The sequence below is a fragment of the Streptomyces sp. R41 genome, assembly GCF_041053055.1.
Taxonomy (GTDB): Bacteria; Actinomycetota; Actinomycetes; order Streptomycetales; family Streptomycetaceae; genus Streptomyces.
On sequence record NZ_CP163443.1, the window covers coordinates 5,066,467 to 5,124,137 of the forward strand.

The 57,671-nt window shown below is 69.2% G+C and carries 39 protein-coding genes, 6 tRNA genes, 3 rRNA genes and 1 riboswitch (2 of these 49 only partly in view); of the genes, 21 read left to right on the forward strand and 27 right to left on the reverse strand.

All coding sequences use genetic code 11. From position 1 onward, the window contains the following. Nucleotides 1–30: the start of a GNAT family N-acetyltransferase gene (locus AB5J53_RS23230; RefSeq protein WP_369247597.1), read on the reverse strand. Its footprint begins 522 nt before the window's first position; the window shows 30 of its 552 coding nt (coding positions 1–30); it begins with the start codon at nt 28–30; its stop codon lies beyond the left edge, outside the window. Nucleotides 31–152: 122 nt separating this feature from the next. On the opposite strand from AB5J53_RS23230, the gene AB5J53_RS23235 reads away from it, so the two are divergent. After that, nucleotides 153–914 (forward strand): CDP-alcohol phosphatidyltransferase family protein, encoded by a 762-nt coding sequence (locus AB5J53_RS23235; RefSeq protein WP_369247598.1) that lies wholly within the window; start codon nt 153–155, stop codon nt 912–914. 275 nt (nt 915–1,189) lie between these two features. On the opposite strand, the gene rrf is transcribed toward AB5J53_RS23235, so the two are convergent. The 4 genes from rrf to AB5J53_RS23255 form a co-directional block, all read right to left on the reverse strand. Next, a 5S ribosomal RNA gene (gene rrf, locus AB5J53_RS23240) occupies nt 1,190–1,306 on the reverse strand. A 92-nt stretch (nt 1,307–1,398) separates the two neighbouring features. Next, nucleotides 1,399–4,521, reverse strand: a 23S ribosomal RNA gene (locus AB5J53_RS23245). Between the two features lie 317 nt (nt 4,522–4,838). Continuing rightward, nucleotides 4,839–6,364, reverse strand: a 16S ribosomal RNA gene (locus tag AB5J53_RS23250). Together the 16S, 23S and 5S rRNA genes form the textbook arrangement of a ribosomal RNA operon. Before the next feature lie 651 nt (nt 6,365–7,015). Continuing rightward, entirely contained in the window at nt 7,016–7,564 is a 549-nt protein-coding gene (locus AB5J53_RS23255) for a MarR family winged helix-turn-helix transcriptional regulator (protein ID WP_369247599.1), read from the reverse strand. Between the two features lie 144 nt (nt 7,565–7,708). Here AB5J53_RS23255 and AB5J53_RS23260 point away from each other — a divergent pair, with 144 nt between their 5' ends. Continuing rightward, nucleotides 7,709–8,986, forward strand: a complete 1,278-nt coding sequence (locus AB5J53_RS23260; protein ID WP_369247600.1) for an MDR family MFS transporter — start codon at nt 7,709–7,711, stop codon at nt 8,984–8,986. A gap of 61 nt (nt 8,987–9,047) precedes the next feature. Here the strand turns inward: AB5J53_RS23260 and AB5J53_RS23265 are convergent, their stop codons facing one another. The 3 genes from AB5J53_RS23265 to AB5J53_RS23275 all read right to left on the reverse strand — a co-directional run bounded on the left by AB5J53_RS23265 (nt 9,048) and on the right by AB5J53_RS23275 (nt 13,321). Next, the gene (locus tag AB5J53_RS23265; RefSeq protein ID WP_369247601.1) at nt 9,048–9,863 is read right to left on the reverse strand and encodes a class I SAM-dependent methyltransferase; all 816 of its coding nucleotides are present in this window, start codon (nt 9,861–9,863) and stop codon (nt 9,048–9,050) included. A gap of 200 nt (nt 9,864–10,063) precedes the next feature. Beyond that, nucleotides 10,064–11,713 (reverse strand): SpoIIE family protein phosphatase, encoded by a 1,650-nt coding sequence (locus AB5J53_RS23270; protein WP_369247602.1) that lies wholly within the window; start codon nt 11,711–11,713, stop codon nt 10,064–10,066. A gap of 231 nt (nt 11,714–11,944) precedes the next feature. Continuing rightward, complete coding sequence (locus tag AB5J53_RS23275) at nt 11,945–13,321, reverse strand: NAD(P)/FAD-dependent oxidoreductase (protein ID WP_369247603.1); 1,377 nt, start codon at nt 13,319–13,321, stop codon at nt 11,945–11,947. 375 nt (nt 13,322–13,696) lie between these two features. Here AB5J53_RS23275 and AB5J53_RS23280 point away from each other — a divergent pair, with 375 nt between their 5' ends. Further along, nucleotides 13,697–14,476: a TetR/AcrR family transcriptional regulator gene (locus tag AB5J53_RS23280; protein WP_369247604.1), complete on the forward strand. Its 780-nt coding sequence runs from the start codon at nt 13,697–13,699 to the stop codon at nt 14,474–14,476. A 353-nt stretch (nt 14,477–14,829) separates the two neighbouring features. Beyond that, nucleotides 14,830–16,782 (forward strand): sigma-70 family RNA polymerase sigma factor, encoded by a 1,953-nt coding sequence (locus AB5J53_RS23285; RefSeq protein WP_369247605.1) that lies wholly within the window; start codon nt 14,830–14,832, stop codon nt 16,780–16,782. Between the two features lie 9 nt (nt 16,783–16,791). Here the strand turns inward: AB5J53_RS23285 and AB5J53_RS23290 are convergent, their stop codons facing one another. Together AB5J53_RS23290 and AB5J53_RS23295 are read right to left on the reverse strand one after the other, a co-directional pair. Beyond that, entirely contained in the window at nt 16,792–20,196 is a 3,405-nt protein-coding gene (locus AB5J53_RS23290) for a BTAD domain-containing putative transcriptional regulator (protein ID WP_369247606.1), read from the reverse strand. Nucleotides 20,197–21,177: 981 nt separating this feature from the next. After that, a complete protein-coding gene (locus AB5J53_RS23295) occupies nt 21,178–23,280 on the reverse strand; it encodes an asparagine synthase-related protein (RefSeq protein ID WP_369247607.1) in 2,103 nt (700 codons plus the stop codon). Nucleotides 23,281–24,163: 883 nt separating this feature from the next. On the opposite strand from AB5J53_RS23295, the gene AB5J53_RS23300 reads away from it, so the two are divergent. The 4 genes from AB5J53_RS23300 to AB5J53_RS23315 all read left to right on the forward strand — a co-directional run bounded on the left by AB5J53_RS23300 (nt 24,164) and on the right by AB5J53_RS23315 (nt 29,524). Further along, nucleotides 24,164–25,588, forward strand: coding sequence for an MFS transporter (locus tag AB5J53_RS23300; protein ID WP_369247608.1), 1,425 nt, complete (start codon nt 24,164–24,166; stop codon nt 25,586–25,588). A gap of 204 nt (nt 25,589–25,792) precedes the next feature. Beyond that, complete coding sequence (lhgO, locus tag AB5J53_RS23305) at nt 25,793–27,010, forward strand: L-2-hydroxyglutarate oxidase (protein WP_369252409.1); 1,218 nt, start codon at nt 25,793–25,795, stop codon at nt 27,008–27,010. A gap of 206 nt (nt 27,011–27,216) precedes the next feature. Continuing rightward, complete coding sequence (gene trmB, locus AB5J53_RS23310) at nt 27,217–28,098, forward strand: tRNA (guanosine(46)-N7)-methyltransferase TrmB (protein WP_369247609.1); 882 nt, start codon at nt 27,217–27,219, stop codon at nt 28,096–28,098. A 103-nt stretch (nt 28,099–28,201) separates the two neighbouring features. Further along, a complete protein-coding gene (locus AB5J53_RS23315; protein ID WP_369247610.1) occupies nt 28,202–29,524 on the forward strand; it encodes a PrsW family intramembrane metalloprotease in 1,323 nt (440 codons plus the stop codon). A gap of 188 nt (nt 29,525–29,712) precedes the next feature. Here the strand turns inward: AB5J53_RS23315 and AB5J53_RS23320 are convergent, their stop codons facing one another. The 5 genes from AB5J53_RS23320 to AB5J53_RS23340 all read right to left on the reverse strand — a co-directional run bounded on the left by AB5J53_RS23320 (nt 29,713) and on the right by AB5J53_RS23340 (nt 34,918). After that, on the reverse strand, nt 29,713–30,657 hold the full coding sequence (locus AB5J53_RS23320; protein WP_369247611.1) for an aldo/keto reductase: 945 nt from the start codon (nt 30,655–30,657) through the stop codon (nt 29,713–29,715). Nucleotides 30,658–30,826: 169 nt separating this feature from the next. Next, complete coding sequence (locus tag AB5J53_RS23325) at nt 30,827–31,864, reverse strand: M23 family metallopeptidase (protein ID WP_369247612.1); 1,038 nt, start codon at nt 31,862–31,864, stop codon at nt 30,827–30,829. Nucleotides 31,865–31,875: 11 nt separating this feature from the next. Then, nucleotides 31,876–32,032: riboswitch (cyclic di-AMP (ydaO/yuaA leader) on the reverse strand. Nucleotides 32,033–32,265: 233 nt separating this feature from the next. Further along, entirely contained in the window at nt 32,266–33,468 is a 1,203-nt protein-coding gene (locus AB5J53_RS23330; protein ID WP_369247613.1) for a PP2C family protein-serine/threonine phosphatase, read from the reverse strand. A 137-nt stretch (nt 33,469–33,605) separates the two neighbouring features. Further along, nucleotides 33,606–33,679, reverse strand: a tRNA-Met gene (locus tag AB5J53_RS23335). Nucleotides 33,680–33,772: 93 nt separating this feature from the next. After that, nucleotides 33,773–34,918: a dihydrofolate reductase family protein gene (locus AB5J53_RS23340; RefSeq protein ID WP_369247614.1), complete on the reverse strand. Its 1,146-nt coding sequence runs from the start codon at nt 34,916–34,918 to the stop codon at nt 33,773–33,775. A gap of 138 nt (nt 34,919–35,056) precedes the next feature. Here AB5J53_RS23340 and AB5J53_RS23345 point away from each other — a divergent pair, with 138 nt between their 5' ends. The 3 genes from AB5J53_RS23345 to AB5J53_RS23355 all read left to right on the forward strand — a co-directional run bounded on the left by AB5J53_RS23345 (nt 35,057) and on the right by AB5J53_RS23355 (nt 36,960). Next, on the forward strand, nt 35,057–35,566 hold the full coding sequence (locus tag AB5J53_RS23345) for a MarR family winged helix-turn-helix transcriptional regulator (protein WP_369247615.1): 510 nt from the start codon (nt 35,057–35,059) through the stop codon (nt 35,564–35,566). A gap of 126 nt (nt 35,567–35,692) precedes the next feature. Then, entirely contained in the window at nt 35,693–36,319 is a 627-nt protein-coding gene (gene ribA, locus AB5J53_RS23350; protein WP_369247616.1) for a GTP cyclohydrolase II, read from the forward strand. Nucleotides 36,320–36,405: 86 nt separating this feature from the next. After that, on the forward strand, nt 36,406–36,960 hold the full coding sequence (locus AB5J53_RS23355; protein WP_369247617.1) for a DUF6817 domain-containing protein: 555 nt from the start codon (nt 36,406–36,408) through the stop codon (nt 36,958–36,960). Between the two features lie 53 nt (nt 36,961–37,013). Here AB5J53_RS23355 and AB5J53_RS23360 read toward each other — a convergent pair. The 6 genes from AB5J53_RS23360 to AB5J53_RS23385 form a co-directional block, all read right to left on the reverse strand. Further along, nucleotides 37,014–37,086: transfer RNA gene (locus AB5J53_RS23360), tRNA-Lys, on the reverse strand. A gap of 109 nt (nt 37,087–37,195) precedes the next feature. Continuing rightward, nucleotides 37,196–38,731: an amino acid permease gene (locus tag AB5J53_RS23365; protein WP_369247618.1), complete on the reverse strand. Its 1,536-nt coding sequence runs from the start codon at nt 38,729–38,731 to the stop codon at nt 37,196–37,198. Nucleotides 38,732–38,780: 49 nt separating this feature from the next. Continuing rightward, a complete protein-coding gene (locus AB5J53_RS23370; RefSeq protein WP_369247619.1) occupies nt 38,781–38,990 on the reverse strand; it encodes a hypothetical protein in 210 nt (69 codons plus the stop codon). A 24-nt stretch (nt 38,991–39,014) separates the two neighbouring features. Further along, on the reverse strand, nt 39,015–41,195 hold the full coding sequence (locus AB5J53_RS23375; protein ID WP_369247620.1) for a DEAD/DEAH box helicase: 2,181 nt from the start codon (nt 41,193–41,195) through the stop codon (nt 39,015–39,017). A 350-nt stretch (nt 41,196–41,545) separates the two neighbouring features. Next, nucleotides 41,546–42,058 (reverse strand): hypothetical protein, encoded by a 513-nt coding sequence (locus tag AB5J53_RS23380; protein ID WP_369247621.1) that lies wholly within the window; start codon nt 42,056–42,058, stop codon nt 41,546–41,548. Nucleotides 42,059–42,143: 85 nt separating this feature from the next. Further along, nucleotides 42,144–42,494 (reverse strand): metallopeptidase family protein, encoded by a 351-nt coding sequence (locus tag AB5J53_RS23385; protein ID WP_369247622.1) that lies wholly within the window; start codon nt 42,492–42,494, stop codon nt 42,144–42,146. A gap of 172 nt (nt 42,495–42,666) precedes the next feature. Here AB5J53_RS23385 and AB5J53_RS23390 point away from each other — a divergent pair, with 172 nt between their 5' ends. The 8 genes from AB5J53_RS23390 (at nt 42,667) to AB5J53_RS23425 (ending at nt 49,900) form a co-directional block, all read left to right on the forward strand. Beyond that, a complete protein-coding gene (locus tag AB5J53_RS23390; RefSeq protein WP_369247623.1) occupies nt 42,667–44,262 on the forward strand; it encodes a metallophosphoesterase in 1,596 nt (531 codons plus the stop codon). Nucleotides 44,263–44,342: 80 nt separating this feature from the next. Then, nucleotides 44,343–44,415 (forward strand) — tRNA-Glu (locus tag AB5J53_RS23395). A gap of 49 nt (nt 44,416–44,464) precedes the next feature. Further along, nucleotides 44,465–44,539: transfer RNA gene (locus AB5J53_RS23400), tRNA-Asp, on the forward strand. 23 nt (nt 44,540–44,562) lie between these two features. Next, a tRNA-Phe gene (locus tag AB5J53_RS23405) sits at nt 44,563–44,636 on the forward strand. A 135-nt stretch (nt 44,637–44,771) separates the two neighbouring features. Next, nucleotides 44,772–45,149 (forward strand): hypothetical protein, encoded by a 378-nt coding sequence (locus AB5J53_RS23410; protein ID WP_369247624.1) that lies wholly within the window; start codon nt 44,772–44,774, stop codon nt 45,147–45,149. A gap of 84 nt (nt 45,150–45,233) precedes the next feature. After that, a complete protein-coding gene (gene hrpA, locus AB5J53_RS23415) occupies nt 45,234–49,202 on the forward strand; it encodes an ATP-dependent RNA helicase HrpA (RefSeq protein WP_369247625.1) in 3,969 nt (1,322 codons plus the stop codon). A gap of 95 nt (nt 49,203–49,297) precedes the next feature. Further along, nucleotides 49,298–49,372 (forward strand) — tRNA-Asp (locus tag AB5J53_RS23420). Between the two features lie 336 nt (nt 49,373–49,708). Next, complete coding sequence (locus tag AB5J53_RS23425; RefSeq protein WP_369247626.1) at nt 49,709–49,900, forward strand: DUF6274 family protein; 192 nt, start codon at nt 49,709–49,711, stop codon at nt 49,898–49,900. Between the two features lie 468 nt (nt 49,901–50,368). Here the strand turns inward: AB5J53_RS23425 and bldC are convergent, their stop codons facing one another. Both bldC and AB5J53_RS23435 read right to left on the reverse strand, forming a co-directional pair. Further along, complete coding sequence (gene bldC, locus AB5J53_RS23430; RefSeq protein ID WP_003949541.1) at nt 50,369–50,575, reverse strand: developmental transcriptional regulator BldC; 207 nt, start codon at nt 50,573–50,575, stop codon at nt 50,369–50,371. Nucleotides 50,576–51,132: 557 nt separating this feature from the next. Continuing rightward, complete coding sequence (locus AB5J53_RS23435; protein ID WP_369247627.1) at nt 51,133–51,981, reverse strand: hypothetical protein; 849 nt, start codon at nt 51,979–51,981, stop codon at nt 51,133–51,135. A gap of 222 nt (nt 51,982–52,203) precedes the next feature. Between AB5J53_RS23435 and AB5J53_RS23440 the strand changes: the two genes are divergently transcribed. Together AB5J53_RS23440 and AB5J53_RS23445 are read left to right on the forward strand one after the other, a co-directional pair. Then, nucleotides 52,204–53,289, forward strand: coding sequence for a Leu/Phe/Val dehydrogenase (locus tag AB5J53_RS23440; RefSeq protein ID WP_369247628.1), 1,086 nt, complete (start codon nt 52,204–52,206; stop codon nt 53,287–53,289). 281 nt (nt 53,290–53,570) lie between these two features. Beyond that, entirely contained in the window at nt 53,571–53,825 is a 255-nt protein-coding gene (locus tag AB5J53_RS23445; protein ID WP_005315345.1) for a DUF3073 domain-containing protein, read from the forward strand. A gap of 132 nt (nt 53,826–53,957) precedes the next feature. On the opposite strand, the gene purM is transcribed toward AB5J53_RS23445, so the two are convergent. From purM to AB5J53_RS23465, 4 genes are all read right to left on the reverse strand, one after another. Beyond that, on the reverse strand, nt 53,958–55,058 hold the full coding sequence (gene purM / locus AB5J53_RS23450) for a phosphoribosylformylglycinamidine cyclo-ligase (protein ID WP_369247629.1): 1,101 nt from the start codon (nt 55,056–55,058) through the stop codon (nt 53,958–53,960). 43 nt (nt 55,059–55,101) lie between these two features. Beyond that, nucleotides 55,102–56,628, reverse strand: a complete 1,527-nt coding sequence (gene purF / locus AB5J53_RS23455; protein ID WP_369247630.1) for an amidophosphoribosyltransferase — start codon at nt 56,626–56,628, stop codon at nt 55,102–55,104. A gap of 61 nt (nt 56,629–56,689) precedes the next feature. Then, a complete protein-coding gene (locus tag AB5J53_RS23460; RefSeq protein ID WP_369247631.1) occupies nt 56,690–57,484 on the reverse strand; it encodes an META domain-containing protein in 795 nt (264 codons plus the stop codon). Nucleotides 57,485–57,656: 172 nt separating this feature from the next. Then, on the reverse strand, nt 57,657–57,671 hold the end of the coding sequence (locus AB5J53_RS23465; RefSeq protein WP_369252411.1) for a sterol carrier family protein. Its footprint extends 783 nt past the window's final position; 15 of the gene's 798 nt are visible here — the last part of the coding sequence; its start codon lies beyond the right edge, outside the window — the gene reads right to left on this strand; it ends in the stop codon at nt 57,657–57,659.

Sequence of the window (57,671 nt, forward strand, 5' to 3'; positions counted from 1 at the left end):
GGAACGTATGGAACGGATCACGTGGTTCATGCAGGCCACCGTAATACGCGCCTACGACATCACCCACTGGATATCCACCCTGCCGACAGCCGCCGTCCGGGGCCCCGTCATGCTCTTCCCTGAACGCACATTGATCCAGGGGAGAAAGCCGCATGACCAAAGTCCAACTAGAGGAACTCCGCGAGGTCATCCACCCTGCGGGCAAACTGGACAGCAGGGCGGAGCACTGGGCCGGCCGCCTCTACATGCGTGCGCTCTCGCTGCGGGTGACCCGCCTGATGCTCGGCACGCGCTTCTCGCCGAACCAGATCACGACGGTGATGGTCTTCTCGGGCGTGCTCTCCGGAGTCGCCCTGGTGCTGCCGGGCCTCGCCGGCGCCGTACTCTCTGTCGTCTTCATGCAGCTGTATCTGCTGCTGGACTGCGTGGACGGCGAAGTGGCCCGCTGGCGCAAGCAGTTCAGCCCGCTCGGCATCTACCTGGACCGCCTCGGCGCCTACCTCGCCGACGCCGCCGTCATGGTCGGCATGGGCATCCGCGCCTCCGAACTCGGCCTGAACCTCTACCTGGTGGCCGGCCTGGCGGCAGCCATCGGCGTCCTGCTCCTCAAGTCGTCCTCCGACCTGGTCCACGTGGCACGCTCCGACAGCGGCATGCAGAAGGCCACCGACCAGTCGGTCGTCCCGCGCTCCAGCGGCCTCGCCCGGGTCCGCCGCCTCACCTCGGCCGTCGGCCTCCACCGGCTGGTCAACGGCATCGAGTGCACCCTGCTGCTGCTCGTGACGGCGATCGTCGACCTGGCGCTCGGCGACCTGACGGCGACGAAGATCGCGACCGTGGCCGTGACCGCGATCGTGTGGCTCCTCGTCCCCGCCCACATCGTCTCGATCGTCGCTTCGTCCCGTCTGAATTAGCCCCCTCGAAGGGAATGGCCCCCACTCCCGATGGGAGCGGGGGCTGTTGGCCGGCCGGTGTGTCGGCGGCCCCGGTGGCGGGAACGGCGGTACCTGCCGGCACAGTGACAACTCGACGTCTGTTTCCGCGTCTCAGGGCCATGAGTCACGAAGGCGGCGCGGGGGTTGGCGGACAAGGGGACTGCGGTCTTGGCGTGAGCATGACTGCATAGTGAACGCGAAAAAGCCCCAACTCCGGGTGCGTACCCAAGAGTTGAGGCTTCTTCTCAAAATTAGTTCGGCGGCGTCCTACTCTCCCACAGGGTCCCCCCTGCAGTACCATCGGCGCTGTAAGGCTTAGCTTCCGGGTTCGGAATGTAACCGGGCGTTTCCCTCACGCTATGACCACCGAAACACTATGAAACTGTCAACCGCACCACACCCGGTGGCCCCGGGTATGGGGTTGTTCGTGGTTTCAGAACCAACACAGTGGACGCGAGCAACTGAGGACAAGCCCTCGGCCTATTAGTACCAGTCACCTCCAGCGGTTGCCCGCCTTCCAGATCTGGCCTATCAACCCAGTCGTCTACTGGGAGCCTTAACCCCTCAAGGGGGTGGGAGTCCTCATCTCGAAGCAGGCTTCCCGCTTAGATGCTTTCAGCGGTTATCCTTTCCGAACGTAGCCAACCAGCCATGCCCTTGGCAGGACAACTGGCACACCAGAGGTTCGTCCGTCCCGGTCCTCTCGTACTAGGGACAGCCCTTCTCAAGACTCCTACGCGCACAGCGGATAGGGACCGAACTGTCTCACGACGTTCTAAACCCAGCTCGCGTACCGCTTTAATGGGCGAACAGCCCAACCCTTGGGACCGACTCCAGCCCCAGGATGCGACGAGCCGACATCGAGGTGCCAAACCATCCCGTCGATATGGACTCTTGGGGAAGATCAGCCTGTTATCCCCGGGGTACCTTTTATCCGTTGAGCGACGGCGCTTCCACAAGCCACCGCCGGATCACTAGTCCCGACTTTCGTCCCTGCTCGACCCGTCGGTCTCACAGTCAAGCTCCCTTGTGCACTTACACTCAACACCTGATTGCCAACCAGGCTGAGGGAACCTTTGGGCGCCTCCGTTACTCTTTGGGAGGCAACCGCCCCAGTTAAACTACCCATCAGACACTGTCCCTGATCCGGATCACGGACCCAGGTTAGACATCCAGCACGACCAGACTGGTATTTCAACGACGACTCCACACTGGCTGGCGCCAATGCTTCACAGTCTCCCAGCTATCCTACACAAGCCGAACCGAACACCAATATCAAACTGTAGTAAAGGTCCCGGGGTCTTTCCGTCCTGCTGCGCGAAACGAGCATCTTTACTCGTAGTGCAATTTCACCGGGCCTATGGTTGAGACAGTCGAGAAGTCGTTACGCCATTCGTGCAGGTCGGAACTTACCCGACAAGGAATTTCGCTACCTTAGGATGGTTATAGTTACCACCGCCGTTTACTGGCGCTTAAGTTCTCAGCTTCGCCACCCCGAAGAGTGACTAACCGGTCCCCTTAACGTTCCAGCACCGGGCAGGCGTCAGTCCGTATACATCGCCTTACGGCTTCGCACGGACCTGTGTTTTTAGTAAACAGTCGCTTCTCGCTGGTCTCTGCGGCCACCCCCAGCTCAAGGAGCAAGTCCTCTCACCAGTGATGGCCCCCCTTCTCCCGAAGTTACGGGGGCATTTTGCCGAGTTCCTTAACCATAGTTCACCCGAACGCCTCGGTATTCTCTACCTGACCACCTGAGTCGGTTTAGGGTACGGGCCGCCATGAAACTCGCTAGAGGCTTTTCTCGACAGCATAGGATCATCCACTTCACCACAATCGGCTCGGCATCAGGTCTCAGCCTTGATGTGCGACGGATTTGCCTGCCGCACGGCCTACACCCTTACCCCGGGACAACCACCGCCCGGGATGGACTACCTTCCTGCGTCACCCCATCACTCACCTACTACCACCTTGGGCCGACGGCTCCACCACTTCCCTTTCCCCGAAGGGTCCGGGACGGCTTCACGGTCTTAGCATTAATGGGCTCGATGTTTGACGCTTCACAGCGGGTACCGGAATATCAACCGGTTATCCATCGACTACGCCTGTCGGCCTCGCCTTAGGTCCCGACTTACCCTGGGCAGATCAGCTTGACCCAGGAACCCTTAGTCAATCGGCGCACACGTTTCTCACGTGTGTATCGCTACTCATGCCTGCATTCTCACTCGTGAACCGTCCACCACTGCCTTCCGGCGCGGCTTCACCCGGCACACGACGCTCCCCTACCCATCACAGCCTCCGTTGGGAGTATTGCTGCAATGACACGACTTCGGCGGTACGCTTGAGCCCCGCTACATTGTCGGCGCGGAATCACTAGACCAGTGAGCTATTACGCACTCTTTCAAGGGTGGCTGCTTCTAAGCCAACCTCCTGGTTGTCTGTGCGACTCCACATCCTTTCCCACTTAGCGTACGCTTAGGGGCCTTAGTCGATGCTCTGGGCTGTTTCCCTCTCGACCATGGAGCTTATCCCCCACAGTCTCACTGCCGCGCTCTCACTTACCGGCATTCGGAGTTTGGCTAAGGTCAGTAACCCGGTAGGGCCCATCGCCTATCCAGTGCTCTACCTCCGGCAAGAAACACACGACGCTGCACCTAAATGCATTTCGGGGAGAACCAGCTATCACGGAGTTTGATTGGCCTTTCACCCCTAACCACAGGTCATCCCCCAGGTTTTCAACCCTGGTGGGTTCGGTCCTCCACGACCTCTTACAGCCGCTTCAACCTGCCCATGGCTAGATCACTCCGCTTCGGGTCTTGAGCGCGCTACTATACCGCCCTATTCGGACTCGCTTTCGCTACGGCTTCCCCACACGGGTTAACCTCGCAACACACCGCAAACTCGCAGGCTCATTCTTCAAAAGGCACGCAGTCACGACGCACTGAGTAAACTCAATGCGCGACGCTCCCACGGCTTGTAGGCACACGGTTTCAGGTACTATTTCACTCCGCTCCCGCGGTACTTTTCACCATTCCCTCACGGTACTATCCGCTATCGGTCACCAGGGAATATTTAGGCTTAGCGGGTGGTCCCGCCAGATTCACACGGGATTTCTCGGGCCCCGTGCTACTTGGGTGTCTCTCAAACGAGCCGTTGACGTTTCGACTACGGGGGTCTTACCCTCTACGCCGGACCTTTCGCATGTCCTTCGCCTACATCAACGGTTTCTGACTCGTCCTGTCGCCGGCAGACGACAGAAGAGAGATCCCACAACCCCCCAAGCGCAACCCCTGCCGGGTCTCACACGCTTGAGGTTTGGCCTCATCCGGTTTCGCTCGCCACTACTCCCGGAATCACGGTTGTTTTCTCTTCCTGCGGGTACTGAGATGTTTCACTTCCCCGCGTTCCCTCCACATGCCCTATGTGTTCAGGCATGGGTGACAGCCCATGACGACTGCCGGGTTTCCCCATTCGGAAACCCCCGGATCAAAGCCTGGTTGACGACTCCCCGGGGACTATCGTGGCCTCCCACGTCCTTCATCGGTTCCTGGTGCCAAGGCATCCACCGTGCGCCCTTAAAAACTTGGCCACAGATGCTCGCGTCCACTGTGCAGTTCTCAAACAACGACCAACCACCCATCACCCCCGGTACAACCCGGAGTTCACTGGGGCCGGCACTGAAGGCAGCCGCATTCGGCCGTACCCTCAGACACCCAACAGCGTGCCCGACCGGATCCCGTCCGGAGATCATGCGTTCCACGCCCCGAGGGGCAGTACTTGCAGCCTCCGACCCGTTGAACCCGGTCGAATAATCAACGTTCCACCCATGAGCAACCACCGTCGAACGTGTGCCGACGTAATGGCCCTGGACCACCGAGCAAGCTCGGCGGCCTAGATGCTCCTTAGAAAGGAGGTGATCCAGCCGCACCTTCCGGTACGGCTACCTTGTTACGACTTCGTCCCAATCGCCAGTCCCACCTTCGACAGCTCCCTCCCACAAGGGGTTGGGCCACCGGCTTCGGGTGTTACCGACTTTCGTGACGTGACGGGCGGTGTGTACAAGGCCCGGGAACGTATTCACCGCAGCAATGCTGATCTGCGATTACTAGCAACTCCGACTTCATGGGGTCGAGTTGCAGACCCCAATCCGAACTGAGACAGGCTTTTTGAGATTCGCTCCGCCTCGCGGCTTCGCAGCTCTTTGTACCTGCCATTGTAGCACGTGTGCAGCCCAAGACATAAGGGGCATGATGACTTGACGTCGTCCCCACCTTCCTCCGAGTTGACCCCGGCAGTCTCCTGTGAGTCCCCATCACCCCGAAGGGCATGCTGGCAACACAGAACAAGGGTTGCGCTCGTTGCGGGACTTAACCCAACATCTCACGACACGAGCTGACGACAGCCATGCACCACCTGTCACCCGACCACAAGGGGGGCACCATCTCTGATGCTTTCCGGGTGATGTCAAGCCTTGGTAAGGTTCTTCGCGTTGCGTCGAATTAAGCCACATGCTCCGCTGCTTGTGCGGGCCCCCGTCAATTCCTTTGAGTTTTAGCCTTGCGGCCGTACTCCCCAGGCGGGGCACTTAATGCGTTAGCTGCGGCACCGACGACGTGGAATGTCGCCAACACCTAGTGCCCACCGTTTACGGCGTGGACTACCAGGGTATCTAATCCTGTTCGCTCCCCACGCTTTCGCTCCTCAGCGTCAGTAATGGCCCAGAGATCCGCCTTCGCCACCGGTGTTCCTCCTGATATCTGCGCATTTCACCGCTACACCAGGAATTCCGATCTCCCCTACCACACTCTAGCCTGCCCGTATCGACTGCAGACCCGGGGTTAAGCCCCGGGCTTTCACAACCGACGCGACAAGCCGCCTACGAGCTCTTTACGCCCAATAATTCCGGACAACGCTTGCGCCCTACGTATTACCGCGGCTGCTGGCACGTAGTTAGCCGGCGCTTCTTCTGCAGGTACCGTCACTTTCGCTTCTTCCCTGCTGAAAGAGGTTTACAACCCGAAGGCCGTCATCCCTCACGCGGCGTCGCTGCATCAGGCTTTCGCCCATTGTGCAATATTCCCCACTGCTGCCTCCCGTAGGAGTCTGGGCCGTGTCTCAGTCCCAGTGTGGCCGGTCGCCCTCTCAGGCCGGCTACCCGTCGTCGCCTTGGTGAGCCACTACCTCACCAACAAGCTGATAGGCCGCGGGCTCATCCTTCACCGCCGGAGCTTTCAACCGCAGACCATGCGGTCCGCAGTGTCATCCGGTATTAGACCCCGTTTCCAGGGCTTGTCCCAGAGTGAAGGGCAGATTGCCCACGTGTTACTCACCCGTTCGCCACTAATCCACCCCGAAGGGCTTCATCGTTCGACTTGCATGTGTTAAGCACGCCGCCAGCGTTCGTCCTGAGCCAGGATCAAACTCTCCGTGAATGTTTTCCCGTAATCGGGACGACACCACGAGAGCGGAACCGTCCGAGGAATAATCGAAACGGTTCACAGCGTCCTCGCTGTGCGCCTGCCAGGCATCGCCCGGCAGGACTTTTTCAAAGGAACCTCGCCACCGGAAGTTTCCGGCAGACGGGGTATCAACATATCTGGCGTTGATTTTTGGCACGCTGTTGAGTTCTCAAGGAACGGACGCTTCCTTTGTACTCACCCTCTCGGGCTTTCCTCCGGGCGCTTCCCTTCGGTCTTGCGTTTCCGACTCTATCAGATCTTTCCGATCCGATTTCCTCGGTGCTTTCCAGGTTTCCGCTTTCGCGTTTCCCTTTCCGGCGGTTCCGACTCTATCAGATCCTTTCGGGCCTGACTCCCAGTCAGCGGGGCTTGTCTTCGCAGCTGTTGGGCCGTTCCGACGTCCCAAACTTTAGCGGATCCACTCGGCAGTTCCTAATCGGACCGCCGAACCCAAGGCGAATTGAATTCGGGCACGCCGAATTCCACCCGATTGGGAGATCGTACTGGTGGTTTGGTTGCCGCATCAGCGGCGGAGGTGCCGCCGCAGAACCGTTACGGCTCCGTGGCAACTCGAAGAACCTTACGGATCGGGCAGGGTGATGTCAACCGCCCCTGTCAAGATCTTTAATCGAGGTCGCTGAGCCGACCGCCGGCGTCCGGCTGGGCGTGCTCTACGCGTCGTAGAAGGCGGGTCAGAACCTCACCCAGGACGCCGCGTTCATCGGCGGACAGGTCCTGGAGCAGGTCCTCTTCGAAGACCGTGGCCAGGCGCATCGCCTCAAGCCACTTCTCGCGCCCCTCGTCCGTGAGCTCCACGATGACGCGTACCCGATTGGACTCATCGCGCTCTCGCGTGACCAGCCCCTCGGCGACCAGGCGGTCGATGCGGTGGGTCATCGCGGCCGGAGTGAGGCCCAGCCGCTTGGCGAGGTCGCTCGGGCCCATGCGGTACGGAGCCCCGGAGAGGACGAGTGCCTTGAGGACCTCCCACTCGGCGTTGCTGATGCCGAGCGCGGCGGTCTGGCGGCCGTAGGCGACGTTCATCCGCCGGTTGAGGCGGGAGAGGGCCGAGACGATCTTCTCGACCTGGGGGTCGAGGTCCTGGAACTCGCGCTGGTAGGCGGCGATCTGTTCTTCGAGTGTCGGCTCACTGACGCCGGGAGTGTCGCCCATGGTCGCAGTATCGCACGGTGTCGCTTGGCGTTGAAGTCCTTCGAGGTGTACAGTTCAATGTCTAACTTTAGCTTCGAAGTCTTCACCTCTGCATCCATGCAGAGGGAAGCTTCACGACCAAGGCAGGTGAAAGTGACCAGGGCGATGGGCGCAGCGATGCGCCGGATCCACGTGGGCAACGCACTGAGCGCGTTCGGGCTCGGCTTTACCGTCCCCTTCCTCTACGTCTATGTGGCGCAGGTACGGGGACTCGGCTCCATGACGGCGGGCATCGTGCTCGCCGTCTTCGCCGTGGCCGCTCTCGTCGTGCTGCCGTTCGCCGGTCGGGCCATCGTCCGGCGCGGCCCGCGGCCGGTCCTGCTCGCCGCCCTGGTCACCGCCGCCTTCGGTGCGCTGAGCCTGGGGCTCGCGAACAGCGCCACTACGGTGCTGCTGTCGGCGGCCGCGCTCGGCGCCGGTCAGGCCGTGATGCAGCCGGCGCTCGCGACGATGATCGTGGACTGCTCCACGGCGGACACCCGCTCGCGCGCCTTCGCCACACAGTTCTTCCTGCAGAACCTCGGGCTGGGCATCGGTGGTCTGATCGGCGGCCACATCGTCGACACCTCGCGGGCGAGCTCGTTCACGCTCCTCTTCGCGATCGAGGCGGCGATGTTCCTGCTGCTGGCCGTGATCATGTCGACCGTACGGATGCCGCACGCGCCGAAGGTCGAGGGTGCGCCGCAGGCCAAGGGCGGCAGCTGGAAGCAGCTGCTCGGAAACCGGGCCATGGTGCAGCTGTCCGTGCTGGGCTTCGTGCTGTTCTTCGCCTGCTACGGGCAGTTCGAGTCGGGGCTCTCCGCGTACGGCGTCGAGGCGGCCGGGATCTCCACGTCCGCGCTCGGTACGGCGATGGCGGCGAACACCGCGATGATCGTGGTCGCGCAGTTCGCGGTGCTCAAGTTCGTCGAGCGCCGGAAGCGGTCCCGGGTGATCGCCGCGGTCGGTCTCATCTGGGCCTTCGCGTGGCTCACAGCCGGTTACGCGGGCCTCGGCCACGGCAGCCAGACCATGGCCACCGCGGCCTTCGTCTCGACGTACGCGCTCTTCGGGCTCGGCGAGGCGATGCTGTCGCCGACCGTGGCGCCGCTGGTCGCCGACCTGGCACCGACGGGCATGGCCGGTCAGTACAACTCCGCCTTCGCCCTGGTGAAGCAGCTCGCGCTGGCGGTCGGTCCCGCGGTGGGCGGTCCGATGGGGGCCTCGCTGCACGGCCCGTACATCGTGACGTTCCTGCTCTTCTCTCTCGGCATCACCTTCCTGGCCGTGCGGCTGGGGCAGCAGCTCACCCCCGTACAGAACCAGCCGTCGCTCGCGAAGAGCCGGGTGGTCGCGCGCGGCGGGGCGCCGACGGAGCCGGTGCCGGTCGCGGCGAGCTCCTGACGGACTCATGCACGACGGCGGCCGTGACCACCTTCCCCGTGGTCGCGGCCGTCTTCGTGTGTCAGCGGACCCCTGTCACCAGGTTGGCCGTGAAGGGGAGGGTCGCGCTGCCGTCGGGGGCGGTGCGGTCCGCCAGGCGGGCATGGACGGCGCGGCCTGCCCGTACGAGGCCGGCGTCGCCGGCGTTGTCGACGATCGCCTGGCCCCAGGACGTCGACGAGAGCTGGCCGGGGGCGTACTCGGCGAGGGGCGGGAAGGCGATGCCGAAGCTGACCTCTCGGGATGTGACGTCGTGGAAGCCGGCGGTGCGGAGGGCGGTGGTGAGCCGTTCGGCGGTGCCGGAGAAGGCGCCCTCGTAGTCCGCGGCGACCTCTGGGCCGCCGTACTCCTTGACGGCCTCGTACTGGGCCACGAAGTACGGGATGCGGTCCCTGTCAGCCCAGGCGGTGGCGACGAAGCGGCCGCCCGGGCGCGTCACGCGGGCCGTCTCCGCGAACGCCGCGTCCAGGTCGGGGAAGAACTGGACTCCCTGCTGGCAGACGATCGCGTCGAAGCCGGCGTCCTGGTAGGGGAGTTTGTCTGCCGGCGCCGCTGTGAAATCGATGTCCGGGTACATGCGGGGTGCGTGTTCCCTGGCCACTTTGATCATGCCCTCGTTGACGTCCGCGCCCGAGACGCGGCCCGCTGGGCCTACGCGGGCGGCGGCCGCCCTCGCCACGAAGCCCGTGCCGCAGGCCAGGTCGAGGACCGTGGCACCGGGGAACAGGTCGGCGGCGTCCAGGATCGCCTCCACGAAGGGCGCCATCAACGGCGCGGCGTACTGCTCATAGCGCTCGGGAGCACTGCCTTTGAGCTGAAAGCCCGTTTCGTCTGCCATGGGGGAGCTACTAGCACCGGGCGGGGTGGGCGGCTAGGTGACGCGCAGGGGCCGGGCGGTTGGGTTTTTCAGCGCCCCGTCAGGGGCGCGGGGAACTGCGCGACAAACCCCCACCCACCCGCAGCAAAAAGGACAACCCAGGGGGTCTGGGGGCGCAGCCCCCAGGTACGGGAATGGGCAGGGGCGGAGGGGGCGAAAAACTACCCACCCGGCAACCCGAACTCGCACCAAACCGCTTTCCCACCCCCCGGCGTACGCCGCGACCCCCAGCCGGAGGCGATCGTGGCGACGATGGCGATGCCACGTCCGGCCTCGTCGCCGGGCTCGGCACGGCGGCGACGCGGCAGGTGTTCGTCGCCGTCGGTGACCTCGATGATCAGTCGGCGATCGGTGCGACGCAGGCGCAGGCGCATCGGCGGGGTGCCGTGCCGCAGCGAGTTGGCGACGAGTTCGCTCGCGGCGAGGACACCGAGGTCGTGCAGATCGGACGGGAAGCGCCAGCTGGTGAGCACGCCGGAGGCGAAGGCACGCGCGCGTGGAGCCGCTTCGACTCCGCCGAGCAATTCCAGGGCGGCGTTCCGGAAGAGCTCGCCGTCCGGGCCCGTACGCGCCGGGTGTTGGAGGACGAGGACCGCCACGTCGTCGTCGTGGTCGGCCGTGACGCCCGCCGAGCGGACGAGGCGGTCGCAGATCACCTGGGGGGTGCCCGTGGCACCGGCCAGGGCACGCTCCAGGGACGCGATGCCCTCGTCCAGGTCCTCGTCGCGGCGCTCGACGAGGCCGTCCGTGTACAGGACGGCGGTGGAGCCGGGGCCCAGCGGCACCGATCCCGACGCGTGCAGCCAGCCTCCGGTGCCGAGCGGCGGCCCGGTGGGCTCGTCGGCGCGGTGGACGGTGCCGCTCTCGTCGCGGACCAGGATGGGCAGGTGGCCCGCCGAGGCGTACACCAGCCGCCCCTCGTTCGGGTCGTGGACGGCGTACACGCACGTGGCGATCTGGTTGGCGTCGATCTCGGTGGCGAGACCGTCGAGGAGTTGCAGGACCTCGTGCGGGGGGAGGTCGAGGCGGGCGTACGCGCGTACGGCCGTACGCAGCTGGCCCATGACCGCCGCCGCGCGGACCCCGCGGCCCATGACGTCGCCGATGACGAGCGCCGTGCGGCCGCCGCCGAGAGTGATCACGTCGTACCAGTCGCCGCCGACCGCGGCCTCCGTGCCGCCGGGCTGGTAGGTGGCGGCGATGCGCAGATCGTCGGGCTCCTCAAGCTCCTGAGGGAGGAGGGAGCGCTGCAGGGTGACGGCCGTTTCGCGCTGGCGGCGCTCGCTGGCGCGCAGCCGTTCGGCGGCCTCCGCGTGGTCGGTGACATCGGTGGCGAAGATCAGCACGCCGCCGCCCTGGCCCTCCGGGGAGGCGTCGACGGGTGTGCAGGTGAAGGTGTACGAGCGCCCGCTCGGCACCTTGCGGGACTTGACCGTACGGGGCTTCGCGCTGCGCAGGACCTGGTCGAGGAGCGGCAGCAGGCCGAGTTCGTCCAGCTCGGGCAGCGCCGCGCGCGCGGGCTCGCCGACGGGACGTACGCCGAAGGCCGCCGTATAGGCGTCGTTGACGTACGCGACGCGGTGCTCGGGGCCGTGCACCAGGGCGACGAGCGCCGGGACGCGGTCGAGGACCTCGCGCACCGGCAGTTCGTCGACGGCGAGCGCGGACGGCGCGTCGTCGGTCAGCTGCTCGGCGCGGGCCGCGGGCACGGAGCCTTCCCCTCGTCGGTCCGGGGAGACCGTGTGCTCGGTCCGCGCTGCGGCGCGGCGCTGCGTTCCGGGGAGCCGGGCGCTCCAGCGCGTGAAGTTCACGAATCCTTGCCTCGTGTTTGTGGACTACGGCCGGCACCGGTCGGTCGGGGGTCCGGCCCGCGGCGGAGCCGCTGTTGAGTGCTGCGTCCCCCGGGGGACGCAGCACAGTGGGGAAAGCCTCGTGGGTTCAGAAGGGCGAGCGGTGGGCCCGCCCAAGGTCGTGGACCAGTCTGGCCGACCGGACCGACATCCGTCAGACGCCCGCCCAACCGGTGGAGTTCCTGGGTCCGGTCAGGACGACCCCTTCGGGTCGAGCTTGGGGTCGAGAGGATGCTTTCCACCGGCCGCGAGTTCGAACTCCGCACGGGGATGTTCGAGCGAACCGAGGGAAACGATCTCCCTCTTGAAGAGCCCCGCCAGGGTCCATTCGGCGAGCACACGGGCCTTGCGGTTGAAGGTGGGCACCCTGCTCAGGTGGTAGACGCGGTGCATGAACCAGGCAGGATAGCCCTTCAGCTTGCGCCCGTAGACGTGTGCGACGCCCTTGTGCAGCCCCAGGGACGCGACCGAGCCGACGTACTTGTGGGAGTACGTTTCGAGCGCCTCGCCGTGCAGGGAGTGCGCGATGTTGTCGCCGAGGACCTTGGCCTGGCGCAGGGCGTGCTGGGCGTTGGGCGCGGTCTCCTTGCCGGGCTCGGCGGTGACGTCGGGGACGGCGGCTGCGTCTCCCGCGGCCCACGCGTGCGTGACGCCGTCGATGGTCAGCTGGGGCGTGCACTTGAGGCGGCCGCGCTCGTTCAGGGGGAGGTCGGTGGCGGCGAGGATCGGGTGCGGTTTCACGCCGGCCGTCCACACGACCGTACGCGTGGGGAAGCGGGCGCCGTCACTGAGGACGGCGATCCGGTCCGCGCAGGAGTCGAGGCGGGTCTCCAGGCGTACGTCGATGTTGCGGCGGCGCAGCTGGGTGATCGTGTACTTGCCCATCTCCTCGCCGACCTCGGGGAGGATCCGGTCGGAGGCCTCGACAAGGATCCACTTCATGTCCTCGGGCCGGACGTTGTGGTAGTAGCGCGCGGCGTATCGGGCCATGTCCTCCAGCTCGCCGAGCGCCTCGACGCCCGCGTAACCGCCTCCTACGAAGACGAAGGTCAGGGCCGCGTCGCGGATCGCGGGGTCGCGGGTGGAGGAGGCGATGTCCATCTGCTCGATGACGTGGTTGCGCAGGCCGATGGCCTCCTCGACCGTCTTGAAGCCGATGGCGTAGTCGGCGAGCCCGGGGATCGGGAGGGCGCGGGAGATCGAGCCGGGAGCGAGGACGAGTTCGTCGTACGTGATCTGCTCCGCGCCCGCGCCCTCCTCCTCGGTGGCGAGCGTCGTGAGCGTCGCGGTGCGCTTGGCGTGGTCGATCGACCGGACCTCGCCGATGATGATCCGGCACTGGTCCAGGACCCGGCGCAGCGGGACGACGACATGGCGCGGCGAGATCGAGCCCGCGGCGGCCTCGGGAAGAAACGGTTGATACGTCATGTACGGCTCGGGCGAGACGACCGTGATCTCGACCTCACCCCGCTTCAGTTCAGGCTTCAACTTCTGCTGCAGACGCAGAGCTGTGTACATCCCGACGTAGCCGCCGCCGACAATGAGAATGCGCGCACGTTCCTTCACCATCCCATGACGCACCCAGCTCTGGAGTTTGTCCACAGGCCCGACAATTTGTGTGACCGGACGCCGACAACGCGCAGGGTTGGCCGATTTGCCGGAGTGCGTGGAAGATTCGCAGGTCAGCGGGGGTGAGCGGGGTGAGCGGAGGGGACGTAATCGGGACGTAACCGCCCCGTACTCCGATCGGGGGGCGCTCCGTGCGGAACCTGCCCCTTCTGAATTGACCCCCTCTCAACTATGTTCGTGTGTCGACGGGGTGTAGGGGGATGCGCTCGACGAGTCCGCAGGGCGGGCTCGTGCACACAAGCTTGTTCCGCACGCTCCGGCTACCAATGGCGGGGAGAGTCTCCGGGGGGAGACGTCATTACCGGGGGAACGCTTATGCACATTCAGGATTCTCATTGGTCTTCCGCGTCTGCCATCGCATCCGGTGGCACGGTCGGCGCGGCAGCGAGCGGCAACGGCCGCGGTCCGGCTGAAGGATCGCGTACGACGCCGCTGCGCGTGGACGCACAGCGCAATCTGGAGCACGTACTGCGCGCGGCGCGCGAGGTCTTCGGCGAGCTGGGATACGGCGCGCCGATGGAGGACGTGGCGCGGCGCGCGAGGGTCGGTGTCGGCACGGTGTACCGGCGCTTCCCGAGCAAGGACGTCCTGGTGCGCCGGATAGCCGAGGAGGAGACCTCCCGGCTGACCGACCAGGCACGCGCGGCGCTCGGCCAGGAGGACGAGCCGTGGTCGGCGCTCTCGCGCTTCCTGCGCACATCGGTGGCCTCGGGCGCCGGCCGGCTGCTGCCGCCGCAGATACTGCGCGTCGGCGTCGCGGAGGACGGGGTCGAGGCGGACGAGGCGCGGGTGCCGCAGCAGCGGTCCCAACTCACGCCCGAACTGCGGCTCGTCGAGCAGCGGCCGGCACCCGAGGAGGAGTCGGTGATCGCGGCGGCGGACGACGCCGGTGCGGCGGCGCTGCTCGACGTGGTCGGCCGGCTGGTGGAGCGGGCGCGCGCGGCGGGCGAGCTGCGGGCGGACGTCACCGTGGCGGACGTACTGCTGGTGATAGCCACGGCGGCGCCCTCGCTGCCGGACGCCGCACAGCAGGCCGCGGCATCGGCCCGGCTGCTCGACATCCTGCTGGAGGGTCTGCGCTCGCGTCCGGCGTGAGCCGCCCTCAAGCCCTCGAGTACCGGGTCTTCCTGAAGTGTGGGGTTTCCTGGAGTAACCCGGGCTTCCCGGAATGCCGGGCTCTCCCGGAGTAGCGGGCCGTCCTGGACGCGGGTGCTGCGCCACTCGCGTACCGGGTGCACCGGCTACGCTCCGGACATTTCGGGCATCGCGGCAACTTCCGCGCGGGGGCCGTTCGTTGACTATTCCCCAAACGAGTGACCGCTAGTGCTGTCGTGTGGGAAGTCCCCACGGACGAGTGGTTGGTCCGTACTGGGGGGTCGGTCCCCCTGAAGCGTGTGGCACTCTTTCCCGGTATTCGGGTCCGAGTGTGCAGGCGGGGGCTTTCCGCGATGAGCGTTGACGGGCGGGACGAGTCACTCGGTGACGGTGGCACGGACGGCGAAACGGGAACGGGCGGGCCGTCGACGCCACAGGTGCCCAGTCAAGGCGGGCGGCAGGGCGGCACCCCGGGCGCCGCGCCCTCGGATGCCACGCCGTCCGGTGGCGCACCGTCCGGTGGCGCGCCAGGTCCCAGCGTCCCGCCGCAGCGTGACCGTTTCGACCGGCGCGACGGTGGTGTCCTGCCGCCGCCCCCGGCCGATCTCCCGCCGTCCGACGCCGATCTGATCGAGCGGATGCGCGCGGGTGACGACACGGCGTACGAGGAGTTGTACCGGCGCCATGCGGACGCCGTGCGCCGGTACGCCCGCACCTGCTGCCGGGACGGGCACACCGCCGACGACCTCACGGCCGAGGTGTTCGCCCGCATGCTGCAGGCGGTACGCGGCGGCAGCGGCCCCGAGCATGCCGTACGCGCGTATCTGCTGACCTCCGTCCGCCGCGTCGCCGCGAACTGGACGAAGTCGGCGAAGCGGGAGCAACTGGTCGACGACTTCGCGGTGTTCGCGGCGCGGGCCGCGCGCACCTCCGAGGTCTCCGACGACGACACACTCGACCTGGGCGCGGACGTGCGCGCGATGCACGAGGCCGAACAGTCCATGGCCATGCAGGCGTTCCGGTCGCTGCCCGAGCGCTGGCAGGCCGTGCTGTGGCACACGGAGGTCGAGGACGAGTCGCCGAGCGAGGTCGCCACGCTCTTCGGACTCGACGCCAACGGCACCCGAGTCCTGGCCAGCCGCGCCCGCGAGGGCCTCAAGCAGGCCTACCTCCAGGCGCATGTGAGCGCCACGCTCACCATGGACGAGGAATGCGCCCGCTACGCCGACCGGCTCGGCGCCTACGCCCGCGGCGGGCTGCGCACGCGCGCCGAGCGCGGGCTGCGCAAGCACCTGGAGGAGTGCGCCAAGTGCCGGCTGGCCGAGGGCCAGATCAAGGAAGTCGCCAGCGGTATCCCCGCGGTCGTGCCGGTCGCGGTCATCGGCTGGTTCGGTGCCGCCGGATACGCGAAGGCCGTCGCGCTCATCGCCGGTGGCGCCGGAGCGGGAGCCGCAGGCGCGGCCGCCGCGGCGGGCGGCAGCTCTGGCGGCGCGAGCGCGGGTGGCGGCGCGGCTGCCTCGGAGGGGATCGGCGCACCGGTCAAGGCCGGTATCGCGGCGGGGGTCGTCGCGGTGGCCGCGGCGGCGGTGGCACTCGCCCTGGTCGGCAACGACAGCCCGGCCAGGAAGCCCGACGCCAAACCGGCCGCCTCGCCCGCCGTCGAAGCGCCGCTGCCGTCGCCGAAGCCGCCGAAGAAGGCACCCGCGCCGAATCCACCGGTAGTGGCGCCCACCCCGACTCCTACGCCGACCCCCTCTCCGACGCCCAGGCCCACCCCGAAGCCCACGCCCAAGCCGTCGCCCACGCCCACCCCGACGAAGCCGAAGCCGACCCCCGAGCCGACCCCGACCCCGACGCCTCCCCCTCCCGCCCCGGTCGTCTACCAGTGGAGCGAGCTGAACTACGGCGTCAACGGCGACCACACCAAGCCCGAGATGCGGCTCGGCGAGAGCAGTTGGGTGTGGCAGCGCGAGGGGGTGTCGATCGCGAACAACCAGTACGCGCACGGCGTGACCGTCCACGGCCAGTCGTCCGTCACCATCGACCTCAACCGCAGCTGCTCCTCCTACGACGCGATGGTCGGCGTCGACGACCTGACGATGGGGCTCGGCAAGGTGCGCTTCTGGGTGTACGTCGACGGGGCCGAGGCATGGCAGTCACCGATGATCAAGGGCGGCGACCAGGCGGTCCCCGTCCATGTGAACCTCACCGGCCGCAAGACGATCCGCCTCGTCGTCGAACCCCACTCACCCTTCGACTCGGCGGCGCTGGCGGACTGGGCGGAGTCGAAGTTCCTGTGCCGGTGAGGTGCGCCGCTACTGGTCGGCGTGCTCCTTGAGCGCCTCGGCCAGGTCGCGCAGGGCGTCCTCCGTGGTGAAGTCCGAACCCGTGGCGCGCTCGGACTCATAACGCACCGGGCCGAGGGCCGCCATCGCGGTGGCCTCCGTGCGCTCGGCCTCGGCGCGCTCGCGCGCGGGACGCAGATGGCCGCCGCGCCACCGCGTGGCGGCTGCCAGCAGACGGGTCGCGGGCGGATGGTCGCCGAGTTCGGCGAGGAAGCCCGCCGCGACATCGACGAGGCCCGCCGCCACCACATCGGCGCACCGCGCGTCCACCGCCTCCCGCAGGGCGTCGAACAGCTTCCGCAGACCGGGCTCCGGGCCGGACTCGGCGGCCGTGACGAGCGCGTCCACCCAGTTCAGCGCCGCCATGAACTGCGGGGGCGGGCTGCCCTGGGAGCTCACCTCGCACGCCTGCTCCCACAACTCGCGCGCGAAGGCCACCTCCCCGTCGTCCAGGGCAATCTGGGCACGCAGCACGCAGACGAACGCCCGGGAGTCCATCACCCCGTACCGGTCGGCCGCCGCGCTCGCCTCGTCCAGAGTGGTCAGCGCCCTGGACCGCTCGCCCGCGCGGTAGGCGATCTCGGCCAGCCGCGCCATGAGGAAGGGCGTTTCGGCATACGCGCCCACTTCGTAGGCAAGCCGCAGCGCCTCCTCGTACTCCCCCTTCGCCTCGTCGAAAAGGCTGCGCGCCATGGCCGCCTCACCGGCCGCGCTGCACACCTGGGCCCGCATCCAGCGGTCCCCCACCCGCCGGCTGAGCACCCGCAGCTCCGCCAGGTCGTCGTCCACGCCGTCCATACCACCCGGCGCGTCGACGACCATGTGCGTACGGAACATCAGGATGACCCCGATCTCCCACTCGCCGCCGTACGCACGGCAGTTGGCGACCGCCACGTCCATGGTGAGCCGCATGTCTTCCGAACCGCTCAGGAAGAAGGCGGCCAGCGGCCAGACGATGCCCGGCATACGTGCCGCGTCCGGGCCGCCCTTCTCGAAGACCGCCCGCACCCGCGTGAGGTATTCCCGCATTCGGCCGTCGTCCCGACGGTCCGGTTCGACTTCCAGCTTCATGAACAGGTGGAGCATGCGCAGCCGCATCCGCATACCGCGCAGCGGGTGCTCCTCGCTCTCGGGGGCGTCGAGGAAGGCCCCCACCGGGTCGACGGCGTCCAACTCGGCAAGGTGGACATCACCGGCGGCGGGGGAAGAACCGCCCGCGCTTCCCGTGATCCCTGCGACGGGCAGGACCTCAAGGCCGATCGCCGCGCCCAGCCGCAGCACGAGATCCGTCCATTCCGTGCCCTCGCGGCGGAAATTGCGCAGCCACCAGAACCAGCCCATGGCGAGGACCAGGGCGCCGGCCTCCTCCTCGTCGCCGGCGACGATCGCGCGGTGGAGGGCCGCCCTGATGTTGTCGAGCTCGGCCTCCAGGCGTCTGATCCACGGAAGCTGCTCGGCGGAGCGCAGCAGCGGCTCGGCCTCCTCGACGAGCGCGCGCACCCACGCGCGGTGGCGCCGCTCGGCCGCGGCGCGCAGCTCGGGGACCTCGGCGGCGCGCTCGGTCGCGTACTCGTGGATGGTCTCCAGCATGCGATACCGCATGCCGCCGCTGCCGTCCGTGTCGTACGGGGTGGCGACGATCAGGGACTTGTCGACCAGCGCCCCGACGAGGTCGGCCGCGGGCCCGGTGCACACGGCCTCCGCGGCCGCCAGGTCCCAGCCGCCCGCGAACACGGACGCCTCGCGCAGCACGGTCCGCTCCCGCTCGTCGAGCAGGTCCCAGGACCAGTCGACGACGGCGCGCAGCGTCTGCTGGCGGGGCAGCACCGTGCGGCTTCCGGAGGTGAGCAGCCGGAAGCGGTCGTCGAGCCGGTCGGCGATCTGACGAGGGGTGAGCAGCCGCAGCCGGGCGGCGGCCAGCTCGATGGCCAGGGGCAGGCCGTCGAGCCGTCGGCAGATCTCGTCCACGGCCGCCGAGTCGTGCGGGGAGGCGCCTGCGTCGGGACGGACGACCGACGCCCGCTCCATGAAGAGGCGGCGCGCGGGATCGGGCGGCAGGGGCTCGACCGGGCGCACGAACTCGCCGGGCACACCCAGCGGTTCACGGCTGGTGGCGAGGATCGTGAGGCCCGGGCAGTGCGTGAGCAGAGTCTCGGCGAGCTCTGCCGCCGCGCCGATGACATGTTCGCAATTGTCAAGGATCAGGAGCTGGCTGCGCGGGGCGCAGTACTCGACGAGCAGGGCGAGCGGGTCGTCCTGCGGGACCGCCATCTCGTTGGTGATCAGCACGGTTTCGCGCAGACCGAGGGCGCTGACCACCGCGCCCGGGACCGCCTCGGGCCGGTCGAGCGGAGCCAGCTCGACCAGCCACGCCTGCGGAAGCCCGGCGGCGGCTTCCTCGGCGAGGCGGGTCTTTCCAGAACCACCTGGTCCGGTCAGGGTGACCAGGCGTGCCCTGTGAACATCCGAACGGATGGCGTCGAGTTCGGGTTCCCGGCCGACGAACGAGTTCAGACGGGGACGAATGTTTCCGTTCCGCAAAGCACGGGAGGAGTCTCCCGGTTCGGCGGAGCCCACGCGCGACGTCCCACCGGCGCGGGCCTGGTGGTGAGCCGTGCTGCTCCCCGACCACGACCCGTCCCCCTCATCCCACTGCGGCCGGGGATCCAACAACTCCTCATGCAGGGCCCGCAGTTCCGGTCCGGGATCCGCTCCCAGCCCGTCCATCAATCCGCGGCGCACCCCCTCGTACGCGGCCAGGGCGTCCGCGCCGCGGCCGGCGTCGCGCAGGGCGCGGATGAGCAGAACATGCAGCGCCTCGTCGTACGGGTGAGCCGCCGTCAGTTCCCTCAACTCCGGTACGACGTCGGTGGCGCGGCCGAGTCGCAGGTCCGCCTCGATGCGCGTCCGGGTCGCCTCCTGGCGGAGGGCCTCCGGGCGGGTCGCAACCGTGCGGTCGGGCAGGTCGGCGAGGGCGGGACCGCGCCACAGGCCGAGGGCTTCGCGCAGACTGTCGGCGGCGGTCATGGCGTCGCCGCGGTCCAGCGCCGCCTTCCCCTCCCCCACCAGCCGCTCGAAGACGAACAGATCCACGTCGTCCTTGGCGGCCCGCAAACGGTAGCCGCCTGCCTCGGAGGCGACCGTGTCCTTGCCGATGGCTCGGCGGAGGCGGCCGACGAGGGCCTGCAGTGCCGCGGGGGCGTCCAGCGGAGGATCGTCCGCCCACACCTCGTCGATCAGGGTGTCCGGAGCGGTGGTGCGGGCGGGGCGTTGCGCCAGCACCGCGAGCAGCGCGCGCACGCGGGGGCCTCCGACGGCGACCTGGGCCCCCCGGTCATCCTCCACCTGGGTGACCCCCAGAATCCTGTACCGCACCCACCCATTCTCGCCGCCCCCCGCCCTCGAGGCACCGGCTTTCCCCGGCGAGCCTCCCCGGGCCCTCCGCTTCACCTCCGACCCACCCGGCGGGCGGTTCGCAAGGTCAGCGTTTTCGCCCCCTCCGCCCCTACCCGTCCCGTACCTGAGGGCTCCGCCCCCAGACCCCCGAATCGTCCTGCCGGCCTCACCCTCAAACGCCGGACAGGCCAAAAGATCAAGCCCCGGCCGGGGGCGAGAGAGCGGGCGGGACAGGTGGGGTGCCGCACGGACGTGCGGCATGGCGGGCTGGAGGCTCGTCGCCTCTTCCACTCTTCCTCCCGCCGGGCAGGTTGACGTCCCGGACGGGCTGACGGGTGCCGGCCGGGGTGAAGAAGACTCGCTAGGTGGGCAGCAGGCGGCTTGGGGTGGCAACCCGCTGGGGTAGGCGGGGTATGGCCGGTGCGTGGAGGGCGCTCGTCGCCTGTCCCCCCGCCGGACAGGTTGAGGTCCCCCGGCTAGAGGTGAAGGGTGCAGGCAGGGTGAGCGGATGGGACCCATCCCCTCATCCCCCGCCGGACAGGTTGAGGTCCCAGCCAGGCTGAAGAGCGCAGGCAGGGTCATTGGCATACACCCGCACTCGCCCACGCACGGGAGGGGCCGTGCCGGTACATCACATGCCCCGTCGCTTACGTGGTTGCCAACAGGCAGAGCCACGTAAGCCAAGCGATCTGCCACCGGCGACGGGGCGGATGTACCGGCACGGCCCCGACCCACCCACCGACGGAAAGGCGGAAAGGCGAAGCCACCCCGGGCGGAACGCGAGGAGTACCGCCGACCCACCCACCGGCGGAAAGGCGAAGCCACTCACCGACAGAAACCCGACCCACCCACCGGCAGCAAGGCGAAGCCACCAACCGACAGAAACCCGCTACCCACCCGCCAGCAGCAAGGCGAAGCCACAAGCTCCCCTCACCGGCGGAACGCGAGGAACACCCCCACCTACCCCCGCCGAACCGCCCCGGCCCCCGCCCCCAACGCCCGCCCCTGCGGCACAATCCCCGCGGGCACAGCCCGCTGCCGAGCAGGCGTCCCCGTCCAGCAGGTCCCCCGCCGGGCCAGCAGCCGCCGGAGCCACAGCTCCAGGGAGACCAGGTCGGCCAGCCCGTCCAGCGGCAGCGGCTCGCCCTCCGCGGCCGCCCGCAGCGCCTTGCGGACGACGCGGGCCTCGACCAGGCCCGCCTGGGCGAGCAGCGGCGTGTCGAACAGCGCGATCAGGGAATCCGCGGCCACCCGCAACCCCGTACGCGCGGCCGCAGCCGAGGACGCGTGGGAAGGCGCGCCCCAGCCGGCGGGGAGATCAGCCACCCCCGCCCCCTCCAGCACCGTACGCAGAATCGCCGCCCGAGCCCCGGGCTGCACCCGCAGCGCCTCCGGAAGGTCACGGCACGCGCGTACCACCTGGTTGTCCAGGAACGGCACGTGCAGCCGCTGGAAGCGGATCTCGGCGGCCTGCTCCAGGACACGCAGATCCGCCGCGTGACGGGCAAGCGCCGCACGCGCGCGGAAGTCGCCCGGGCGCTGCCCGGGCCCCACCCCGGGCCGCCCCGTAGCCCCCTGCAGGCGAACCGATACTTCAGCCAGCGCCTCCCCGGTCAGCCAACGCGCCGCGGGCCCGGGTCTGGCCCAGGTGAGCGCGGCGAGCGACGCCCCCACAGCACCCCCCGGCTCCTCGAACCGCCGGTGCAGCAGCCGGTCGGCGAGCACGTCGACACCGGTGCGGTACGGCGTACGGGCCAGCTTCCGCGCGGCGCCGTACACGCGCGCGGGGACCATCACGGACCCGTCGGCCTTCGCCAGCGCGGCGACAGGCTTCACCAGATGTCGCCGCTTGCGGTCCATCAACAGGTCCGCGAGCCGCGCCGGGTGGGCGTCCAGGACCTGCCGGGCGCCGTACCCCGTGAAGTGGTCCGCGCTCCCCGAGGAGAGCCGCACGCGATGCCGGGCGGCCGTCACCAGCGACGGGCCGGGCTCGTCCGTCAACGGGCCCTCCAAGTCGGCGTAGGGGAGCACCTCTTCGCCCCCGGCGACGACCACATGGTGCAGCCGGGGATTCGCGGCCAGCGTCCCGGCCCGCTCCAGCTCGGCCTCCCGCCCGCTGACGGCAAGGTCGTTGAAGGTGACCGCGAGAAGACGCTCACCGGCGCCCGTGCCATGCCCCAGGACGGTCCCGGGCGCCCCCGGAAGCCCGGCCGCGAGCAGCGCCAGCGTCCCCGAGGCGGGCCCGCCCGAAAGGTCGGCGCCGATCCCCGGCACCGGCATCCCGCGCGCGGCACGCCGCTCGGCGGGCCCCATCCCGGGCACGGGCCCGGGGTCCACATCGGTGCCCGGCACATGGCGCGGCGCGGCCAGACGCGCGCGTACGGCCTCGACGAGGGCATCGCGCACGGCGTCCACGGCGCTCGCGGGGTCGGCCGAGGGCGCCGCGACCGCGAGGGAGGCGACCGGCTCGTACCCGGCGATCTCACGCGCCCCGGCGCGCAGGATCAGCGCGTGCCCCGGCGGGATACGCCGCACGCCGTCGTACGGGGTCGAGTCGTGCACCGCGGCCGGTACGTCGGGGGCGGCGAGCAGCGCCGCCAGATGCCCGAAGTCGAGGTTCGCCTCGATGAGGTCGGCGAGGGGCAGCGCGGCGGTCGCGTAGGCCGTACCGCCCGCCCAGGGGGTGTAGAACACGGGCCGCGCGCCCGCGAGATCACCGCAGACGGTCACCCGCCGGCCCACCTGGACGACCGCCGTGTAGCTGCCGGACCAGTTGGTCAGATGCCGAAGTGCCCCTCCGCGCGCGGCGAACAGCCCGACCCGCAGCTCCTCGTCGGAGGCTCCACAGGTGCCGAGTACGGCGATCCGGTTCTGCGCGTCGGCCTTCACGACGCGCACCTCGTCGGGGCGCCAGTCGCCGACGGCCCAGAGCGGATCGGGGTCGCCCCAAAGGAGTTGGGAACCCACCGGATGGACGGTCTCGCCGTCGCTTCCGGTGGCGCCGGCCGAGCCGATCTCAGGCGCTCTGGCGGCGGTACTGCTCCACCCCACCAACCATCGCATCGCCGCCTCCACAGGCTGTGGACAACCAGTGCACCGTACGAACTTGGCACCATGCTGCCACGAAGGAAGCGCGTGGGAGGGCCCCTGCGGCGGCTTGCGCTCCCTGAAGTGCGCCCCCAAGTGGGCGCCCGCGCCGATCCGATGCCGACGCACGACCGCCGTCGACCCCACCCGCCACCGACGAGGAGCCGCCCTCCAAAGCGGCGTGGAGCACCCCGTCGCCCGACACCCGAGCGGCATCGAGCATCCCATCGCCCGACACCCGAAGCGCCGTCGAGCAACCCGCCGACCGCCCCCGAAGCGCCATCGAGCAACCCGCCGAACGCCCCCCGAGCGGCATCGAGCCGCCCCCACGACCAATACCCGACCAGCCCCGGGCCGACGCGAATGCGCCCCCGATACGCTCCCTCAAAACACCCTACGCGCCCTCAACTGTCGTGGTAGGAGCCCTAATTGCCCTCGAGGGCCACCATCGATTTTCGGCCAAATCGGCTGCGGATGGACAGGCGTGCATACGCTCCGTACAGACCTTGCGCACCGCTCCGGCAACGCACAGTCCGGGAGGCGGAGTTCGCCTCCCGGACCGGTCCGCCGCCCGCGGGGATGGAGGCGGCGGTGTCCCCCAGCCCACTGGATCCAGTACAGCGGGCCGACCCACGCACGATCCATGGAAGCGCTCCCCCGATGGCCGGAGAAGAGCGCACGGACGGGCGCACGGCCACACAGCGGGAGCACGCCGCAACCGTCCGTACTGTCGTACGGACCACAATCCCGCCATCCGGAAGTACGCCCCTTAACGCTTGGGATTGGGCGAACTACGCTGGGTTTACGAATGCCGCGTGGTTATGCCAGCGCGGCAGCCGTCTGTGTCGAGGGGTGGCGCATGTCCAGGGAGCAACGCGGGCCGAACGAAAAACTCGGCGCCGTTCTCGCCCTCGCGGGAATCAGCAACGCAGGACTCGCGCGACGCGTCAACGATCTTGGCGCTCAACGCGGGTTGACTCTTCGCTACGACAAGACGTCGGTGGCGCGCTGGGTGTCGAAGGGAATGGTGCCGCAAGGTGCGGCGCCGCACCTCATCGCGGCCGCGATCGGCCAGAAGCTCGGTCGCCCGGTGCCGCTCCACGAGATCGGCCTGGCGGACGCGGATCCCGCACCGGAAGTGGGCCTCGCCTTCCCGCGGGACGTCGGACAGGCGGTGCGGTCGGCGACGGAGCTGTACCGCCTCGACCTCGCCGGGCGCCGGGCCGGCGGCGGCGGCATCTGGCAGTCGCTGGCGGGATCGTTCGCAGTGAGCGCATACGCAACTCCAGCGTCACGGTGGCTGATAACCCCGGCCGACGGCTCGGTGGCGCGCGAGGTGAGCCTCGGTGAGGGCTCCGGAGCACCGCTGAAAGTCGGCCACAGCGATGTGCAGAAGCTCCGCGAGGCAGCCGAGGACGCCAGGCGCTGGGACTCCAAGTACGGGGGCGGCGACTGGCGTTCGTCCATGGTGCCCGAGTGCTTGAGGGTGGAGGCGGCACCGCTGCTGCTCGGCTCGTACTCGGACGAGGTGGGCAGAGCCCTCTTCGGAGCGAGTGCAGAACTCACCCGCCTCGCCGGCTGGATGGCCTTCGACACCGGCCAGCAGGAGGCGGCCCAGCGCTACTACATCCAGGCGCTGCGCCTGGCCCGAGCGGCCGCGGACGTGCCTCTGGGGGGCTACGTACTCGCCTCCATGTCCCTCCAGGCGACCTACCGCGGCTTCGGCGACGAGGGCGTCGACCTCGCCCAGGCCGCCCTGGAGCGCAACCGGGGACTGGCGACAGCCCGCACCATGAGCTTCTTCCGCCTCGTCGAGGCACGCGCACACGCGCGCGCCGGTGACGCCCAGGCGGCCGGGGCCGCCCTGCGGGCCGCCGAGGGCTGGCTGGAGCGGGCCCGCGACGGCGACAACGACCCGTCCTGGCTCGGCTTCTACTCGTACGACCGCTTCGCCGCCGACGCGGCCGAGTGCTACCGCGACCTGAAGGCACCGCGCCAGGTGCGCCGCTTCACCGAGCAGGCGCTGTCGAAGCCGACGGAGGAGTTCGTGCGCTCGCACGGGCTGCGCCTGGTGGTGTCGGCGGTCGCCGAGCTGGAGTCGGGCAACCTCGACGCGGCGTGCGAGCAGGGTGTACGGGCGGTGGAGGTCGCGGGACGCATCTCCTCCGCGCGCACCACCGAGTACGTGAAGGACCTTCTGCACCGGCTGGAGCCGTACGGCGACGAACCGCGCGTGGTCGAACTGCGGGAGCGCGCACGGCCGCTGCTGATGGCTCCGGCGTAGGCGCTCCGCTTGGGGCAGGGTTCCGACGCGTCTGCCTGGCGCTGCGGTCTCGGGGACACGGGTTGTGTGTGGCTGGTCGCGCCCACGCGGCGGAGCCGCACGATGTGACAGTCCCGAGCCCCCTTTCGCCCCTTCGGGGCGCGGGGGGCCTCCTATGGGTTTGAGCGCATTGTCAGTGGCGCAGTGCACTATCGAAGTCGGGAGGTGGTGCAGGTGCGGGAGCTCGCGTACGACTGCGATGTGCTGGTGATCGGCGGCGGCATCGTCGGCCTGTCGACGGCGTATGCGATCACGCGCGCTGCGCCGGGCACGCGGGTGACGGTGCTGGAGAAGGAGCAGGGGCCCGCCCGGCACCAGACGGGGCGCAACAGCGGGGTGATCCACAGCGGGATCTACTACCGCCCGGGCTCCCTGAAGGCTCGGTACGCGGTGCGGGGCGCCGCCGAGATGGTCAAGTTCTGCGCCGAGTACGGCATCGCCCACGCCGTCACCGGCAAGCTGATCGTCGCCACGGACAAGGCGGAGCTGCCCCGGTTGCACGGACTGGTCCAGCGCGGCCGGGAGAACGGCATTCCGGTACGAGAGCTGGGGCCGGCCCAGATGGCGGAGTACGAGCCGGAGGTGCGCGGGCTCGCCGCCATCCATGTCGGCACGACGGGGATCTGCGACTTCGTCGCGGTGGCCCAGCAGCTCGCGGAGTCCTCCGGGGCCGAGATCCGGTACGGGGCGGACGTCGTCCGCGTCGACCGGCGGCCCGGGCGCGGCGCCGCCGTGCTCACCGCCGACGGTGCGATCGTCCGCGGACGCGTGCTGGTCAATTGCGCGGGGCTGCACTGCGACGAGGTCGCGCGGCTCGTGGGGGACGATCCCGGGATGCGGATCGTGCCCTTCCGGGGCGAGTACTACTCGCTGGCGCGGCCCGAGCTGGTGCACGGGCTCGTCTACCCCGTGCCGGACCCCGCCTTCCCCTTCCTCGGGGTGCATCTCACCCGGGGGATCGACGGAGGCGTCCACATCGGGCCGAACGCGGTGCCCGCGCTCGCCCGCGAGGGGTACGGGTGGGGGGTCGTACGGCCTCGTGAGCTGGGGGCGACTCTGGCGTGGCCCGGGGCCTGGCGGATCGCTCGGCGGCACTGGCGGTACGGGGCGGGGGAGCTGCGGCGGTCGCTGTCGAAGCAGGCGTTCACGTATGCGGTGCGGCGGCTGCTGCCCGCGGTGACGCCGGACGATCTGGTGCCCGCCGCGGCGGGGGTCCGTGCGCAGGCCGTCCTGCGCGACGGGACGCTGGTGGACGACTTCCTGATCCGGGAGGGGCCCCGGACGGTGCATGTGCTGAACGCGCCATCACCTGCCGCCACGGCTTCGCTGCCGATCGGGAGAGAGGTCGCCCGGAGGGCGCTGGGCGCGCTGGCGGGGGCGTGAGGAGTTTTTTCGCCCCCTCCGCCCCTGAAGGGGCACGGGGAACTGCGCGACAAGCCCCCACCGGCCCGCACCAGAAGAACAACCCAGCGAGGTCCGGGGGCGGCAGCCCCCCAGGGACGATGGGGTCCCCCCGCTCGAGCGAAGCCGAGAGTGGGGGGAGGGCAGGGGCGGAGGGGGCGAACAACCGCCGTAAAATCGACCCCACTGTGTCTGAGTCCTCCTTTACCGCCCCCGAAGAGCCGCAGCCCGCCTCACCCACTGACGGCTCGCTGCGTCACACCCGCGCCAAGGGGGAGCCCCGATTCCCCGACGGACCGAAGGCCGACCCCGCCGGGTCGCACTTCGAGCGGCGGATCCGGAGTTTTCAGCCGCGTCGCAGTCGCGTGACCGCCGGGCAGGCGGACGCGCTGCAGCGGCTGTGGCCCAAGTGGGGGCTGGACATCGACGGGCAGCGGACGATCGACCTGGCGGAGCTGTTCGGGAGCGACCTGCCCGTCGTGCTCGAGATCGGGTTCGGGATGGGCGAAGCCACCGCGCAGATGGCGGCCGAGGACCCGGAGACCGGCATCCTCGCCGTGGATGTGCACACCCCGGGACAGGGCAACCTGCTCAATCTCGCGGACCGGAACGGTCTGTCCAACATCCGGGTCGGCAACGGCGACGCGATCATCCTGCTCAGGGAGATGCTCCAGCCGGAGTCCCTGAGCGGCCTGCGCGTGTACTTCCCGGACCCCTGGCCCAAGAAGCGGCACCGCAAGCGGAGGCTGATCCAGCCGGAGTTCCTCAGCCTCGTCGCGACCCGCCTCAAGCCGGGCGCCCTGGTGCACTGCGCCACCGACTGGGAGCCGTACGCCGAACAGATGCTCGAAGTGCTGAGCGCGCACCCGGACTTCGAGAACACCCAGCCCGACGGCGGTTACGCGCCACGTCCGGACTTCCGGCCGCTGACCCGTTTCGAGGGCCAGGGACTGGACAAGGGTCATGTGGTGAACGACCTCCTGTTCCGGCGCGTACAGCACCTCGTAGACCACCCGGACCAGCATCAGCAACCGGACCAGAAACCGGAGCAGCAATCCGTCGACGGCTGAAGCCCCGCTGAAACCCGCGGGAGTCTCCGGCGTCTCTCGGGAACCCCCGGGCGGCACCAGGCACCGTCGCGCGCTGCGCCCCTCCCTCGTTAGGGTCGATGCCGTGGCCACCTGTCCCTCGTACCCGACGCACCCCAGCGGTCCCGCCGGTGGTGCGCTGCGGCACGCGCACTGGTGGCAGCGGAAGTGGGCGCGGTACGGCGCGTTGATCGCGTTGCTCGCGATCTCCGGGCTCGTGATCCTGGCCCTCGTCCGCGAACAGACCGGCACCGAGGGCTTTCTGGTCGGCCTCGGCCTCGCCGTCTTCCCCGTGCCGCTCCTCATAGCCGCCTTCCGGTGGCTGGACCGGGTCGAGCCCGGGCCCTGGCGCAACCTGCTCTTCGCCTTCGCCTGGGGCGCCTGCGCGGCCGCGCTCATAGCGATCGTCGCCAACAGCTTCGCGACCAGATGGATAGCGACCGCGACCGCGGATCCCTCCAGCGCCGACACCCTCGGCGCGACCGTCATAGCGCCCATTGTCGAGGAGTCCGCGAAGGCGGCGGCCGTGCTGCTGGTCTTCCTCTTCCGCAGACGGGACTTCACCGGGATCGTCGACGGGGTCGTGATAGCCGGGGTCACCGCCACCGGCTTCGCGTTCACCGAGAACATCCTCTACCTCGGCACCGCCTTCGGCACCGACCAGCTCAGCGGCGAGCGCGGGCTCGCGTCCGTCACCGCCGCGACCTTCTTCGTCCGCGTGGTGATGTCGCCCTTCGCGCACCCGCTGTTCACCGTGCTGACCGGCATCGGCTTCGGCATCGCGGCCCTGTCCGCCGAGCGCCAGCATCTGCGCCGCGTCCTGCTCCCCCTCACCGGACTGCTGCTCGCCATGGGCATGCACTCCGCCTGGAACGGCTCGTCGAGCTTCGGGGAGTACGGGTTCTTCGGGGTGTACGCCGCGTTCATGGTGCCCGCGTTCGGGCTGCTGACCTGGCTGGCCATCTGGACGCGGCAGCGGGAGCTGCGCACCGTGCGCGCGGAACTGCCCGCGTACGCCGTCGCCGGGTGGCTGAGCGCGCCCGAGCCGTATGTGCTCGGCTCGATGCGGGCGCGGCGGCTCGCCCGCGAGTGGGCCGGTCACCATTTCGGGAAGGCCGCGGCTCGCTCGGTCGCGGAGTACGAGGCGTATGCGACGTCTCTGGCGTTTCTGCGGCACCGGGGGCGCCGGGGGCGCGCGGGTGCCGACTTCGTCGTGCGGGAGCGGGAGTTGCTCGACGAGCTGTGGCGCCGCCGGGATGTTGCCCGCCCGGCCCTGTCCTACGCGGCCCGCGCGATGGCCCCGGTGGTCCCGGTACCCCCACCGTGGCCCGCCCACGGCTACGCGTACAGCCACCCCTACGGACCCGCGGCCACCCCATATCCCGCGTACAACCCGTACCGCACGTAGTTTTTTTCGCCCCCTCCGCCCCTTCCCGTCCCGTCCCTGGGGGCTGCCGCCCCCAGACCCCCGCTCAAAGGATCGCGCAGTTCCCCGCGCCCCTTTTCAGGGGCGCGGGGAACTGCGCGAACGGGGTCTGGGGCGGAGCCCCAGGGACGGGAATGGGCAGGGGCGGAGGGGGCGAAGAAACCCGGTGGTTACGCCGACGCCTCCGTCAGCTTGCTCAGCTCCCCGTCCGTCAGGACCAGGTCCCCCACCCCCAGCAACGCCGGAAGCTGCTCGGGCGTCCGCGCCGAAGCGATGGGCGCCGCGACCGTGGGCTGGGCTGCCAGCCAGGCGAGGGCGACCGTGGCGACAGGGGCGTCGTGCGCCTGGGCGACCTCGTCGAGGGCGGCGAGCACGCGAAGCCCTCGCTCCGTCTCAAGGTGCTTGGCCGCCCCCTGAGCCCGAGGCGAGTCCACCGTCGTCCCGGGCCGGTACTTGCCGGTGAGGAAGCCCGACGCGAGAGCGTAGTACGGGACGGCCGCGAGGCCGGAGCGGGAGGCGACGTCCCGCAGAGCACCCTCGTACGTGTCGCGCGAGACGAGGTTGTAGTGCGGCTGGAGGGCGACGTATCGCGCGAGCCCCTCGCGGTCGGAGAACTCCAGGGACTCCTGGAGCCGCTCGGCCGAGATGTTGGACGCGGCGATGTGGCGCACCTTGCCGGCCTTCACCAGCTCATCGAGCGCCCCGATGATCTCCTCGACCGGCACCTCGGGCTTGTCGAAGTGCGTGTAGTAGAGGTCGATGTAGTCGGTGCCCAAACGGCGCAGGGACGCGTCGGCCGCGGCCTTGATGTTGGCGCCGGACAGCCCCGGATACTCGGGGTGCTGGCTGACCTTGGTGGCGACCACGACGTCGGAGCGGTTGCCGCGCGCCTTGAGCCACTTGCCGATGATGGTCTCGGACTCGCCGCCCTTGTGGCCCTCGATCCACGCCGAGTAGGAATCGGCCGTGTCGAGGAAGTTGCCGCCGGCGGCCGCGTACGCGTCGAGCACGGCGAAGGACTGGGCCTCGTCGGCGGTCCAGCCGAAGACGTTGCCACCGAGGGACAGCGGGAAGACCTCGAGGTCGGAGGAACCGAACTTGCGCAGAGAAGTCATGTTCAACTTCAACATCCGTACCGGATGGTTATATTCCGGACCCGACTCCGCACCTGGGCCCGCACGCGACTCCGCACACGACGCACACCCGGCTCCGCAAACGCCTGACCGGCAGCCCTGACGTCGGGGGGGTTGCCGTCAGGACCACCGGGGATCAGGAACGTACGTGTCAGGGGTTGAGGCCCTTGCTGCGCAGCCACGCCATCGGATCGATCGCGTCGCCGCCGCCGGGGTGGACCTCCAGGTGCAGGTGCGGCCCGGTGACGTTGCCCGTCGCGCCCACGCGCCCGATCACGTCACCCGTGGCGACCTTCTGGCCCACGCTGACGCTGATCGACGACTGGTGGCAGAACCACAGCTCCGTACCGTCGTCGAGGGTGAGGATCGTGCGGTAGCCGTACGCGCCGGCCCAGCCCGCCTCCGTGACGGTGCCGCTGTGGATCGCCTTGATCAGCGTGCCGGTGGGCGCGGCGAAGTCGAGGCCGGTGTGGTAGCCGGAGGACCACATGGAGCCGGCCTCGCCGAAACGCGAGGTCAGCGTGTACGAGGAGGTGGGCAGCGAGTAGCTCTTGGCGAGCTCGGCGAGACGCTCCGCCTCGGCCTTCGCCTTGGCCTCCTCCTCCGCCTTCTTCTTCGCGGCGGCGGCCTTGGCCGCGGCGTCGTCCTGCTGCTTGGCGGCGAGCGCGACGGCCTGCTTCGCGGCGGCGGCCTCGGCGGCGTCCTGGGCCGCGGTGTCGACCTGGTCCTGCTGCGACTCGGCCTGCTGCATGATGCGGGCGCGCAGCGCCTCGCCCGCGTCGGTGGTGCCCTGCGCGGCGTCGGTGCTGGTCAGACCGGCGCTGGTGAGCGGAGTGGCGGAGCCTTTCGGCGCGCTGGTGCCGCCGTCGGATATCAGGGCCTTGGCGGATTCGGTGACCGACGACAGGTCGGGCAGCGAGATCGACACCGGCGGCTTGCCGGGTGCCGCGGTGGCCATGCCGCCCGCGCCGACGGCCGCGATGACGCCTACGCCGAGAACCGTGGAGCTGCGGGCGAGTCCTCCGCCGCGCTGCTTGCTGACGCGGTGCCGGCCGCGGACGGGACGGACGGAATCCTCGGTGGGGTTCCACTCCTCCCAAGGACCCTCGTCGTTGCCGTACGCGTAGCCGAAGGGCTGTGTGTCGTTGGGCGCGAACGAGGTTTGCTGGGCAGGCCGGTTGGACGCCACGTGGGCGTGCTCCTTTCCTTCCTTCTCGCCTACCGGGTTAGCTGACGGGTTCGGAGCAGGAAGGTCTCCTACGCGCGTCAACCACGGTTTGTTCACCGTGAAAGACGCTCGATTCACCCCAAGTTGGTGGTTCCCCGGTTCCCTTGCGGGATTCGGCGCGTGCGCACGGAGCCGCCTCTTGTGACGGCTGGGACGACCGCGCTGCGTTATCGAACGTTAATAGACCCGGGTACCGGATTCCAAGCTGTTCGGACTGATCGTTAACGCTTTTGGCCAGGACTTTGGGGTCACCACCGGCCTAAATCGGGCGAGTTGACCACGTCGCATAAACATCGATTCAGTTGACGGTGTGTCAGTCGTTATGCGGAGGGACACCGCCCGATCACCCCTCGTGACAACGATCAAGAACGCCGCACGGCAAGCAGTGCCATGTCGTCCGTCGTGCCGTCGCCCGTGTGCCGGCGGACCTCCTCGGCGAGGGCCGCCAGCAGGGCGTCCGGACCGGGGAAGACCCGTCCGGCGAGGCGCGCGGCGGGATCGTAGAAGTCCCCGCACTCGTCGCGGGCTTCGGACAGGCCGTCGGTGTGGAGGAGCAGCGTCGCACCGCGCGGGAACTTGGCCCGCACCGCCCGGTCGGGCCAGGTGCCCAACTCGCCCATGCCGAGCGGCAGTGCGGGATCCTCGGCGTCGAGCGTGACGAGCGTGCCGTCCGCGTGCAGGAGCAGCGGCGACGGATGGCCGCGGTTGACGATCCGTACGACGTCCTCGCCGTGCGGGATCTCCGCGAGTACGGCCGTGGTGAACCCCTCGAAGGCGTCGAGGCCGTCGCGCCGGGTGCCCTCGCGCGCCAGCGCGCGCTCCAGACGCTGCGCGACCGCCTCCAGCGTCGCCTCCTGCTCGGCCGCCTCCCGGAACGCCCCGATGACGACGGCGACGGCGGCCACCGCGCCCATGCCCTTCCCGCGTACGTCGCCCACGACCAGCCGTACGCCGTGCGGGGAGTCCTGCACCGCGTACAGGTCGCCACCGATGAACGCGTCCGCCTGCGCGGCCTCGTACCGCACCGCGACCTCGAGGCCGCCGATCCGCTCGTCGGGTTCCGGCAGCACGGCGCGCTGGGCGGACTCGGCGATCTCCCGGACCGTGGCGAGCCGTGCGTCGCTGCGGCGGACGAGGATGTTGATCACGACGGCCAGGACGCCGGCCGTGGCCACCGTGACCACTTCGGTGACCGAGCCGACGTTCAGGACGATGCTGAGCCTGATGTGGATCGTGAGCACCGCGGCGATGGCCGCGACACCGGTGAGCACCGTGCCGCGCAGCGAGTACAGGGGCGCGGCCACGAGCGGCGCGGCCGTGAAGAGAGGGGACGCGGTGAAGTCCGACGGCGTGAAGTAGTCGTAGAAGGCCCCGACGACGATGAGCAGCGCGGGGAGCGCCCGGACGAAGGCCCGCGCCTTCGAGATCCTGCGCCTGCCCGGGTCCGCGGGGCCGCGGGGCGGGGTGTCATCGAGGCCGGGGTCGGGCACGGGATCGCCGGGCAGCCGTCCACCGGACCGGTCGTACGGGCCCTCGGCCCGCTGCTCGCCTGTTTGCTGCCCCACCCGTCCAGGCTTCCCGGAGCGGGAGCGGGGGGCGACCGGTGTGGACCGACCGGGGGATGTGGGGACGTATGAGGCCGTGGCCGGCAAACACCAAGGGCCGGAACTCGTGAATCCGAGTTCCGGCCCTTGGCCTTCAGTAGCGGGGACAGGATTTGAACCTGCGACCTCTGGGTTATGAGCCCAGCGAGCTACCGAGCTGCTCCACCCCGCGTCGTTGAAACCAGTGTACGCCATCCGCGGGACCCGAAGCACACACGTTTAAACGCGCCCCCGCGCATGCCTCAGCGGCAGGTGTCGGCGGGATTCACAAAAGGTGCCGGTTGGGCGCCATGGCCCGCTCCTCGTACTCCGGGAGTACGACCACGTCGGCGCCCTCGGCCACGAGGAGCCCGTTCCCGTCGGCCCCGGCGACGAACGTGTCGGGCTCCCGCCAGGCGGTGACAACCCGCCGTACCCCCGCGTCGAGAATCAGCCGGGCGCACGGCGCGGGCCGGGAGGCCCGACGGGCACAGGGCTCCAGGCTGCTGTACACCGTGGCCGAGCCGAGACGCGGATCCGCGGGGTCGATCTTGGCGAGCGCCGCCTCCTCGGCGTGCACCACGGAGTCACCGCCCTCACGGGAGTACCCCCGCGCCAGTTCCGTCCCATCGGCGGCCACCACCACCGCGCCCACGCTGAACGCGGTCTCCGAGGGCGGGCACAACGCGGCCAGCTCGCACGCGAGCCTCAGCCAGTGCCGGTCCGCGGCGGCGGCGAGCCCCCCGACTCCGGGCGCGGTGGGGACGTACCGGATGAGGACGACGTCCCCGACGGCCCGGGTCTCCATCAGCCGCATCCGCCCGGGGGGATAGGCCCCGGGTCCGAACAGCCGTGGCGCGTCGGGCTCCCCCACGAAGAGCGGCGCTACGGCAAGCTGCAGCTCGTCCGCGAGCCCCTCCCGCATCAGCTGGGTGTGCACCCGTCCGCCCCCTTCGACCATGAGGCGCCGCACACCTCGTACGTCATGAAGGTGTTCCAGGAGCACACGCCAGTCGAGCTCTGGACCGGTCGACACGACGTCGACGCCGAGCCCGTCGTCGAGTCCGCGCAGGGCTTCGGTCGCCCTCGCGGCGCCCTTGTCCGTCGTATAGACGACCTTCTCGCCGCCCGTGTGCCAGAACTGGGCCGCCGGGTCGAGGTCGCCGGACCCGCTGACGGTGACCTTCAGCGGATACTCGGGGCGGCCGGCGGCGACCCGCGCCGCGCGCCGCTCGGCGGAGTTGACCAGGAGCCGTGGATTGTCCGAGCGGAGCGTGCCCGCGCCGACGAGGATCGCGTCGCTGGACGCCCGTACCTCGTCGACCCGGTCGAAGTCGGCCGGGCCCGAGAGCAGCAGCCGCTCGGGGCCTGTGTCGTCCAGGAAACCGTCGAGGGAGACGGCGGCGGACAACAGGACGTAGGGGTGGGGCATGGGGGCGGACCCTCCAGCTCGCGGTGGCTCGTACGGTTCAAGGACTCGCGGTGGCTCGTACGGTTCGAGCACGCGGTGACTCGTACGGTTGATTCAAGGCCTGTGGTTCAACTTTTAAACAATACCTAGACTGGCGGCATGACGACCCGCTGGCTCTCCCCCGCCGAACAGCGCGCCTGGCGCTCGTACGTCTCCGCCTCCTCGCTCCTGGAGGACACGATCGACCGCCAGCTCCAGGCCGAGGCGGGCATGCCCCACCTTTACTACTCCATCCTGGCCATGCTGTCCGAGGCGAAGGACCGGCGGCTGCGGATGACCGAGCTCGCCGAGATACTGAAGATCACCCGCAGCCGGCTGACGTACGCAGTGACGCGGCTGGAGAACGACGGCGCGGTACGGCGCGAGGGCTGCCCCACCGACAAGCGAGGCCATGTCGCCGTCCTCACGGACGAGGGCATGGCCGTCCTGGAGCGGACGGCGCCGGGGCATGTGGAGACGGTGCGGTCGGCGCTCTTCGATCATCTGACGCCCGAGCAGGTGGGGCAGCTGGAAGAGATCTGCGGGAGCATCGCGCGGGCGATTCAGGGCGAAAATTCCGGTGTCTGCGGGGAAGATCTGCCGTGGCGGCGGCGTTCCTCCACATCGTGAGGGTCGCGAGGGGCGGGTAAAGTCCGTTGCTTGAACTTTAAAGCACATGTACTGTCTCTCTCCAAGGACATGCTTCAAATCTGAAGCATTGTCGGCGAACCCGCTGGACCGGACCGGAGAGACAACATGCGCGACTACCCCACCGCCACCGTGCGCACCCGCGTCACGGTCCCCCTGCGCTTCGGCGACGGCTACTCGGTCGACGCGGAGCTGGTCACCTTCCACGGCCTCGCCGACGACAAGGAGCACCTGGCCGTCGTCCTCGGCAACCCCGGGGCCGACCCGCTGGTGCGACTGCACTCCGAGTGCCTGACCGGCGACGTCTTCGGCTCGGCCCGCTGCGACTGCGGCCCGCAGCTGCGCGAGGCGGTGGAACAGATCGCCGACCGCGGAGGCGTCCTGCTCTACCTCCGCCAGGAGGGCCGCGGCATCGGCCTCTACAACAAGCTCGACGCGTACGCCCTCCAGGACCAGGGCCTCGACACCTACGCCGCCAACGCCGCCCTCGGCCTGCCCGAGGACGGCCGCGACTACACGGCCGCCGCCCAGATGCTCCAAGCCCTCGGCATCGACTCCCTGGACCTGCTCTCCAACAACCCCGACAAGGCCGACCAGCTCCGCGATCTCGGCATCACGGTCTCCCACCGCGTCCCGACCGGCGTCTTCACCACGGCCCATAACGTCCGCTACCTCCGCGCAAAGGTCCTCCAGACCCAGCACACCCTCCCGCTGCCGGAACTCACGGCGGGCTGACACCCCCGGTCCACGGATTGACTGCCCCGCTGTCCCGGTCGAGGATTCCCAAGAGGGGCGGCAGGCCCCGTCAGGAGGAGCGGCCCGTGGACGACGCGGCGGCGCAGAGCGTCTCGGAAGCCATCGACCTGTTGCGTGAGCTGGGTGCGGAGCGCATCGATCATCCGGGCGGCACCCTGATGGCGCACCTGGTGCGCGTGCGGGACCGGCTGGCCCGCTGGGAGGCACGCCCCGCGCTCCAACTCGCCGGGCTCTGTCACGCGTTCTACGGAACCGACGGCTTCGCCACCGCCCTGCTCCCGACCGACCGCCGGGCCGAGCTGGCCGCCGTCATCGGCGCCGAGGCCGAAGCCCAGGTCCACTTCTACGCGAGCTGCGACCGGACGGCCTCGTATCCGACCCTCGCGTCCGAGTCCCCGGCCTTCCGCGACCGCTTCACCGGCCACACCTGGGCCCCCGCCCTGCCGCGGCTGCGCGACTTCGCCGAACTCACCGCCGCCAACGAACTGGACCTCGTGGACGAGAACCCGCACGGGCGAGCCCAGTGGGGCCCCGACCTGCTGGCCCTCTTCACCCGCTTCCGCCCGCTGCTCAGCGACCACGCCTGGCGCGACTGCGAGAAAACCCTGCTCACCGCCTGACCAACGACAACAGCGCCCCGCCCGGCCGAAGCCGTGCGGGGCGCTGTGCGCGGTAGACCCTGTGGGACTCGAACCCACAACCAATGGATTAAAAGTCCACTGCTCTGCCAATTGAGCTAAGGGTCCACGCACCGGCCCGTATCGATCCCGTGCCGATGCATCCCCGAGCATAGCCGGACGTGGCCGGGACTCCGATCGGGTATCGGGGACCCGGCCACGCCAAAAGCGTGCAAGGTCAGGGATCGACCGGTTCGGGCGCGCCCTTGCGGGCCTGCTCGCGGGCGATGGTGCGTTCGTGGGCGGGGTTGAGGAACCAGTGGCGCGCCGAGGCCAGCCACCAGGCCGCCGCGAAGCCGAGGACGACGAGGACGGCGACCGGGGCGTAGTTGAAGGTCTCCCAGGTGACCGGCGAGACCTGGGGCAGCATGAACAGGATCGTGATCACCACGACCCAGGCGACCGCGATCACGCCCACGACACGGGACCAGCGGCCCAGGTGCCAGGGCCCGCGCTCGAAGGCGTCGCCCTTGAGCACCCGCAACAGCGTCGGGATGACGTACGCGACGTAGAGCCCGATGACCGCGATCGAGGTCACGGCCGCGTAGGCCGCGTAGTTGATCAGGTATGGGAGGCCGAGCACCAGCGCTCCCAGCGCCGCCAGCCACACCGCCGCCACCGGGGTACGCGTGCGCGGGCTGACCGTGTGCCACACGTGCGAGAAGGGCAGCGCGCCGTCGCGCGAAAAGGCGTAGATCATACGGCTGTTGGCCGTGACGGACGCCATCCCGCAGAAGAGCTGTGCGCCGATCACGACCAGCAGCAGGAGCTTGCCCGCCGTGGCGCCCAGCGCGTCGAGCAGGATCTGGGCCGGGGGCGCGCCCGTCGCCGAGCCCAGCTCCTTGTCGTACGACTGGATGGCGAAGGTGAAGCCGAGGAGCAGGACGAAGCCGGCGATCCATGACGTCCAGATGGACCGCACGATGCCCTTCGGGCCGGCCGTGGACGCGTCGTGGGTCTCCTCGGTCATGTGGGCGGAGGCGTCGTAGCCGGTGAAGGTGTACTGCGCCATCAGCAGACCGATCAGGACGACGTACACCCCGCTGCCCCAACCCGTGTTGTTGACGAACTTCGTGAACACGAAGGACGCCGACTGGTGGTGGTCGGGTACGAAGGCGAGCGCGCCCACGATGACCGCGACACCCACCACGTGCCACCACACGCTGATGCTGTTGAGGAGGGCGACGATCCGGACGCCGAAGGTGTTCAGCAGGCCGTGCAGGACCAGGATTCCGGCGAAGAGGAGGACCGTGCGGCCCGGCGTCACCTCGAAGTCGAACTGAAGGTTCAGATAGGCGCTCAGGAAGGATGCCGCGCCGAAGTCGATGCCGGCGGTCACCGCGACCTGGCCGAGGACGTTGAACCATCCCGTGAACCACGCCCAGGCGGCCGCGCTGCGCTCCGGAGCGAGCCGGTGCGCCCAGAAGTACAGCCCGGCCGACGTCGGATAGGCCGAACAGATCTCGGCCATCGCGAGACCCACGAACAGCGTCATCAGTCCGACCGCGACCCAGCCCCAGGTGATCACGGCGGGACCGCCGGTGTTCATGCCGAACAGATACAGCGTCAGGCAGCCCGACAGGACGGAGATGATGGTGAAGGAGACCGCGTAGTTGGAGAACGCCGACATGCGGCGGGCGAGAACCTGCGTGTAGCCGAGCTGGGCAAGCCGTTCTTCGTCCGACAGCCCACTCGCTATGGCGTCATCTGTCATGCCCCCAGCGATTCCCGCGCCGAGGGCATGACATGCGCCGACCGATTGGCTAAAAGAGACCCTTGTAGTCCTGCCAGCCGCTCGCGATCTTCACCCGTGAACCGAACGACCCGTTCCCCTTGCCGTCGTTGCGGTAGAGATTGCCGGAACCGTCCCAGGCGTCGACCCGGACCCAGCCGTCGCATCCCCCACCGAAGTCGGCTGATCCTGCAGGGGTGCACAGAAAAGTGGCCTCCACCCGGAACCGGGCGGAGGCCACTTCACTTCACTACATCACTGAACGTCAGCCGTTGCGCTTCCAGCGCGGCTTCTCGTCGCGGCGGAAGGAACCGGTGCCGGTACCCGTGCCGCGGTGGTCGTCACGACGGCCGTTCGGGCGGTCGTGGCTGCCGGAACGGAAGCCGCTGGAGGGGCGGTTGTCCTGGCGGTCACGGTTGAAGGGACGGTCGCTGCCACGGTGGCCGCCACGGTCGTCGCGGCGCTCGAAGGTGCGGCCGCCACGGTCGTCCCGACGGTCACGGCTGAAGCCGGGGCGGTCGTCACGACGCTCGAAGGTGCGGCCACCACGGTCGTCCCGACGGTCACGGTTGAAGCCGGGGCGGTCGCCGCGGTCGTCGCGGTTGAAGCCGCCACGGTTGTCGTCGCGACGGTCGTCACGGCGGAAGCCGCCGCCACGGTTGTCGTCCCGGCGGTCGCGGTTGAAGCCACCACGGTCGTCACGGCGCTCGAAGGAACGGCCACCACGGTCGTCCCGACGGTCACGATTGAAGCCGCCACGGTTGTCGTCACGACGGTCGTCACGGCGGAAGCCGCCACGGTCGCCCCGGTTGTCGTCACGACGCTCGAAGGAACGGCCACCGCGGTCGTCCCGACGGTCGTCACGGCGCTCGAAGTTGCCCCGCTCGTCACGGCGCTGACGCGGCTGCTCGTACGCCGGACGCTCGGCGGGCTGCTCGGACACGGCAGGCACCTCGGCCGGAGCCTCGGTCGCGGCCTGCTCGACGACGGCCTCGGCGGCTGCGGCGACCGCGGCCTCCGGGTCCTCGCCCCGCTCGCGCGCGGCACGGGCGATCAGCCTGTCGGCCTCTCCACGCAGCTCGGCGGCGCGACGCTGCGCGCGCTCCAGCTCCTTGGTGAGCTGCGTGACCTCACGCTCGGCCTGCTGCGCGGCGTTGCCCGCCGACTCGGCCTGGACCTCGGTCATCGAGCGGGCGCCGGTGATCTCGGCGACCTCGGGCTCGAAGGCAGTACCGGAGTTGATGATGTGACGCGCGGCGTCGACGCCCGCGTCCTCCATCAGCCGGAAGATCTGACGGCGCTGGTGCGGCAGCGACAGCGACACGACGGTGCCGGAGCGACCCGCACGGGCGGTACGCCCGGAGCGGTGCAGGTAGTCCTTGTGGTCACCGGCGGGGTCCACGTTCAGCACCAGGTCGATGCCGTCGACGTGGATACCGCGGGCGGCGACGTCGGTCGCGACGAGCGCGTTGACGTAGCCGTCCTTGAAGTCGGCCAGCGTCCGCGTCCGCGCGCCCTGGGTCATGCCGCCGTGCAGCGCGTCGGCCTTCACACCGGCGTCGCGCAGCTGCTCGGCGATGCGGTCGGCGCCCAGCTGGGTGCGGACGAAGATGATCGTGCGGCCCTTGCGGGAGGCGATCGCGGCGGTGACCGGCGCCTTGTCCTTGGGCTTCACGATGAGGATGTGGTGCGACATCGTCGTGACGTTGCCCTGGGCGCTGTCGACCTCGTGCGTGACCGGGTTGGTCAGGTAGCGCTTGACCAGCGTGGAGATCTCGTTCTCCATCGTGGCCGAGAACAGCATGCGCTGGCCGCCGGCCGGGATCTGGTCGAACAGCTCGGTGACCTCGGGCAGGAAGCCCAGGTCGGACATCTGGTCGGCCTCGTCGAGGACGGCGACCTGGACGTTCTCGAGCGAGCAGGCGCCACGGTTGATGACGTCGCGCAGCCGGCCCGGGGTGGCGACGAGGACGTCGACGCCGCGCTCCAGGGCGTAGATCTGGTTGCCCATCGACGTACCGCCGCAGACGACCTTCATCTTCAGGCCGAGGACGTCGCCGTAGGGCTGCAGCGCGTCGGCGACCTGCATGGCCAGCTCACGGGTCGGCGTGAGGATGACGGCGCGCGGCTTCTTCTTCTCGGTGTGGCCGCCGGCGAGCTGCGCCAGGGTCGGCAGACCGAAGGAGAGGGTCTTGCCGGAGCCGGTGCGACCGCGGCCGAGGATGTCCTTGCCGGCCAGGGCGTCCGGGATGGTCGCCGCCTGGATCGGGAAGGGGGTGGTCACGCCGTTCTGCGCGAGCTTGCGGACGACGCCGTCCGGCAGGCCGAGCGAGGCGAAGGTGATCTCGGGGGTGGACTCCACGGCCTCGACGGCCAGGACGCCCTCGGTGTCGACGTTCTCGTTGTTCTCGGGCACGACGACGTGATCAGTACTGGAAACAGACATGCGAAATGCGAACCTTCCGGAGTTCTACGGCACGCGCCCAAACTCCGTGAAGTCGCAATCGACCGCCTCTATGCGGTCCGGCCACGGCAAGGGAGAGTACGCGCCACACGCGGCGCTCTCTGCGTTGGCGCCGGGCAAATGGGATCAAACGATCTACCACCATACGCACCCCCCACCCCTGAAGGCAAACTGACCCCCAACGCCGCAGGTCAGGGCATCTTTCGCCGCGCAAGGGGCGCGGGGAACCGCGCGACCAGCCCCCACGCACCCGCGGCGAAAGAACCACCCGGGGGGTCTGGGGGCGCAGCCCCCAGGTACGGGAATGGGCAGGGGCGGAGGGGGCGAAAACCCTAGACCGGCGACCCCGCCTCGGGCGCCGGCTCCCGCTCCACCAACTGGGTCGCCTGCTCGTGCGCCGAGGACGACGGCTCCGCCGTAGCCGGATCGGACGCAGGCGGCGACGACGCGGGCGGAGGCGGCGGCGTCGGCTCCGCGGTCGTACGCGTGGGACTCGGCTCCCCCTGGGGCGGCGCCGGCACCTCCGTCTGCCCCTTCCCACCCTTGTCCGGAGCCTTGGCGGACGGCTTCGCACCTCCAGAGGCCGACGCCGAAGCCGAAGCCTTCCCGGACTCGGACTCACCGGGCTTCGGGGAGGCGGACCCCTTCGCGTCCTTCCCCCCACGGAACCCGGCGCCGCCCCCGCTCACCGCGGAGCCCCCGTCGGGCGCCTCCCCACCCCGCTGCCCCGCCGAGTACGAGGACCCGGGCCGCTTCCCGTCGTCACCGACGCTCATACAACCGGCGGCCGCGACGACGACCATGACCGTGGCGGCCAGACGGACGGGTACGTACAAGGCGCGCACGGGCAGCCACCTCCGAGGGCGGAACGGGAGTCACCCTGCCCAACTCCCGCCGCCCACAAGAAGACACGCGCCCCGCAAGGGAACGTCACCCGTACCCGAGCGCGTGCAACCGCGCGTCGTCGATCCCGAAGTGATGGGCGATCTCATGAACCACGGTCACTTCGGTCTCCGCGACCACGTCCTCGCGCGTGTCGCACATCCGCAGAGTCGGCCCCCGGTAGATCGTGATCCGATCGGGCAGCACCCCCGCGTACCACTCCCCACGGTCCGTCAGCGGAGTCCCCTCGTACAACCCGAGCAGCCCGGGATCCTCGGCGGGCGGTTCGTCCTCGACGAACACCGCCACGTTGTCCATCAGCCGCGTCAGCTCCGGCGGAATCCGGTCCAGGGCTTCGGCGACCAGTTCCTCGAACTCCTCGCGCGTCATCTCCAGCACACGGCCATTGTCCGGCACGACGCCGCCGTAGGAGAGTCGGCGACAGCGCCCTACGAGAGTGACGACCACCGCGTACGAGGCTCATGGCGACGCCGTACGAGAGTCACGGCGCCCGTCCGACAGTCGGAACGCGCCCGGCATACCCACCCGCGCACTTGGGCATACGGGACCAATGGCCCGCGTCCCCGCTGCCGTAACCGCCGCCGCAACCGCCGCCGCGCACCGCATACGAAGCCGCGCCCGTACGGCGACCCGTGCCCTGACCCGCCGCTACCGTGACCGCCGCGCGCTCCCCGCGGTCGAGCTGGTCCCCCAGCCGCACCCCTACCCCCGCGCGCTCGGCCTCCTCTGCGTCGTCCTCCTCGGCGCCTGGCTGGGACTGCTGATCGTGGGGAACGTACGCGTCCCGGTCGGCCCCATGAACACCACCATGACCCTGCGTCCCTCCCTCACCGGCGGCACGAAGATCAACGTCTCCCCGCTCGGCGCGTTGGAGCTGCGCAGCCACGAGGCACCGCTCCGCCTCGACGTGGACGTCGACCAGCTCGACCCGGTCCGCTCCCAGGCCCTGGTCGACCACCCGGAGCGGTTGTCCGGCCTGCAGGACGAGGTCGCGCAGGACGTCGAGCGCGGCACCCTCGACCTGGCCGTACGGTCCTGCATCGCGGTCGTCTCCGGGGCCAGCGCCCTGGGCCTCGCGGTCTACCGCCGCCCGCGCCGCGCCCTCGCCGCGGGCGGCCTGGCACTCACCCTGCTGGCCGCGTCCGGAGCGACGGCGTTCGCCACCTGGAACCCGAACTCGGTCCTGGAACCGAAATTCTCCGGACTTCTCTCCTCGGCGCCCTCCCTCGTCGGCAACGCCCGCAGCATCGTGAGCGAATTCGACGTCTATCAGAAGGAGTTGGCGCGCCTGGTGACGAACGTGACGAAGCTGTACGACGTCACGTCCACGCTCCCGACGTACCAGCCCGACCCGTCCACGATCCGGGTTCTGCACGTCTCGGACATCCACCTCAACCCGGCGAGCTGGAAGATCATCGCCTCGCTCGTGAAGCAGTACGACATCAATGTGATCGTCGACTCCGGCGACACGATGGACCACGGCACCGCGGCCGAGAACGGCTTCCTGGACCCGATCGCGGACCTCGGAGCCCCGTACATCTGGGTCCGCGGCAACCACGACTCCCTCCTCACCCAGCGCTACCTCAAGCACACGAAGAACGTGCACGTCCTGGACAACGGCCGGGCGGTCACGGTCGCGGGCCTCCGCTTCGCCGGCATCGGCGACCCGCAGTTCACCCCCGACCGCGCGGTCACACCGGGCGGCAACCCGGCGGAGGAGCTCGCGGGCGCACGTCTGGCGTCCGCGCTGCACGACCAGCGGGCGGCGGGCACTCCCGTGGACATCGCCATCGCCCACGAGCCCTCGGCGGCGCGCGAGACGGACGGCGAGGTGCCGATGGTGCTGGCCGGCCACCTCCACCACGAGGAGATGGAGGTCATGAAGTACGGCACGCGCCTGCGCATCGAAGGCTCGACGGGCGGCAGCGGCCTGCGAGCCGTGGAGGGCAAGTACCCGGACCCCATCGAGGCCTCGATCCTCTACATGGACCGCGACACCCGCCGTCTCCAGGCCTGGGACGAGATCAAGCTGGGCGGCCTGGGACTGACAACGGCCGAGGTCAGCCGCCACCTGCCGAAGGAGAACCAGCCGGGCGCCGGCCTGCCCACGACCCAGTCCCCCACCCCCTCCGGAACCACCCCGTAAACCGTTTTGGCGATACCTCCCGCCATCCCATATGCTTCTCACGTCCCCGACGCGCTGAGAAGCGCCCAGGCGGGCCGATAGCCCTCATCGTCTAGCGGCCTAGGACGCCGCCCTTTCAAGGCGGTAGCACGGGTTCGAATCCCGTTGGGGGCACGCAGAACGGTGTGCGACACTAGATTCGCTTGTTCGCACACAACAGCTTGGTCCTGTGGAGCAGTTTGGAGTGCTCGCCACCCTGTCAAGGTGGAGGCCGCGGGTTCAAATCCCGTCAGGACCGCTGAGGTTTCTCTGAAACCTCGTGGCTGGGTAGCTCAGTTGGTACGAGCGATCGCCTGAAAAGCGATAGGTCGCCGGTTCGACCCCGGCCCCAGCCACAACCCAAGGGCCCCGTCCAAACGGACGGGGCCCTTGTCGTGCCCGTACCCACGATTCCCTGCCCCAACTTGGCATGTTCCCGGCACGGCGCTACGTTCGCCCTGGCCGAAGCAGTGCCTACTGGTGGGGGGACCATGACGACGAGCCCTGGCGGGTCGGAAGCCGAATCGCAAGGCGGGTCGGAGGCCGGTTCGCAAGCCGTGGCGCGAGCCGGGTCGGGAGCCGTCGCGCGAGCCGCGGGGAAGTCGAAGGTCACGGGCGAGCTGAAACTGGAGCGGGACCGTGCGCTCTTCGGGCTGATAGCCGTTGGGCTGAGCAACGTCGTGATCGCGGCGATCGCCGGAGTCGCCGTGTGGCAGCTGAACGGCGACAAGTCGGTCGCCCTCGGCGTCATCAGCGCCGCTTTCACCGCTGTCAGCACGATGACCACCGCGTATCTCGGGATCAAGGCCGTTTCCAACACCGCGAAGGCCATGTCGCAGCGCGACACGTCACCCCGCGACCAGGCCTGACCGAAGGTCGCGGGCCCGCGCCGGAGCCGCCGGGCGCAAAAGCGTTCGCCAGGAATTTCGGCGAGGTGAGATCCTGGACGGCGTATGTCTACGCATCCTGCCCCCGCCCTCGGCGATCTCGCCCCCCGTCTGGCCGAGCTGTCCCTGCGCGACGCGCACCGGCTCGGGCGCAGGCTCGAAGGCGCGCGCAAGATCCGCAAGCCCGAGGCCCGCTCCACCGTGCTCGCCGAGATCGAGGCGGAGGTCGCCAAGGGCGAGCTCCGTATGGCCGAGCGCCGTGCCCGGGTACCCGCCGTCACGTACCCCGAGCAGCTCCCGGTCAGCCAGAAGAAGGACGCGATCGCGGAGGCCATACGCGATCACCAGGTCGTCATCGTCGCCGGTGAGACCGGGTCCGGTAAGACCACCCAGATTCCGAAGATCTGTATGGAGCTCGGGCGTGGCGTCCGCGGCATGATCGGGCACACCCAGCCCCGTCGTATCGCCGCCCGTACCGTCGCCGAGCGCGTCGCCGAGGAGCTGGACACACCGCTCGGCGAGGCCGTCGGCTGGAAGGTGCGGTTCACCGACCAGGTGAACCCCGACGCCACCTTCGTCAAGCTCATGACGGACGGCATCCTGCTCGCCGAGATCCAGACCGACCGCGAGCTGCGCGCGTACGACACGATCATCATCGACGAGGCCCACGAGCGGTCCCTCAACATCGACTTCCTGCTCGGGTATCTCGCCCAGCTGCTGCCCAAGCGGCCGGATCTCAAGGTCGTCATCACCTCCGCGACCATCGACCCCGAGCGCTTCTCCCGGCACTTCGGCGACGCGCCGATCGTCGAGGTCAGCGGGCGTACGTACCCCGTCGAGGTGCGCTATCGCCCCCTCCTCGAAGAGGACGGCGACGACGCCGACCGCGACCAGATCACCGCGATCTGCGACGCCGTCGAGGAGCTGCAGGGGGAAGGCAAGGGCGACATCCTCGTCTTCCTCTCGGGAGAGCGGGAGATCCGCGACACCGCCGACGCGCTGACCAAGAAGAACTATCGGTTCACCGAGGTCCTCCCCCTCTACGCCCGCCTCTCGCACGCCGAGCAGCACCGCGTCTTCCAGCCGCACACCGGACGCAGGATCGTTCTGGCGACCAACGTCGCCGAAACCTCGCTCACCGTCCCGGGCATCAAGTACGTCATCGACCCGGGCACCGCCCGTATCTCCCGCTACAGCCACCGCACCAAGGTCCAGCGGCTGCCCATCGAGCCGGTCTCGCAGGCCAGCGCCAACCAGCGCAAGGGCCGCTGCGGCCGTACGTCCGACGGCATCTGCATCCGGCTGTACACCGAGGACGACTTCCTCGCCCGCCCGGAGTTCACGGACGCCGAGATCCTCCGTACGAACCTCGCCTCCGTCATCCTGCAGATGACCGCGGCCGGCCTCGGTGACATCGAGAAGTTCCCGTTCATCGACCCGCCGGACCACCGCAACATCCGCGACGGTGTCCAACTCCTCCAGGAACTGGGCGCGCTGGACCCGACGGAGAAGGATCCGCGCAAGCGGCTCACCCAGACCGGGCGCAAGCTGGCCCAGCTGCCCGTGGACCCGCGCCTTGCCCGGATGGTCCTGGAGGCCGACAAGAACGGCTGTGTACGCGAGGTCATGGTGATCGCGGCCGCCCTCTCCATCCAGGACCCGCGCGAGCGCCCGGCCGACAAGCAGACGCAGGCGGACCAGCAGCACGCCCGCTTCAAGGACGAGACGAGCGACTTCCTCGCCTTCCTGAACCTGTGGCGGTACGTCCGCGAGCAGCAGAAGGAGCGGGGCTCGTCCGCGTTCCGCCGCATGTGCAAACAGGAGTACCTGAACTTCCTGCGCATCCGCGAATGGCAGGACATCTACTCCCAGCTCCGCACGGTCGCCAAGCAGATGGGCATCCATCTGAACGAGGAGGACGCGGCCGACCAGAGCGTCCACGTCTCCTTGCTCGCCGGTCTGCTCTCCCACGTCGGCATGAAGGACGTGAAGGAGGCCGGGGCGGAGGGTGGGAGAAACACAGCGAAGAACGAGTACCTGGGCGCCCGCAACGCCAAATTCGCGATCTTCCCGGGCTCGGCCCTCTTCAAGAAGCCCCCGCGTTTCGTGATGTCCGCCGAGCTCGTCGAGACCTCCCGCCTCTGGGCCCGCGTCAACGCCAAGATCGAGCCCGAGTGGGTCGAGCCCCTGGCCGGGCATCTGCTGAAGCGCACGTACAGCGAACCGCACTGGGAGAAGGACCAGGCCGCGGTGATGGCGTACGAGAAGGTCACGCTGTACGGCGTACCGATCGTCGCCCAGCGGAAGGTCAACTACGGGCGGGTCGACCCCGAGACGTCCCGCGAGCTGTTCATCCGCAACGCGCTCGTCGAGGGCGACTGGCGTACGCACCACAAGTTCTTCGCCGACAACCGCAAGCTCCTCACCGAGGTCGAGGACTTGGAGCACCGGGCGCGTCGCCGGGACATCCTGGTCGACGACGAGACGCTCTTCGACTTCTACGACCAGCGGGTGCCCGAACACGTCGTGTCCGGCGCGCACTTCGACTCCTGGTGGAAGCACAAGCGCCACGAGGAGCCCGAACTCCTCGACTTCGAGCGCTCGATGCTCATCAACGAGAAGGCCGGGGCGGTCACCAAGGACGACTACCCCGACTCCTGGCGCCAGGGCCGACTCAAGTTCCGGGTGACCTACCAGTTCGAGCCGGGTGCGGACGCGGACGGCGTGACCGTCCACATCCCGCTCCAGGTGCTCAACCAGGTCACGGACGAGGGCTTCGACTGGCAGATCCCCGGCCTGCGGGAAGAGGTCGTCACCGAGCTCATCCGGTCCCTGCCCAAGCCGATCCGCCGGAATTACGTCCCTGCCCCGAACTTCGCCCAGAAGTTCCTGGAGCGGGCCGTGCCCCTCCAGGAGCCGCTGACCACGACGATGGCGCGCGAGCTGAAGCGCATGGTCGGCGTGCCGCTCACGGCCGACGACTTCGACTGGTCCCGGGTCGCGGACCACCTCAAGATCACCTTCCGGATCGTCGACGAGCGGCGCCGCAAGCTCGCCGAGGACAAGGACCTGGAGGCGCTGCAGCTCCAGCTGAAGCCGAAGGCGCGCAAGGCGATCTCGCAGGCCGCGGCGGCGACGGCGGAGCGCGAGGGCGGCGAGTCCCTGGAGCGGACGGGGCTGACGGACTGGACGATCGGTTCGCTGACGCGCGTCTTCGAGACCCGTCGCGCCGGCCAGCCGGTGAAGGCGTACCCGGCACTGGTCGACGACGGCGACACCGTCTCCGTACGGCTCTTCGACACGGAGGCCGAGCAGGCGCAGGCCATGTGGAAGGGCACGCGGCGGCTGATCCTGCGCAATATCCCGGTGAACCCGGGCAAGTTCGCCTCGGACAAGCTCACCAACGCCCAGAAGCTCGCCCTGTCCGCCAACCCGCACGGCTCGATCCAGGCCCTCTTCGACGACTGCGCGATGGCTGCCGCGGACAAGCTGATCGGGGACTTCGGGGGACCCGCGTGGGACGAGGAGTCGTACCGGAAGCTGTACGACAAGGTGCGCGCCGAGATCGTCGACACGACGGTGCGTACGGTGGGCCAGGTGCAGCAGGTGCTTGCCGCCTGGCAGGCCTGTGAGCGCCGCCTGAAGGCCGTCAAGAGCCCGACACTCCTGGCGAACCTCACGGACGTACGGACGCAGCTGGACGCCCTCGTGAAGCCCGGCTTCGTCACGGCGACCGGGCTGCGCCGGCTTCCGGATCTGATGCGCTACCTGATCGCCGCCGACCGTCGGCTGCAGCAGATGCCGACCAGCGTCCAGCGGGACACCACCCGCATGGAGAAGGTCCACGAGATGCAGGACGAGTACGCCTGGCTCCTGGAGCAGCTGCCACAGGGCCGGCCGATCCCTTCGTCGGTCCTGGACATCCGCTGGATGATCGAGGAGCTCCGGGTCAGCTATTTCGCGCACGCGCTCGGCACGGCGTATCCCGTCTCGGACAAGCGCATCGTGAAGGCGATCGACGCCGCCGTCCCGTAACCGCTCCTGCACGTTCGGTGAGTTCGACCCCGGGGCCACCCTCCTGTACAGTCTCTTCTCGCAGCACAGCGCAGGAATGAGTTGCTGCGAAACCTGGTCCTGTGGAGCAGTTTGGAGTGCTCGCCACCCTGTCAAGGTGGAGGCCGCGGGTTCAAATCCCGTCAGGACCGCAGTGAAGAGGGCCCCGCATCCGAGTCGGATGCGGGGCCCTCTTCGTGCGCGCCGCCGCCGGGGCCGACGCCGAGGAGTTTCTTCGCCCCCTCCGCCCCTACCCGTTCCCGTACCTGGGGGCTCTGCCCCCAGACCCCCTGGGTTGCCCTTCGGCCGCGGATCGGTGGGAGCTTGTCGCGCAGTTCCCCGCGCCCCTTGCGGGGCGCCGGACCCGGAACGGGAATGGGTAGGGCGGCGAGGACGAAATAAACCCGCCCCCAGCCCCCACCGCCTTGACGGCGTCACATTCCGCCGGTACCCAGAAACCAGGGCCCCTCGACGCCTCGGAGGTGCGTATGGCGGCGACCGCTAGGCACGAGACGCGAGCTCTGCTGCGCGCCCACCTGGCGGCCGCCTCCGGGTACCGCCATCTGACGCGGCACTGCCCGATCTGCCACCAGCTCCTGCGACTGGCGATGGAACCCGCCCCACGGGGCGAGGAGGACCCCGGGGGCGCCGCCGAGGACGAGAGCCCCTCCAAGGCATGATCAGAGGCGGCGGACCCGCTCAGCGGGCGGTGGGAGTCGGGACGTACGTCCACCTGTGCTCGGCCCCAACTCCTCTAGCGCAGAAGTCCCGTAGGCAACAAGGACTGTGGCATGTGACGGGTGTCACCGCATAGGTTTTCAGAACCGCGGAACTTACACCCCACCTACAACTGGTCAATTTAATATGTGCAATTGCACCCCCCTCTGGGGGCGTCCACAGGAGATCCGACACCCCTCCCCAGACTCCGACAAGGCCACTCACAGGCCAGCCGTCCAGGCACGAACAGGGCACAAAAAAGATCGCGCTGGACCCGGCGGAGTCCAGCGCGATCTACGACGCACCCTTGTCACGTACCAAAGAAGCTTGGGCGTGGGCTCTGTTGGGGCAGAACCCGCGTCGCTTGGAGCTGTGGTTCGGACGCCTCGGCCGGTTGGGGGACTAGCCGAATTGTCCGGTTATGCAGTTGTTCAGGCCTCGCTGCGCTGCTGCGGAATACCCGCGAGCAGTGCGCGGACCTCAGCCTCGCGGTAGCGGCGGTGTCCGCCGAGCGTGCGGATGGACGTAAGCTTGCCGGCCTTCGCCCACCGCGTGACCGTCTTGGGGTCGACGCGGAACATCGTGGCGACCTCAGCCGGGGTCAGCAGCGGCTCGGCATCAGGGGTGCGAGCGGTCATGAGCGGCCTCCTCGGGAGAACCGAACCTTCTCGGTTCTTTCCTCTAAATTCTGCACCTTGACCCGCGTTGCCCGAAATGGCGGACGCGAGTCGAGTCGGTTATAGGACGAACGGCTTGTCCTCGGCACTACAACTACACCATCCGTCCAGCCGCGTCGGCCAAACCGATGGAATTGCCCTCCCAGGTGTTCATCAGCGACGGAAGCCGATGGACCATGCCATAGCGGACAGTCACGCCACTGTGACGATCAGTCACAGGGCGATCAGGAGTCATCAGACCCCCCATAGCGTGCAATGCTGAGATTCCACCCATACGTGGATGGATGGAGTCCTCCCCCGGACTCCTTGTCCTATTTTGGCACGGGGAGGGGCAAGCGACGCAAGGGTTAGGTAAGTGCCTTCCGTCACGCTTGCCACCGCCTTGACACCGCTTGGGACGAAAGCCCGGATCAGGACCTACGTCCCGGAGTGAGGGTTCTTCAGCGTGGGAGGACCATACGCCAGTTCGACGCGTATCGGTGAGAAGCAGATCACACGGCCCACGCGCCCCAGGAGCCTCAGTTCGCCGAGCGCCGGTCCCGGACCGACCGCCACCGCTCCACTAGCCGCCCGTACGCCTCGCCCGCCGCGGCCCCATCCCCGCCGCGCAGCGCCTCGATGCCCTCGGCGACGTCCGCGGCCGAGTGGTCCCCCTCGAGGTGTCCGGCCGGCAGGACGTGCACCAGCCCGCCGTAGTCCAGCTCGACCAGCGAGCGCGGATGGAACTCCTCCAGCCAGCGCCCCACGTCCACCAGGCCGTCGATCAGCGGCCCCTCGTCGAGGGTGTCCTTCAGCGTCTTCAGGGCCCGCGCAGTGCGCCGCCGGGCCTGCACCATCGGCGTCCGGTAGCGCAGCACGGGCTGGGTGCCGCCGGGCCCCGCCCCCTTCTCGTACTCCCGCTCCTCGTCGGAGACGAGCACGAACCAGTTCAGCGGCACCTGCCAGGTCGAGGTGCGGATCCACGGGCGGGCGTCGGGGTTGCGGGCCATCCAGCGCTCGTAGTCCAGGGCGGCCTGACGCCGTACCAACGGCGGCAGGACGGCGTCGAGGACGGGCGCGGGCAGCTCCTCGGCCAGCTCGCCCAGGGCCTGCCAGCCGCGCAGCCGGGTCCGCCAGGGGCAGACGCAGAGCACCCCGTCGACCTCCACCACGAAGGCGTCACTGCTCTCGTGCACCGGCACCGGGACCGGCGGGGTGGGCAGCAAGTCGGCCAGGGAGCGGCGCAGTTCGTCCTGGTACGAGGGGCGCTCCGCGCGGCGGGCGTAGCGAGCCCAGTGGCCGCGCTCCGGCTCCGGGAAGGCGGCCAGCGGTTCATACACGCGCAAGTACGACGCGTACGGGACGATCAACGAGGACACCTTGGGCACGCCTGCTCCCTCCCCCGTCGGCCACCAGGAAAACCAGCGAAAACCGCTCACAACCTCACGAGAAATCTATGCAAATCGAACCACGGCTGTACGCCGCCGGTAGGTGATCCTGAACACTGCACCGAAGGCGGGTGGGCGCAGGCTCTAGTCTCATGCCCACGGAGCCCGCCATCCGCACGGGCCCCGCCCCCAACCGCCGCTTATTACCTGGGAGTCACCACAGTGACCGACGTAACCGACGGCGTCCTGCACACCCTGTTCCACTCGGACCAGGGGGGTCATGAGCAAGTCGTGCTCTGCCAGGACCGCGCCAGCGGCCTCAAGGCCGTCATCGCCATTCACTCCACCGCGCTGGGCCCGGCCCTCGGCGGTACGCGCTTCTACCCGTACGCGAGCGAGGAGGAGGCCGTCGCCGACGCCCTGAACCTCTCGCGCGGCATGTCGTACAAGAACGCCATGGCCGGTCTCGACCACGGCGGTGGCAAGGCCGTGATCATCGGCGACCCGGAGCAGATCAAGTCCGAGGCGCTGCTTCTCGCGTACGGCCGGTTCGTGGCCTCGCTCGGTGGCCGGTACGTCACCGCGTGCGACGTCGGTACGTATGTCGCCGACATGGACGTGGTGGCGCGCGAGTGCCGCTGGACCACCGGCCGCTCGCCCGAGAACGGCGGCGCCGGGGACTCCTCCGTCCTCACCGCCTTCGGTGTCTTCCAGGGCATGCGGGCCTCCGCCCAGCACCTGTGGGGCGACCCGACGCTGCGTGGCCGCAAGGTCGGCATCGCCGGCGTCGGCAAGGTGGGCCGCCAGCTCGTGCAGCACCTGCTCGACGACGGCGCCGAGGTCGTGATCACGGACGTACGGGAGGAGTCGGTGCGCGGGATCCTCGACGCGCACCCGTCCGGTGTCACGGCCGTCGCGGACACCGAGGCACTCATCCGCACCGAGGGCCTCGACATCTACGCCCCCTGCGCGCTGGGCGGGGCGCTGAACGACGACTCCGTGCCGGTACTCACGGCCAGGATCGTGTGCGGCGCCGCCAACAACCAGCTCGCGCATCCGGGCGTGGAGAAGGACCTCGCGGACCGCGGGATTCTCTACGCCCCGGACTACGTCGTGAACGCGGGCGGTGTCATCCAGGTCGCCGACGAGCTGCACGGCTTCGACTTCGAGCGGTGCAAGGCGAAGGCCGCGAAGATCTTCGACACCACGCTGGCCATATTCGCACGTGCGAAGACGGACGGCATTCCGCCGGCCGCCGCGGCCGACCGGATCGCCGAGCAGCGGATGGCGGAGGCCCGGCGCCGCTGACCGTGTGACGGGTACCCGTCGGCGGTAGTTAGAGAGAACTCTCACGTCCGTCGGCGGGTCGTCGGCCAAGAAGAGGTTAAAATCGCGGTTGACCAGCGAGGACGGGGCTCCTCGCGGGTTCTGCGCACACGCGCGTCCTGCGGGCGACGTACCGTATGGGCGTGGGCTCAGGTACCGTGGAAGCCCTACGGACCGGTCTCTCCATGGAGAGCCCGTTCCAGATCATGAACGCGTGTCAAGACTCTGGGGCCGTCGAGCCCCGTCACCGAGGGGGTCGAGCCATGGGGCGCGGCCGGGCCAAGGCCAAGCAGACGAAGGTCGCCCGCCAGCTGAAGTACAACAGCGGCGGGACTGACCTGTCGCGTCTGGCCAACGAGCTGGGCGCTTCGACTTCGAGCCAGCCGCCGAATGGCGAGCCGTTCGAGGACGACGACGAGGAAGACGACCCGTACGCCCAGTACGCGGATCTGTACAACGACGACGAGGACGAGGACGACGAGTCCGGTCCGTCGTCACAGCAGCGTCGCGGCGCTTGACTGTCCAGCAATGCTTCACCCGGTCCGGGGCGGATTCGCGCCGGACCGGGTTTTGCGCTGCCGTCAGGTGACGTCAGTTCGTTAGTTGCTGTCAGCTGCCGTCCGGGGCTCTGCCCCGGACGGACTCACTGACTAGCCGGCGTAGTCCCCGATGAGCGCCGCGCCCGTCTCGTGCGCGCCGCGCTCGGTGATCTCACCGGCGATCCAGGCGTCCACCCCGCGGTCCGCGAGGGTGGCGAGTGCCACGTCCGCGGACTCCTCGGGGACGATCGCGATCATGCCGACGCCCATGTTCAGCGTCTTCTCCAGCTCCAGCCGCTCGACGTCGCCGGTCCTGCGGACGAGGTCGAAGACCGGGGCCGGAGTCCAGGTCGCGCGGTCGACGATGGCGTGCAGGTCGTCCGGGATGACGCGGGCCAGGTTGGCCGCGAGTCCACCGCCGGTGATGTGGCTGAAGGCGTGCACCTGGGTGGTCCGGGTCAGCGCCAGGCAGTCCAGCGAGTAGATCTTGGTGGGCTCCAGGAGCTCCTCGCCGAGCGTGCGGCCGAACTCCTCGACGTGCTGGTCCAGGCGGAGGTTCGCCCGGTCGAACAGAACATGCCGGACGAGCGAGTACCCGTTCGAGTGAAGACCGGAGGCCGCCATGGCGATCACCGCGTCACCCGTACGGATACGATCCGGGCCGAGCAGCTGGTCGGCCTCGACCACACCGGTGCCCGCACCGGCGACATCGAAGTCGTCCGGCCCCAGCAGACCCGGGTGCTCGGCCGTCTCGCCGCCGACGAGGGCGCAGCCCGCGAGCACGCATCCCTCGGCGATGCCCTTCACGATGGCCGCCACGCGCTCCGGGTGGACCTTGCCGACACAGATGTAGTCGGTCATGAAGAGGGGCTCGGCGCCGCACACCACGATGTCGTCCATGACCATCGCGACCAGGTCGTGGCCGATGGTGTCGTACACGCCGAGCTGCCGGGCGAGGTCGACCTTGGTGCCCACGCCGTCCGTCGCGGAGGCGAGCAGCGGGCGCTCGTAGCGCTTGAGGGCGGAGGCGTCGAAGAGGCCGGCGAAACCGCCGAGGCCGCCGAGGACCTCGGGGCGCTGCGTCTTCTTCACCCACTCCTTCATGAGCTCCACGGCGCGGTCGCCCGCTTCGATGTCGACGCCGGCAGCCGCGTAGGAAGCACCGGAAGCAGTGCCCGTCGACGCAGTCGACCGATCAGATACAGCAGACATTGCCTGGGATCTTTCGGGTTGGTGATACGGGGCTCTGCGGCGCTTACGGGCGACGGATGGCGTCAGCCGCGGCCGTGGCTGCGGGACCCGCGGCCAGCTCGGTCTCCAGGAGCTGCTTGCCGAGCAGCTCGGGGTCCGGGAGCTCCATCGGGTACTCGCCGTCGAAGCAGGCGCGGCACAGGTTCGGCTTGGCGATGGTGGTCGCCTCGATCATGCCGTCGATGGAGATGTACGACAGGGAGTCGGCGCCCAGCGAGGTGCCGATCTCCTCGATGGTCATGCCGTTGGCGATCAGCTCGGCGCGGGTCGCGAAGTCGATGCCGAAGAAGCAGGGCCACTTCACCGGGGGCGAGGAGATCCGGATGTGGACCTCTGCCGCGCCCGCTTCCCGCAGCATGCGCACGAGCGCGCGCTGGGTGTTGCCGCGCACGATCGAGTCGTCGACGACGACCAGGCGCTTGCCCTTGATGACTTCCTTCAGGGGGTTCAGCTTCAGACGGATGCCGAGCTGGCGGATCGTCTGCGAGGGCTGGATGAAGGTCCGGCCGACGTATGCGTTCTTGACCAGACCCGCGCCGAAGGGAATGCCGGAGGCTTCCGCGTAACCGATCGCGGCGGGCGTCCCGGACTCCGGGGTCGCTATCACCAGATCGGCCTCCACAGGGGCTTCCTTGGCGAGCCTGCGGCCCATCTCGACGCGCGAGAGATACACGTTCCGGCCGGCGATGTCCGTGTCGGGGCGGGCCAGATAGACGTACTCGAAGACACAGCCCTTGGGCTTCGCTTCCGCGAATCGCGACGTACGCAGACCGTTCTCGTCGATGGCGACGAACTCGCCCGGCTCGATCTCGCGCACGTAGGCGGCGCCGCAGATGTCGAGGGCGGCGGACTCGGAGGCGACGACCCAGCCGCGCTCCAGGCGGCCGAGGACCAGCGGGCGGATGCCCTGCGGGTCACGGGCCGCGTAGAGGGTGTGCTCGTCCATGAAGACGAGCGAGAAGGCGCCCTTGACCTGCGGGAGGATCTTGGCGGAGGCCTCTTCGATGGTCAGCGGCTTGCCGTCGTCGTCGACCTGGGCCGCGAGCAGCGCGGTGAGCAGGTCGGTGTCGTTGGTGGCCGCCACACGTGTGGTGCGGCCGTCCTGCTTGGGCAGGTCGGCGACCATCTCGGCGAGCTGCGCCGTGTTGACGAGGTTGCCGTTGTGGCCGAGCGCGATGGAACCGTGCGCGGTGGCACGGAACGTCGGCTGGGCGTTCTCCCAGACGGAGGCACCGGTGGTCGAGTAGCGGGCGTGACCGACCGCGATATGACCCTGGAGCGAACCGAGAGAGGTCTCGTCGAAGACCTGGGAAACGAGCCCCATGTCCTTGAAGACGAGGATCTGGGAGCCGTTGCTGACCGCGATTCCCGCGGATTCCTGACCCCGATGCTGGAGGGCGTAGAGCCCGAAGTAAGTGAGCTTGGCGACCTCTTCGCCCGGAGCCCAGACACCGAAGACGCCGCAAGCGTCCTGGGGGCCTTTCTCACCGGGGAGCAGATCATGATTGAGTCGACCGTCACCACGTGGCACGCCACCGAGTGTAGGCGAGATCGACCACTGGTCCGAATTGGGGATACGGGGCCTTGATGGATCACTTGGCGGCGACGGCGCTGACGACGGTGCCGTTTGCGCTGGTCAGCGTGAGGGTGCGGTGATCCAACTCGTAACGGACGGTGCCGTCGAAGAGGCCGAGCAGGGTCTTCTCGGTGTCCATGAGTGAGCCGTCGCACATCATGCGGGTGGTCTTGGCGGCACCGAGGGTGATATGTCCGTCGCGGACGGTGGCCTCGGCGGACACGTGATTGCATCCGAGGCTGCCACCGAGGGTGCCCTGCTTCTTGTCGAGGACGAGGTATGCCTTGGCTCCGGCGGGAAGGGACTGGGCCACATCGGCGTCGCCGAGGGCCGTGACGTTCCACTTCGTGCCGTAGAGGGGGGCGTCCTGCTCCTTGGTGAGGTTCACCCGGTCGCCGTCGTCGGTGGTGAGGGTCAGTTCGTCGCCCTTGACCTTGCTGGTGAACGCGCCGTCGGCGAAGGCGCGGTTCAGGCTCTCCTCGAAGGCCATCGAGACCTTCGGGCAGCCCATGTCGGTCATCTGGATCTCCCCGAAGTCGACGCGGTCACCCTTGAGGGTGGCGGTCGAGCCGAAGCTGTTGCATCCGGCGTTGCCGCTGACCCGGCCGTCCTCGCCGATCCGCAGATACGCGCTCTCGGGTGCCTGCCTGGTCCTGCCGTCCACCGTGAGGCTGTCGACGGTCCAGTGGACGCCGGTGACGGGTGACGAGCCCGCCCCCACGGAGCTGCTGCCGCTGCCCTGCTGGGTGCCACAGGCCACCGCGAGCGGAAGCAGGGTCAGGGCGGTGAGCGTCAGTCGCTGCTTGTCCATGCCGATGTGACGGGAGGGGTGGGGTGGTCGGTTCCCCGTTTTTTTCGCCCTCCACCCCTACCCGGGAAGGGGCGCGGGGAACTGCGCGATCTTTTGGGGGTCTGGGGGCGGAGCCCCCAGGTACGGGACGGAGGGGGCGAAAAAAGCCTTACGCGGGCCCCAGCACGAGGGCTCAGCACATCACTGG

Coding starts and splice junctions, on each gene's coding strand:
- AB5J53_RS23235 (WP_369247598.1), top strand. CDS start 153: ATGACCAAAGTCCAACTAGAGGAACTCCGCGAGGTCATCCACCCTGCG.
- AB5J53_RS23255 (WP_369247599.1), bottom strand. CDS start 7,564: ATGGGCGACACTCCCGGCGTCAGTGAGCCGACACTCGAAGAACAGATC.
- AB5J53_RS23260 (WP_369247600.1), top strand. CDS start 7,709: ATGGGCGCAGCGATGCGCCGGATCCACGTGGGCAACGCACTGAGCGCG.
- AB5J53_RS23265 (WP_369247601.1), bottom strand. CDS start 9,863: ATGGCAGACGAAACGGGCTTTCAGCTCAAAGGCAGTGCTCCCGAGCGC.
- AB5J53_RS23275 (WP_369247603.1), bottom strand. CDS start 13,321: ATGGTGAAGGAACGTGCGCGCATTCTCATTGTCGGCGGCGGCTACGTC.
- AB5J53_RS23280 (WP_369247604.1), top strand. CDS start 13,697: ATGCACATTCAGGATTCTCATTGGTCTTCCGCGTCTGCCATCGCATCC.
- AB5J53_RS23285 (WP_369247605.1), top strand. CDS start 14,830: ATGAGCGTTGACGGGCGGGACGAGTCACTCGGTGACGGTGGCACGGAC.
- AB5J53_RS23295 (WP_369247607.1), bottom strand. CDS start 23,280: ATGCGATGGTTGGTGGGGTGGAGCAGTACCGCCGCCAGAGCGCCTGAG.
- AB5J53_RS23300 (WP_369247608.1), top strand. CDS start 24,164: ATGTCCAGGGAGCAACGCGGGCCGAACGAAAAACTCGGCGCCGTTCTC.
- AB5J53_RS23320 (WP_369247611.1), bottom strand. CDS start 30,657: ATGACTTCTCTGCGCAAGTTCGGTTCCTCCGACCTCGAGGTCTTCCCG.
- AB5J53_RS23340 (WP_369247614.1), bottom strand. CDS start 34,918: ATGCCCCACCCCTACGTCCTGTTGTCCGCCGCCGTCTCCCTCGACGGT.
- AB5J53_RS23345 (WP_369247615.1), top strand. CDS start 35,057: ATGACGACCCGCTGGCTCTCCCCCGCCGAACAGCGCGCCTGGCGCTCG.
- ribA (WP_369247616.1), top strand. CDS start 35,693: ATGCGCGACTACCCCACCGCCACCGTGCGCACCCGCGTCACGGTCCCC.
- AB5J53_RS23365 (WP_369247618.1), bottom strand. CDS start 38,731: ATGACAGATGACGCCATAGCGAGTGGGCTGTCGGACGAAGAACGGCTT.
- AB5J53_RS23375 (WP_369247620.1), bottom strand. CDS start 41,195: ATGTCTGTTTCCAGTACTGATCACGTCGTCGTGCCCGAGAACAACGAG.
- AB5J53_RS23390 (WP_369247623.1), top strand. CDS start 42,667: ATGGCCCGCGTCCCCGCTGCCGTAACCGCCGCCGCAACCGCCGCCGCG.
- AB5J53_RS23410 (WP_369247624.1), top strand. CDS start 44,772: ATGACGACGAGCCCTGGCGGGTCGGAAGCCGAATCGCAAGGCGGGTCG.
- hrpA (WP_369247625.1), top strand. CDS start 45,234: ATGTCTACGCATCCTGCCCCCGCCCTCGGCGATCTCGCCCCCCGTCTG.
- AB5J53_RS23425 (WP_369247626.1), top strand. CDS start 49,709: ATGGCGGCGACCGCTAGGCACGAGACGCGAGCTCTGCTGCGCGCCCAC.
- bldC (WP_003949541.1), bottom strand. CDS start 50,575: ATGACCGCTCGCACCCCTGATGCCGAGCCGCTGCTGACCCCGGCTGAG.
- AB5J53_RS23445 (WP_005315345.1), top strand. CDS start 53,571: ATGGGGCGCGGCCGGGCCAAGGCCAAGCAGACGAAGGTCGCCCGCCAG.
- purM (WP_369247629.1), bottom strand. CDS start 55,058: ATGTCTGCTGTATCTGATCGGTCGACTGCGTCGACGGGCACTGCTTCC.
- AB5J53_RS23460 (WP_369247631.1), bottom strand. CDS start 57,484: ATGGACAAGCAGCGACTGACGCTCACCGCCCTGACCCTGCTTCCGCTC.